This is a genomic window from Lutibacter sp. TH_r2 (assembly GCF_033101135.1).
Classification (GTDB): domain Bacteria; phylum Bacteroidota; class Bacteroidia; order Flavobacteriales; family Flavobacteriaceae; genus Lutibacter.
On sequence record NZ_JAWMPV010000005.1, the window covers coordinates 1 to 57,671 of the forward strand.

General features: G+C 28.1%; 53 protein-coding genes and 1 pseudogene (1 of these 54 running past the window's edge). 27 read left to right on the plus strand and 27 right to left on the minus strand.

What is annotated here, in order from left to right; translation table 11 throughout:
- The 4 genes and pseudogenes from R3X25_RS13255 to smpB all read right to left on the minus strand — a co-directional run.
- Positions 1-114 (minus strand): annotated as a pseudogene (locus tag R3X25_RS13255) (transketolase family protein); the annotation flags it as partial.
- 60 nt (positions 115-174) lie between these two features.
- Positions 175-759, minus strand: coding sequence for a Maf family nucleotide pyrophosphatase (locus tag R3X25_RS13260; RefSeq protein WP_317675409.1), 585 nt, complete (start codon positions 757-759; stop codon positions 175-177).
- Positions 756-1,649 (minus strand): UbiA family prenyltransferase, encoded by an 894-nt coding sequence (locus R3X25_RS13265; RefSeq protein ID WP_317675410.1) that lies wholly within the window; start codon positions 1,647-1,649, stop codon positions 756-758. The genes R3X25_RS13260 and R3X25_RS13265 overlap by 4 nt, the downstream gene beginning before the upstream one ends.
- Entirely contained in the window at positions 1,650-2,108 is a 459-nt protein-coding gene (smpB, locus tag R3X25_RS13270; RefSeq protein WP_317675411.1) for an SsrA-binding protein SmpB, read from the minus strand.
- A 132-nt stretch (positions 2,109-2,240) separates the two neighbouring features.
- Here smpB and R3X25_RS13275 point away from each other — a divergent pair, with 132 nt between their 5' ends.
- Positions 2,241-2,894 (plus strand): OmpW/AlkL family protein, encoded by a 654-nt coding sequence (locus tag R3X25_RS13275; protein WP_317675412.1) that lies wholly within the window; start codon positions 2,241-2,243, stop codon positions 2,892-2,894.
- A gap of 91 nt (positions 2,895-2,985) precedes the next feature.
- Here the strand turns inward: R3X25_RS13275 and R3X25_RS13280 are convergent, their stop codons facing one another.
- Positions 2,986-3,417 carry an Hsp20/alpha crystallin family protein gene (locus tag R3X25_RS13280; protein ID WP_317675413.1) on the minus strand — a complete coding sequence of 144 codons (432 nt, stop codon included), beginning with the start codon at positions 3,415-3,417 and terminating at the stop codon, positions 2,986-2,988.
- 185 nt (positions 3,418-3,602) lie between these two features.
- Positions 3,603-6,191: an ATP-dependent chaperone ClpB gene (gene clpB / locus R3X25_RS13285; RefSeq protein WP_317675414.1), complete on the minus strand. Its 2,589-nt coding sequence runs from the start codon at positions 6,189-6,191 to the stop codon at positions 3,603-3,605.
- A gap of 130 nt (positions 6,192-6,321) precedes the next feature.
- Between clpB and ytxJ the strand changes: the two genes are divergently transcribed.
- Complete coding sequence (gene ytxJ, locus R3X25_RS13290; protein ID WP_317675415.1) at positions 6,322-6,657, plus strand: bacillithiol system redox-active protein YtxJ; 336 nt, start codon at positions 6,322-6,324, stop codon at positions 6,655-6,657.
- Between the two features lie 16 nt (positions 6,658-6,673).
- On the opposite strand, the gene R3X25_RS13295 is transcribed toward ytxJ, so the two are convergent.
- Together R3X25_RS13295 and fahA are read right to left on the minus strand one after the other, a co-directional pair.
- Entirely contained in the window at positions 6,674-7,864 is a 1,191-nt protein-coding gene (locus R3X25_RS13295) for a hypothetical protein (protein ID WP_317675416.1), read from the minus strand.
- Between the two features lie 111 nt (positions 7,865-7,975).
- Complete coding sequence (gene fahA, locus R3X25_RS13300) at positions 7,976-9,259, minus strand: fumarylacetoacetase (RefSeq protein ID WP_317675417.1); 1,284 nt, start codon at positions 9,257-9,259, stop codon at positions 7,976-7,978.
- A gap of 119 nt (positions 9,260-9,378) precedes the next feature.
- Between fahA and glyA the strand changes: the two genes are divergently transcribed.
- Both glyA and R3X25_RS13310 read left to right on the plus strand, forming a co-directional pair.
- Positions 9,379-10,653, plus strand: coding sequence for a serine hydroxymethyltransferase (gene glyA / locus R3X25_RS13305; RefSeq protein ID WP_317675418.1), 1,275 nt, complete (start codon positions 9,379-9,381; stop codon positions 10,651-10,653).
- Between the two features lie 269 nt (positions 10,654-10,922).
- On the plus strand, positions 10,923-11,639 hold the full coding sequence (locus R3X25_RS13310) for a peroxiredoxin (protein WP_317675419.1): 717 nt from the start codon (positions 10,923-10,925) through the stop codon (positions 11,637-11,639).
- Positions 11,640-11,788: 149 nt separating this feature from the next.
- On the opposite strand, the gene rmuC is transcribed toward R3X25_RS13310, so the two are convergent.
- Entirely contained in the window at positions 11,789-13,111 is a 1,323-nt protein-coding gene (rmuC, locus tag R3X25_RS13315) for a DNA recombination protein RmuC (protein ID WP_317675420.1), read from the minus strand.
- Between the two features lie 36 nt (positions 13,112-13,147).
- On the minus strand, positions 13,148-14,656 hold the full coding sequence (locus R3X25_RS13320) for a reverse transcriptase domain-containing protein (RefSeq protein WP_317675421.1): 1,509 nt from the start codon (positions 14,654-14,656) through the stop codon (positions 13,148-13,150).
- A gap of 466 nt (positions 14,657-15,122) precedes the next feature.
- On the opposite strand from R3X25_RS13320, the gene R3X25_RS13325 reads away from it, so the two are divergent.
- Both R3X25_RS13325 and R3X25_RS13330 read left to right on the plus strand, forming a co-directional pair.
- Positions 15,123-15,881 (plus strand): hypothetical protein, encoded by a 759-nt coding sequence (locus R3X25_RS13325; protein WP_317675422.1) that lies wholly within the window; start codon positions 15,123-15,125, stop codon positions 15,879-15,881.
- Positions 15,882-15,950: 69 nt separating this feature from the next.
- Positions 15,951-16,496 (plus strand): 1-acyl-sn-glycerol-3-phosphate acyltransferase, encoded by a 546-nt coding sequence (locus R3X25_RS13330; protein ID WP_317675423.1) that lies wholly within the window; start codon positions 15,951-15,953, stop codon positions 16,494-16,496.
- 53 nt (positions 16,497-16,549) lie between these two features.
- On the opposite strand, the gene gcvT is transcribed toward R3X25_RS13330, so the two are convergent.
- Entirely contained in the window at positions 16,550-17,632 is a 1,083-nt protein-coding gene (gene gcvT / locus R3X25_RS13335) for a glycine cleavage system aminomethyltransferase GcvT (protein WP_317675425.1), read from the minus strand.
- A gap of 154 nt (positions 17,633-17,786) precedes the next feature.
- Between gcvT and R3X25_RS13340 the strand changes: the two genes are divergently transcribed.
- Positions 17,787-19,241, plus strand: a complete 1,455-nt coding sequence (locus tag R3X25_RS13340) for an aminopeptidase P N-terminal domain-containing protein (protein ID WP_317675426.1) — start codon at positions 17,787-17,789, stop codon at positions 19,239-19,241.
- Position 19,242: 1 nt separating this feature from the next.
- On the opposite strand, the gene thrC is transcribed toward R3X25_RS13340, so the two are convergent.
- From thrC to R3X25_RS13385, 9 genes are all read right to left on the minus strand, one after another.
- On the minus strand, positions 19,243-20,535 hold the full coding sequence (gene thrC, locus R3X25_RS13345; protein WP_317675427.1) for a threonine synthase: 1,293 nt from the start codon (positions 20,533-20,535) through the stop codon (positions 19,243-19,245).
- A gap of 113 nt (positions 20,536-20,648) precedes the next feature.
- Positions 20,649-21,569: a homoserine kinase gene (locus R3X25_RS13350; protein WP_317675429.1), complete on the minus strand. Its 921-nt coding sequence runs from the start codon at positions 21,567-21,569 to the stop codon at positions 20,649-20,651.
- A gap of 1 nt (position 21,570) precedes the next feature.
- Positions 21,571-24,015, minus strand: a complete 2,445-nt coding sequence (gene thrA, locus R3X25_RS13355) for a bifunctional aspartate kinase/homoserine dehydrogenase I (RefSeq protein WP_317675430.1) — start codon at positions 24,013-24,015, stop codon at positions 21,571-21,573.
- Positions 24,016-24,375: 360 nt separating this feature from the next.
- On the minus strand, positions 24,376-25,581 hold the full coding sequence (gene lysA / locus R3X25_RS13360; protein ID WP_317675432.1) for a diaminopimelate decarboxylase: 1,206 nt from the start codon (positions 25,579-25,581) through the stop codon (positions 24,376-24,378).
- A gap of 315 nt (positions 25,582-25,896) precedes the next feature.
- On the minus strand, positions 25,897-26,268 hold the full coding sequence (locus R3X25_RS13365) for a group III truncated hemoglobin (protein WP_317675433.1): 372 nt from the start codon (positions 26,266-26,268) through the stop codon (positions 25,897-25,899).
- A gap of 6 nt (positions 26,269-26,274) precedes the next feature.
- A complete protein-coding gene (gene pepT, locus R3X25_RS13370) occupies positions 26,275-27,507 on the minus strand; it encodes a peptidase T (RefSeq protein ID WP_317675434.1) in 1,233 nt (410 codons plus the stop codon).
- A gap of 64 nt (positions 27,508-27,571) precedes the next feature.
- Positions 27,572-28,123, minus strand: a complete 552-nt coding sequence (locus R3X25_RS13375) for a hypothetical protein (protein ID WP_317675435.1) — start codon at positions 28,121-28,123, stop codon at positions 27,572-27,574.
- Positions 28,123-29,154 (minus strand): oxidoreductase, encoded by a 1,032-nt coding sequence (locus R3X25_RS13380; protein ID WP_317675436.1) that lies wholly within the window; start codon positions 29,152-29,154, stop codon positions 28,123-28,125. Before R3X25_RS13380 ends, R3X25_RS13375 begins: the two co-directional genes overlap by 1 nt.
- 87 nt (positions 29,155-29,241) lie before the next feature.
- Complete coding sequence (locus R3X25_RS13385; protein WP_317675437.1) at positions 29,242-30,723, minus strand: S41 family peptidase; 1,482 nt, start codon at positions 30,721-30,723, stop codon at positions 29,242-29,244.
- A gap of 144 nt (positions 30,724-30,867) precedes the next feature.
- On the opposite strand from R3X25_RS13385, the gene R3X25_RS13390 reads away from it, so the two are divergent.
- The 5 genes from R3X25_RS13390 (at position 30,868) to R3X25_RS13410 (ending at position 35,440) form a co-directional block, all read left to right on the plus strand.
- Positions 30,868-31,377 carry an RNA polymerase sigma factor gene (locus R3X25_RS13390; protein ID WP_317675438.1) on the plus strand — a complete coding sequence of 170 codons (510 nt, stop codon included), beginning with the start codon at positions 30,868-30,870 and terminating at the stop codon, positions 31,375-31,377.
- A complete protein-coding gene (locus tag R3X25_RS13395; RefSeq protein WP_317675439.1) occupies positions 31,364-31,792 on the plus strand; it encodes a hypothetical protein in 429 nt (142 codons plus the stop codon). The genes R3X25_RS13390 and R3X25_RS13395 overlap by 14 nt, the downstream gene beginning before the upstream one ends.
- Position 31,793: 1 nt before the next feature.
- Positions 31,794-32,306 (plus strand): DUF4252 domain-containing protein, encoded by a 513-nt coding sequence (locus tag R3X25_RS13400; protein ID WP_317675441.1) that lies wholly within the window; start codon positions 31,794-31,796, stop codon positions 32,304-32,306.
- 4 nt (positions 32,307-32,310) lie between these two features.
- Entirely contained in the window at positions 32,311-32,862 is a 552-nt protein-coding gene (locus R3X25_RS13405) for a DUF4252 domain-containing protein (RefSeq protein WP_317675442.1), read from the plus strand.
- A gap of 133 nt (positions 32,863-32,995) precedes the next feature.
- Entirely contained in the window at positions 32,996-35,440 is a 2,445-nt protein-coding gene (locus R3X25_RS13410) for a M1 family metallopeptidase (protein WP_317675443.1), read from the plus strand.
- 55 nt (positions 35,441-35,495) lie between these two features.
- On the opposite strand, the gene R3X25_RS13415 is transcribed toward R3X25_RS13410, so the two are convergent.
- Positions 35,496-35,879 (minus strand): helix-turn-helix transcriptional regulator, encoded by a 384-nt coding sequence (locus tag R3X25_RS13415; protein ID WP_317675444.1) that lies wholly within the window; start codon positions 35,877-35,879, stop codon positions 35,496-35,498.
- Positions 35,880-36,236: 357 nt separating this feature from the next.
- Here R3X25_RS13415 and R3X25_RS13420 point away from each other — a divergent pair, with 357 nt between their 5' ends.
- From R3X25_RS13420 to R3X25_RS13440, 5 genes are all read left to right on the plus strand, one after another.
- Entirely contained in the window at positions 36,237-37,328 is a 1,092-nt protein-coding gene (locus R3X25_RS13420; RefSeq protein ID WP_317675445.1) for a M14 family zinc carboxypeptidase, read from the plus strand.
- Between the two features lie 70 nt (positions 37,329-37,398).
- Positions 37,399-37,881, plus strand: coding sequence for an Lrp/AsnC family transcriptional regulator (locus tag R3X25_RS13425; RefSeq protein ID WP_411556583.1), 483 nt, complete (start codon positions 37,399-37,401; stop codon positions 37,879-37,881).
- Between the two features lie 99 nt (positions 37,882-37,980).
- The gene (locus R3X25_RS13430) at positions 37,981-39,981 is read left to right on the plus strand and encodes a dehydrogenase E1 component subunit alpha/beta (RefSeq protein WP_317675447.1); all 2,001 of its coding nucleotides are present in this window, start codon (positions 37,981-37,983) and stop codon (positions 39,979-39,981) included.
- A 47-nt stretch (positions 39,982-40,028) separates the two neighbouring features.
- A complete protein-coding gene (locus R3X25_RS13435) occupies positions 40,029-41,216 on the plus strand; it encodes a Crp/Fnr family transcriptional regulator (RefSeq protein WP_317675448.1) in 1,188 nt (395 codons plus the stop codon).
- Positions 41,217-41,526: 310 nt separating this feature from the next.
- Positions 41,527-41,967 carry a hypothetical protein gene (locus R3X25_RS13440; protein ID WP_317675449.1) on the plus strand — a complete coding sequence of 147 codons (441 nt, stop codon included), beginning with the start codon at positions 41,527-41,529 and terminating at the stop codon, positions 41,965-41,967.
- A 262-nt stretch (positions 41,968-42,229) separates the two neighbouring features.
- On the opposite strand, the gene R3X25_RS13445 is transcribed toward R3X25_RS13440, so the two are convergent.
- Positions 42,230-42,928 carry a pseudouridine synthase gene (locus R3X25_RS13445; protein ID WP_317675450.1) on the minus strand — a complete coding sequence of 233 codons (699 nt, stop codon included), beginning with the start codon at positions 42,926-42,928 and terminating at the stop codon, positions 42,230-42,232.
- A gap of 76 nt (positions 42,929-43,004) precedes the next feature.
- Here R3X25_RS13445 and R3X25_RS13450 point away from each other — a divergent pair, with 76 nt between their 5' ends.
- Entirely contained in the window at positions 43,005-43,772 is a 768-nt protein-coding gene (locus R3X25_RS13450; RefSeq protein ID WP_317675451.1) for a sulfite exporter TauE/SafE family protein, read from the plus strand.
- Positions 43,773-43,774: 2 nt separating this feature from the next.
- Positions 43,775-43,951, plus strand: coding sequence for a CPXCG motif-containing cysteine-rich protein (locus tag R3X25_RS13455; RefSeq protein WP_317675452.1), 177 nt, complete (start codon positions 43,775-43,777; stop codon positions 43,949-43,951).
- Here the strand turns inward: R3X25_RS13455 and R3X25_RS13460 are convergent.
- Positions 43,948-45,147, minus strand: coding sequence for a multidrug effflux MFS transporter (locus tag R3X25_RS13460; RefSeq protein ID WP_317675453.1), 1,200 nt, complete (start codon positions 45,145-45,147; stop codon positions 43,948-43,950). The genes R3X25_RS13455 and R3X25_RS13460 overlap by 4 nt on opposite strands.
- 101 nt (positions 45,148-45,248) lie before the next feature.
- Here R3X25_RS13460 and R3X25_RS13465 point away from each other — a divergent pair, with 101 nt between their 5' ends.
- Both R3X25_RS13465 and R3X25_RS13470 read left to right on the plus strand, forming a co-directional pair.
- Positions 45,249-45,848 (plus strand): class I SAM-dependent methyltransferase, encoded by a 600-nt coding sequence (locus R3X25_RS13465; protein ID WP_317675454.1) that lies wholly within the window; start codon positions 45,249-45,251, stop codon positions 45,846-45,848.
- A 1-nt stretch (position 45,849) separates the two neighbouring features.
- The gene (locus R3X25_RS13470; protein WP_317675456.1) at positions 45,850-46,179 is read left to right on the plus strand and encodes a Dabb family protein; all 330 of its coding nucleotides are present in this window, start codon (positions 45,850-45,852) and stop codon (positions 46,177-46,179) included.
- Between the two features lie 687 nt (positions 46,180-46,866).
- Here R3X25_RS13470 and R3X25_RS13475 read toward each other — a convergent pair.
- From R3X25_RS13475 to R3X25_RS13490, 4 genes are all read right to left on the minus strand, one after another.
- Positions 46,867-47,748 carry a carbohydrate kinase gene (locus R3X25_RS13475; protein WP_317675457.1) on the minus strand — a complete coding sequence of 294 codons (882 nt, stop codon included), beginning with the start codon at positions 47,746-47,748 and terminating at the stop codon, positions 46,867-46,869.
- An 8-nt stretch (positions 47,749-47,756) separates the two neighbouring features.
- The gene (locus tag R3X25_RS13480) at positions 47,757-49,250 is read right to left on the minus strand and encodes a mannitol dehydrogenase family protein (RefSeq protein ID WP_317675458.1); all 1,494 of its coding nucleotides are present in this window, start codon (positions 49,248-49,250) and stop codon (positions 47,757-47,759) included.
- A 4-nt stretch (positions 49,251-49,254) separates the two neighbouring features.
- Positions 49,255-50,970 carry a hypothetical protein gene (locus R3X25_RS13485; RefSeq protein ID WP_317675460.1) on the minus strand — a complete coding sequence of 572 codons (1,716 nt, stop codon included), beginning with the start codon at positions 50,968-50,970 and terminating at the stop codon, positions 49,255-49,257.
- A 130-nt stretch (positions 50,971-51,100) separates the two neighbouring features.
- Positions 51,101-51,886 (minus strand): hypothetical protein, encoded by a 786-nt coding sequence (locus tag R3X25_RS13490; protein ID WP_317675461.1) that lies wholly within the window; start codon positions 51,884-51,886, stop codon positions 51,101-51,103.
- 398 nt (positions 51,887-52,284) lie between these two features.
- On the opposite strand from R3X25_RS13490, the gene R3X25_RS13495 reads away from it, so the two are divergent.
- The 6 genes from R3X25_RS13495 to R3X25_RS13520 all read left to right on the plus strand — a co-directional run.
- Entirely contained in the window at positions 52,285-53,022 is a 738-nt protein-coding gene (locus R3X25_RS13495) for an NUDIX hydrolase (protein WP_317675462.1), read from the plus strand.
- Positions 53,023-53,025: 3 nt separating this feature from the next.
- Positions 53,026-53,676, plus strand: coding sequence for a hexitol phosphatase HxpB (gene hxpB, locus R3X25_RS13500; RefSeq protein WP_317675463.1), 651 nt, complete (start codon positions 53,026-53,028; stop codon positions 53,674-53,676).
- A gap of 242 nt (positions 53,677-53,918) precedes the next feature.
- Positions 53,919-54,599: a TetR/AcrR family transcriptional regulator gene (locus R3X25_RS13505; RefSeq protein WP_317675464.1), complete on the plus strand. Its 681-nt coding sequence runs from the start codon at positions 53,919-53,921 to the stop codon at positions 54,597-54,599.
- Positions 54,589-56,253 carry a peptidase domain-containing ABC transporter gene (locus R3X25_RS13510; protein ID WP_317675465.1) on the plus strand — a complete coding sequence of 555 codons (1,665 nt, stop codon included), beginning with the start codon at positions 54,589-54,591 and terminating at the stop codon, positions 56,251-56,253. Before R3X25_RS13505 ends, R3X25_RS13510 begins: the two co-directional genes overlap by 11 nt.
- Positions 56,254-56,255: 2 nt before the next feature.
- Positions 56,256-57,614: an HlyD family secretion protein gene (locus tag R3X25_RS13515; protein ID WP_317675466.1), complete on the plus strand. Its 1,359-nt coding sequence runs from the start codon at positions 56,256-56,258 to the stop codon at positions 57,612-57,614.
- Positions 57,615-57,616: 2 nt separating this feature from the next.
- Positions 57,617-57,671 carry the start of a TolC family protein gene (locus tag R3X25_RS13520; protein WP_317675467.1) on the plus strand. It continues 1,334 nt past the right edge of the window, so only the first 55 of its 1,389 coding nucleotides appear in the window; it begins with the start codon at positions 57,617-57,619; its stop codon lies off the right edge, out of view.

Sequence of the window (57,671 nt, forward strand, 5' to 3'; positions counted from 1 at the left end):
AATTAAATCGGCGCATAAAGCTACTACATTAGGGTTTGTTCTTCCTAATTCTGCTAAACCAGCTCCAAATCCGCTTCGTGTATCTTTTTTCTCTGTAAAAGTGTATTTTTTCATGTGTTGATAATGATATTATTTTAAATCGCTTCAAAAATAAGCGTTTTAAATAGTTTAAGGTTATATTTTTAATAATTCTTCATATAATTTATGAACAGGTAAGCCCATTACGTTAAAATAACTTCCTTCTATTTTTTCAACTGCAACATAACCAAACCATTCTTGTATTCCATAAGAACCTGCTTTGTCAAAAGGTTTGTAGTTATTAACATAATATGCTATTTCTTGTGTACTTAACTTTTTAAAATGTACTTTAGTTGTTGTGGTAAATATTTTTGATTTTAACGATGTTTTAATACTTACAGATGTAATAACTTTATGAATGTTTCCTGATAGTTCTTGTAGCATTTTAATTGCCTCAATAGTATTTTTTGGCTTTTCTAATGCTTTGTTTTTAAACCAAACAATAGTATCTGCAGTAATAACCACTTCATTTGTTGTTAATTCACCAAATGCTTGGGCTTTTTTGTAGGCTAAATACTCTGTAATTTCTTTACCTTTTAAATCTGAATTATAATCTTCATTAACGTCTTTTGTTTCAATAGTAAAATCGAGATCTAAACCTTTTAAAAGTTCTTGTCTTCTAGGTGAATTTGATGCTAGAATTATTTGATAATTTTTAAATTTTTCTATTAAAGGATTCATAAGTTGTATGAAATTAATATAATTGAAGTTATTCCTAAAAACATAATTAACTTTAAAATTGAACTTAAAGTATTAAATGTTTTGTGAGATGGTTTTTTAATTAGTTTTATTGCTACAAATAGCAAAGGAAGTAAGCAAGTTAACACTAGGTACAATCTAGTTACTATATGTTTTCCAGTTATACTTGTAATTAAAAATGTTAGTAAAACTATTGAAATAAATATAAAAAACATTGCTACATAGCTACTTCTTTTTATTCCTAATATAATTGGTAGTGTTTGTAAACCACAATTAAAATCACCTTTAATATCAATAATATCTTTTATAATTTCTCTAGTAATATTTAGAATAAATGAAAAAATACTTAAAGTTAGAATTATTAAATAAACTGAATTATTAATACTACTTTTTTCAAATAAAGCTAGCATGTAAATACTAAATGCTATTAATAACGAAACTAAAATGTTACCAACTAATGCTATTTTTTGTAGTTTTTTTGAATAATAATAGAGTAGAAGTGGAACTAAAATAAATATGAATACTAAATTTGGTTTTTCAATTTGAAGACATAACCCAATACCTAAAATAATTCCTAAAGTATTTATAAATAAATAGTATTTTTTTGCCTTTTCAACTGTAATTAAATTAGATACTATTAATTTTTTTGGTTTATTTAATTTATCAGATTCAATATCAAAAATGTTATTTATAATATATCCTGCTGAAGTAATTAAAAGAGTAGCAAATAGTAATACAAAAAAATGTAAGTGAGTAAGCGTTATATTAACTTTAAATGAAGGGAATAAAAAAAAATAGATTAGGAAAAAAACATAACAAATCAGTAATAGATTTTTATATCGTATTAAACGTAAAAAAACTATTAGATTCATTTAGTTAAAATTCTTTTTAATTCTGGCTAAATCTTTTTTATTATCTCTGTCTTTTAAAACTTCACGCTTGTCGTAATTTTTCTTACCTCTACAAAGTGCTATATCTAGTTTTGCCCAGCCTTTATCTGTTAAAAAAAGTTTTAAGGGAATAATTGTTAAACCAACATTCTGAACTTCTTTTTGTAGTTTTTTAAGCTCTTGTTTATTTAATAAAAGTTTACGTTCACTTTTAGTTTTATGATTATAAGAATGTCCATATAAATATTCTTCAATAAACATATTTATTACAAACAATTCACCTTTTTCATTAAACTCGCAAAAACTTTCAGTTATACGCGCTTTGCTTTCTCTAATAGATTTAATTTCAGTTCCAGTTAATTGTAAACCAGCTGTGTATCTATCTAAAATCTCGTATTCAAATCGAGCTTTTTTATTTTGTATGTTTATTTTTTTCTGCATTGTAATGCAAAAATAAAACAATTTATTGTATAACTATAATCATATGTTATGTATAATTTGACATATGTGATTGATTTAAATGTAAAAAATACATATAATTGCATAACGTTTAAGTAACATTAATTTAAAATTATGAAAAAATTATTATTTAGCTTATTAGTACTAGGTTTAATCTCGTTCAATATGTTTGCTCAAGAGAGTTCTGAAAAAGAAACAAAATGGCAATTTAGAATAAGAGGTGTTTTGGTTCAACCTGATGAATCTACTAACTTTGAAATTATTGAAAGTGGTTTAAATGTTAAAACTCAAATTATGCCTGAAGTTGACATTACTTACTTTTTTAACAAGCATTGGGCTGCTGAACTTATTTTAGCAACTCCAATTCACCAAGTTGAAACAGTTGATACTGATTTAACTATGTTAGGAGGTCCAAGTAATGTTGATATAAATGCTGGTCATGTATGGTTATTGCCTCCAACTTTAACTTTACAATATCACTTTAATGGTGAAACTGCTCACCCTTATATAGGTGCAGGTGTTAACTATACAATGTTTTATGGTGAAGATCCAGGAGATGCTGTTGATATAGATTACGAAGATGGATTTGGATTTGCTATGCAACTAGGTTTAGATTATGATATCAACGATAAATGGTTTATTAATGCTGATGTTAAATATATTTTATTAAGTACAGATGTTGATGTAAACTTTGGTGCGGCTGTACTTGGTGCAGAAGTAGACTTAAACCCTTTCTTATTTGGAGTAGGTGTTGGTATGAGATTATAAAAAAATATTTAAAATTTTAAAATTACTATTAGGTGAGTAGTTTTAAGAAAAAAAGAGCGATGCATTTGCATCGCTCTTTTTAGTTTAGTTATTAATGAACTTCAATTAATTTTTTTGGTTTAGGTTTTGCTTCTTCCATTTTTGGAATCATAATTTTTAATTCTCCATTAGAGTAAGTTGCGTCAATTTTTTCTTGATTCACAATATCTCTTGGTAAATTAAAACTTCTTTTAAAAGATTGGTAACTATACTCTTTTCGAGTATAATCATCTTTCACTTCATTATTTTCTGTAGTTCTTTCAGAAGAAATAGTTAACACATTGTTATCTAAATCTATTTTGAAATCATTTTTCTCCATACCTGGAGCAGCTACTTCCACAATAAATTCGTCATCATTTTCTCTAATATTTACAGCGGGTAATGTTGTATCAGTATTAGAAAAATTAGATAAAGACCAATCTTTGAAAAAATCATCGAAAATTGTTGGTACAACTACTGGTGTACCCATACTTTTTACTAACATAATTCTAAAATTTTAAGTTAAACATTATTTTATTTATATCCTTCAAAATAAATGCCAATTGAATATTTATGTCATTTTTACATTTTTATTTTAAGTTAAAAGTCATATTGACAATTGGTATTGATTTGTATGTCAGATTTTTAGGTTGATAAGTAAAACTCCTTGAAACTTCAAGGAGTTTTATTTTATTTATTTCTAAATACTATTTTATTATCAAAAGCATCTAATAAAATATGACTATCAGAAGTTACCCTACCAGATAAAATTTCTTTAGATAATTCATTTAAAATATCTTTTTGAATAACTCTTTTTACAGGTCTTGCACCAAACTGTGGATCAAATCCTTTATTTGCAAGTGTATCAACCAAGTCTTCAGTATATTCAATATGAATATCTTGTGCTTTTAACATTTTTATTAAACCATTTAATTGAAGCTTCACTATTTTATGAATTTCTTCTAAATTTAATGGTGTAAACATTATAATTTCGTCAATTCTGTTTAAAAACTCTGGACGTATGGTTTGTCTTAACAATCCAACAACTTCAACTTTAGTAGCCTCGGTTACTAAATCTCTATTTTTCATATCCATTTTTTCAAACTTCTCTTGAATAATATGAGCTCCCATATTTGAAGTCATAATAATAATGGTATTTTTAAAATCTGCAATTCTACCTTTATTATCAGTTAACCTTCCTTCATCCAATACTTGTAATAAAATATTGAAAGTATCTGGGTGTGCTTTTTCAATTTCATCTAAAAGAATTACAGAATACGGTTTACGGCGCACAGCTTCAGTTAATTGTCCTCCTTCATCATAACCAACATATCCTGGAGGCGCTCCAACCAATCTACTTACTGCATGACGTTCTTGGTATTCACTCATGTCAATACGTGTCATTGAGTTTTCATCATCAAATAAATAAACAGCCAATGCTTTTGCTAGTTCTGTTTTACCTACACCTGTTGTTCCTAAGAATAAGAATGAACCTAATGGTTTTTTGGTATCTTGTAAACCAGCTCTAGAGCGTCTAACAGCATCTGCAACAGCAACTATTGCTTCTTCTTGACCTACAACTCTTTTGTGTAATTCGTCTTCTAAATGCAATAGTTTTTCACGATCACTTTGCAACATTTTGGTTACTGGAATTCCAGTCCATTTTGCTACAACTTCGGCAATATCATCTCTGGTTACTTCTTCATTAATTAAAGTAGAACCTTGATCTTTAGCCATCTCTTTTTGAAGCTCTTCTAGATGTTCTTGTTCCTCTTTTATTTTTCCGTAACGTATTTCTGCCACTTTACCATAATCTCCTTCACGTTCGGCACGTTCAGCATCAAGTTTAAAGTTTTCAATAGCTTCCTTACTAATTTGTACTGCATCTATCAATTCTTTTTCGCCAACCCATTTTGCATTAACTTCGTTTCGTTCTTCTTTTAAATTCGCAATTTCTTTTTTTAGAAAAGCTAATTTTTTCTCATCTTTCTCTCTTTTAATGGCTTCAATTTCAATTTCTAACTGCATTATTTTTCTATCTAAAACATCTAATTCTTCAGGTTTTGAATTGATTTCCATACGTAATTTTGCTGCGGCTTCATCCATTAAATCAATGGCTTTATCTGGTAAAAACCTGTTTGAAATATAGCGTTGCGATAGTTCTACAGCTGCAATAATGGCATCATCTTTAATTTGTACTTTATGATGATTCTCATATTTCTCTTTAATACCACGTAAAATAGAAATAGCACTTTCGGTATCAGGTTCATCAACAATTACTTTTTGAAATCTACGCTCTAGCGCTTTATCCTTTTCAAAATATTTTTGATACTCATCTAAAGTTGTTGCTCCAATGGCTCTTAACTCTCCACGAGCCAAAGCTGGTTTTAAAATGTTAGCTGCATCCATAGCACCTTGTCCACCACCAGCACCAACTAATGTGTGTATTTCATCAATAAATAATACTATTTGCCCTTCGGCAGAAGTAACTTCTTTTACCACAGATTTTAGACGTTCTTCAAATTCACCTTTGTATTTAGCTCCAGCAATTAAAGCTCCCATATCTAAAGAGTAAATTTGTTTATCCTTTAAATTTTCAGGAATATCGCCTTTTATAATTCTATGTGCTAAACCTTCTGCAATAGCGGTTTTACCAGTTCCAGGTTCACCAACTAACATTGGATTGTTTTTAGTTCTACGTGATAAAATTTGAAGTATTCTTCTAATTTCTTCGTCTCTACCAATAACTGGATCTAATTTGCCATCTTTTGCTAATTGATTTAAGTTACGTGCATATTTATTTAATGAATTATAGGTTTCTTCAGCACTTTGTGAGGTTACTTTTCCACCTTTTCTTAATTCTGAAATAGCTAATTTTAAATCTTTTTCATTTATTCCTTGATCTTTGAATATTTGAGAAGTAGTATCTTTTGTTTTTAAAATTGCCAATAATAAATGCTCTATTGAAACAAATTCATCGTTCATTTTTTTCGCTTCATTACTTGCATTATTAAGCATTTTTGAAGCATTACTAGATAACATAATATCTCCACCAGAAACTTTAGCATAACTCTCTAGTGTTTTATCTATTAATTGTTTTAAAAGATCTACATTAATTCCTAATTTTTTCAAAATAAAAGGAATTACGTTTTCATCAACTTCAAAAATCCCTTTTAATATGTGTGAATTTTCTATTTGTTGATGTCCATAGCCTTGGGCAATTTGTTGCGCTTGCTGAATTGCCTCTTGTGATTTTATTGTAAAATTATTAAAGTTCATAACGTTTTTGTTTTTTCATTTCTATATTTGAGCAAACAAAAGATGTTCCAAGATTAAAACACAACTAAATTCAGTCAATATGGCTTGTTTTACAGTGGTTTATCAGACATTTTGACCAAAGTTACTACTTATGAATTGGAAATTATTAGAAAATAGTACGCAGTTAGATACCTTGTTAGTTAGTTCAGAAAGTAATCCTGTATTATTATTTAAACATAGTACACGTTGTGGAATTAGCAGATTTGTTTTGAAAAATTTTGAAAGAAGTTTTGACTTTTCTGAAAATGAAATAGAAACTTATTTTTTAGATTTAATAAAATTTAGAGCTATTTCAAATGAAATTGCTGAACGATTTAATGTACATCATCAATCTCCGCAAGTTATAGTGTTAAAGAATAGGGAAGTGGTTTACCACGATTCACATAATGGTATTTCAGTAAAAGGTATAAAAAAAGCAATCGGTTAAGATTGCTTTTGAATTTTTATTGAAATTTATAATTCGAAACTATTTGTTTTATTCGTTCCTTTAAATTTTCACCACTATCATAAACCATTTGTTCGCTTGTAGGAAAAGGAATAAACTTATTACTTAAATAACCTAGCTGTTGCTTACTTAATGCTTTTTTATCGCCTCTGTAAGTCGCGTAAATATTCTCAAAAATAAACTCACTTGCTAAAGGAAATGATTTTAATAATTGATTATTTTCAATGCTTATATATTTAATTTGACCAACAACTTGAGTAGATTTTGTTTGATTAATGGTATTTAATCTACACTTTACTTTTTTGTAAATATCTAGCTTTATACTATTTCCGGCACTATCTTTAACTATTTCACCTTTAGAATCTTTTTTATATTCCCAACCATCTATAATTTCTTTTTGTTTTATAACTTCTTTCTCTTTAACATATTCGGGTGAAATATTAATTTCCCGTAAGTTAATTTCTAGAAGGTAATTATAATCTAAATTAGCTTGACGTATGTTATGATATTCGGTCCAAAAATCATTTAATTTATAAGTGTCAAAATTCAATAAGTCTTTTTCTAATCTAATAGGAATAATTTTATTAGATAAATTTCTCATGGTAACATAAACAAAATCAGTTCCTTTAAAATGAGCTTCTTCCATTAAGTTATCGATATCTTTATAATTAGGATTTATTTTATTTAAATAATTTAAATCGCTGAAAGCATTTCTAAAATCGTATTTATTTACAGAATTAGCTAAAACCTCTTTTGCGTTAGTGTATAAGTAAGAAGATAATTCTTCTTTAGAACTTATTATATTGTTTGAGTAATTAGTGAAATTAAATTTTGCATTTCTGTTTTCGTCTAAAATTCGAAGCGGTAATAATGGTTTAATTTGATATTGACGATTGTCTAAATTTAGATATAAGTTATATATTTCTTCTAGGTTTGAAGGGTTGCCGTCATTTTTTAAGAACTGAATTCTATTTAAATCTTTTTCAGTAACTTTTTTAAAAGCTTCTTCAAGCATAATTACATAAGGCTGATTGCTTTTTTTAGTTTTATTACTTCGTAAGTTTTTTAATGAAATGGCTATAGCATCATCATAATTTCCGTAGTTTATTGCTTCTTGCGTTTTTTTTACACTGCTACAACTTAATATTAAAGTTGTTATAAATAGAAGTAAGGGTAATTTTAGTCTCATACTCAAAGAGTTTTGGGTTATTTAGTGTGTTTTGCAATTTCAATGCCAAAATTATATAAAAAAAGCTCTAAATTTTTATTTAGAGCTTTCTAATATTTATTTAATAGATTGTTATTTCAATTTAATTGATGGAACTATTTTACCTGTACATTTTCCAAATCCTATTCTAACATCTTCGTTTTCACAATAACCGCGTAAAATTACGTTATCACCATCATTTAAAAATGTACGTTTAGACCCATCATTTAATGTTAATTTTTTTTGTCCATCCCAACTTAATTCTAGTAAAGATCCTGAAGTTTCAATATTTTCTCCAGAAATAGTTCCACTTCCAAATAAATCACCTGCTCTAACATTACATCCATTAATAGTTTGATGTGCTAATTGTTGAGACATAGACCAATAGATATTATTAAAATTAGATTCGCTAATTTGAGTTAAATCACCATTTTCAGTTTCAATAAATGTGTTAAGATTAATATCAAAACTATTTTTTTTGTTGGCTGGTTGTAAATACGGTAATAGTTCCTCTTGATTTGGAGTTTCGCAACGCCAAGGTTCTAAAGCATCTAAAGTAACAATCCAAGGTGATATAGAAGAAGCGAAGCTTTTACTTAAAAACGGACCCAATGGTTTAGATTCCCAACGTTGTACATCTCTAGTACTCCAATCGTTTAGTAATACCATTCCAAAAATGTATTCTTCTGCTTCATTTACAGGAATCGGTTCTCCAAAATTATTAGCTGCAGTTGTGATAAATGCAGTTTCTACTTCCATATCTAATTTTTGAGAAGGACCAAATATAGGTTTTTGAGTTTCTTCAGAAAAAGTTTGTCCGTATGGTCTTTTAATTTTAGTTCCAGAAACTACAACAGATGATGCTCTTTCATTAAATCCTAAAGGCATATGAACCCAATTATTTTCTAACGGACCATTTTTAATGTTAAAAATATCTGCTACATTTTTAGCATGATGTTTACTTGTAAAAAAATCAGTAAAATCTCCAATATCTACAGGTAATAGCATTTCAACTTCATTAACATCAAAAATAATTACATCTCTATGTTTTTTATTATCTCTTAAAGAATTATTAGTGCTATCAAAAACGTCAGCTATTCTATTTCTAACCAATCTCCAAGTTTTTCTACCGTCCGCTATAAAATCGTTCAGAGAATCTTGCATAAACATATCATCAGTCAAAGGAATTCCATCAAAATATCCTAATTGATGAAATGCTCCTAAATCAATGGCGTATTCTCCAATTCTAGTTCCAATGGTAATAATATCATCTTTAGTTATAAAAACGCCAAAAGGTATATTTTGTATTGGAAAATCACAGCCTTTAAGTACAGGTAACCACGATTTTCTATTTGGGTTGTTTGCTGTTATTTTCATAGTATATCAAGTTATTAAATATTGTTAATATTATTTTATAATCAAATATAGAAGTTATTTACTAAAAGCAAAATGAAATTAGTATTTTTGCGACTAATTTAACTAAAACGTGAAATTTTATGCAACGCGATCAAGTAATTTTTGATTTAATTCAAGATGAAAAAGAAAGACAACTTAATGGTATAGAGTTGATTGCTTCTGAAAACTTTGTTAGTGAACAAGTAATGGAAGCACAAGGTTCTATTTTAACAAATAAATATGCTGAAGGGTATCCGGGAAAAAGATATTATGGTGGTTGTGAAGTTGTTGATGTTGTTGAGCAAATAGCAATAGATAGAGCTAAAGAATTATTTGGTGCAGAATATGTAAATGTTCAACCGCATTCTGGCTCACAAGCAAATACAGCTGTATATGCTGCATGTTTAAATCCAGGAGATACAATTTTAGGTTTCGATTTATCGCATGGAGGGCATTTAACTCATGGTTCTCCTGTAAATTTTTCTGGTAAATTATACAACCCAGTTTTTTACGGTGTAGATAAAGCTACAGGTAGAATAGATTACAATCATTTAGAACAACAAGCTAAAGAGCATAAGCCTAAATTAATTATTGCTGGAGCTTCTGCTTATTCAAGAGATATAGATTTTAAAAAATTTAGAGAAATTGCTGATAAAGTTGGAGCAATTTTAATGGCCGATATATCGCATCCTGCAGGTTTAATTGCAAAAGGAATTTTAAATGACCCTTTACCTCATTGTCATATTGTTACTACTACAACTCACAAAACTTTACGTGGGCCAAGAGGAGGAATGATTATGATTGGTAAAGATTTTGAAAACCCATTTGGATTAAAGTTAAAAAGTGGAAAGTTGAAAATGATGTCTACTTTAATTAATTCAGCTGTTTTCCCAGGGAATCAAGGTGGTCCATTAGAGCACGTTATAGCAGGTAAAGCTGTTGCTTTTGGTGAAGCGTTAACAGATAAGTTTTTACATTATCAAATTCAAGTAAAGAAAAATGCTTCAGCAATGGCAGATGCATTTGTAGCTAAAGGATATAAAATTATTTCTGAAGGTACTGATAATCACTGTATGCTAATTGATTTACGTAACAAAAATTTGAGTGGGAAAGATGCTGAAAATGCATTGGTAAAAGCTGATATTACGGTAAATAAAAACATGGTTCCTTTTGATGATAAATCACCTTTTGTAACTTCAGGAATTAGAGTTGGAACTGCTGCAGTAACTACTAGAGGTTTAGTTGAAGATGATATGAATACTATTGTTGAATTAATTGATGAAGTTATTATGAACTTTGAAGATGAAACTAAATTAGAGGCTATTGCTGAAAAAGTTAATGAGATGATGTCTCACAGACCATTATTTAAAATGTAATAGTAATTAAAACATTTTTAAAAGCCTACTAATATTAGTGGGCTTTTTTATTGTATTTAATTTTAATTGATTAGAATCATTTAAAATGGTGACTAAAGTCACATAAAAATAAAGTTTATAATTTGCGGTATTCTTTTGTATTTCAGATATTTACGAAAGCTATTAGAATTGTTTATTTCAGTATAATTATTTTCAATATAATTATTAAATTTTCAATTTATTAGTCAATTACTTTTGAACCATAATAATAACAATTAAAATTTATAAAAATGGATACACAAGAACAAAAAGAATTTACGTCAATGCCAAGAATAGGAGATAAAGCTCCTGAATTTAAAGCAGTTACAACGCAAGGTAATATTCATTTTCCAAATGATTATAAAGGAGATTGGGTAATACTATTTAGTCACCCAGCAGATTTTACACCAGTATGTACTTCAGAATTTATGACATTTGCAACTCAAGAAGAAAAGTTTGCAAAAGCAAATTGTAAACTAGTTGGTTTATCTATAGATGGTTTATATAGTCATATTGCTTGGTTACGTTCAATTAAAGATAAAATTGAGTATAAAGGAATGAAAGATGTTGAAGTTAAATTTCCTTTAATTGAAGACATAACTATGAATGTTGCCAATAAATATGGAATGGTTCAACCTAATGAAGCTGCTACTCAAGCAGTAAGAGCTGTATTTTTTATTGATCCAAAAGGAATAATTAGATCAATTATTTATTACCCATTAAGTTTAGGTAGAAACTTTGACGAATTATATAGAGTAGTTGTTGCATTACAAGCGGCTGATGAGTTTGGTGTTGCTACACCTGCTGATTGGTATCCTGGTGACGATGTAATTGTTGGTCCTGCAGGTTCATGTGGAACTGCAGAGGATAGAATGTCTGGTAAAGAAGATATGGATTGTAAAGATTGGTATTTCTGTACTAAAAAATTAGATAAAGATGTTGTTTTAGACAAGATTCTAAAAAAATAAAAATTTAATTTATAAAAAAAGCCTGCTATTTAGCAGGCTTTTTTGTTATATAATATATTGTAATTTAATGTTAATCTCTTATACTAATTGGTGTTAATAGAATAAGATTTTGAAAAAAGTACACAATGGAGAGTTTAAACAACTTGGTTTTAATCCTCATCATCCAAAGCTCTCTCTAAAAGCTTATCGTTAAAGTTTTTTGTTCCTTTTGCTCCTAATTTTTTAATATTTTCAACTTTTCTAATTAAGTTTCCGTTCCCAGTTAATTTCTTCATAGAAGTATCATAAGAGCCTTGTACCGTTTTTAATTGGTTTCCAACTTTAATTAAATCGTTAGTTAAGTTTACAAATTGATCGTATAATCGTCCGGCTTGAACTGCAATATCAATGGCATTTTTTTGTTGTTTTTCATTATTCCACATACTGTCAATAGTACGTAAAGTAGCCAAAAGAGTAGTAGGTGTAACAATTACAATGTTTTTCTCAAAAGCTTTATTATATAGTTGATTGTCGGTATTTAAAGCAATAGCAAATGCTGGTTCAATAGGAATAAAGAGTAAAACAAAATCTGGAGATTCTATTTGATAGAGTTCTTGATAATTTTTTTCACTTAATTGTTCTATATGACGTTTTAACGAGGCTACGTGCTCTTTTAATGAGAGTTCTTTATCATTGTCATCTTCTGCGTTAACATACCTTTCATAAGCGGTTAAAGTTACTTTAGAATCGATAATCATTTTTTTATTATCTGGTAAATGAATTACAACATCGGGTAAAACTCGTTTACCATCATCAGTTGTAAAACTTTGTTGAACAAAGTACTCTCTATCTTTCTCTAAACCAGATTTTTCTAAAACACGTTCTAGAACTAGTTCTCCCCAATTTCCTTGAATTTTACTATCACCTTTTAAGGCTTTTGTTAAATTTACAGTTTCTTTACTCATTTGTTCATTCAACTCTTTTAAACCAATAATTTGTTGACGTAAAGCAGAATTGTAATCAATATTTTGTTTGTGAGTTTCTTCAACTTTCTTTTCAAAAGTTTGAATTTTTTCTTGAAGTGGATTTAGAATGGATTTTATATTTTCTTTGTTCTGTTCTGTGAATTTAGAAGACTTTTCTTCTAGAATTTTACTAGCTAAAATTTCAAAATCTTTTGTGAATTTATCTTGTAATTTTTCAACTTCTTCTTTATTAGAATCCAATTTTTCTTGTAAAGAATTTAAAGCTGAATTACGTTCAGTTAACAGAATGTCTAATTGGTGTTTCTCTTCTGAAATAGAATTTATTGATGTGTTTAACTCTTTAATATTGTTTGAGTTAATTTCTTTCTCTTGAAGTAATAGTTTATTTGTAGTTTCTAGTTCTGAAACACTTTTTTCATAAGTGTTTTTAGTTAAAAGTTTACCTATAACAAAACCTATTACAGCAAAAATTACAGCAATAGCAATAAAAATTAAATAGTCATTCATATCCTTTAGTTATTTTGTAAAAGTAAGAAATTATGCTTACTCTTTATCTTTTTTTGAATTAGAAAAATCATATTTTGAAATACTTCTTTGTAGAATTTTCCAATGGTTTCTTAATTGTCTTTTTATTTCGGGAGCATCTAGTTCATCGGCAGCTTTATATGCATATCTTAAATAGTTTCCTCTAAATTTTCGTTCATATGTTTCTACAAATACGCTTCCATTTATATATTTGGATTTTTTAGCTGGTAATTTTCTAGATTTTGCACCTTTATAACTATAAAGTCTATATAGGTTTCTTTTAAATATTGGAGCTTCGTCTAGTAAATAATTTTCTTTTAACTGTTCAACTCTTTTATTTTTTCTATTTACAGATTCTTTCATTGTTCTATAAAACTTTGCTAAATTTTTAGATTTTAACAAGGTTTGATATCCGTAAAATTCAAATCCTAAATAATTTAATGGAATATTTTCTATTAACTTATCACCATCAATTTTGTAACATTGCAATCTATTGTTATCGATTTTGAAGAGCGATTTTTCAGTTTTTTCAAAAGAGACTTTTAAATCAATTTTATTAATTTCTTCATCAACAACATTTTCTATAGTAGAAATTTGTTCTTTTTTACAGATAACAACAATATCATCAGAATATCTTCTGTAAAATACATTATGCTTTTTAGTTAGCCTGTTTATTATTGCTTCATCAAATGATAACATATAAATATTGGCTAGTAAGGCACTAATTGGTAAACCTTGAGGTATCCCAATTAATTTCCCATCTTTTTTTACTTGATTTTTATGAATAATAATATCTGAATCGATTAAATCTTTGATACTTTCAAAAAAAGTATGTTTTCCTATTTTTTTTAATCTAGCCAATTTTTTTTCATCAAAATGACCTTTTTTAGTTCTTAAATCTTTCAGTTTAACATAAGAAAATCTTGTTGTAGCTTTAAATAAGTTGAAATGGTCTTTTGGTAATGATTTTGTTTCAAGAATTTTTGCCCAAGCTAGTTTTAACTTTTTATGATTAAGCGTAGGGAAGAAGTTTTTAATATCTAATACTAAAGCTACACAATTTTCTCTTTTTTTTATTTCATTAAAAACATCTTTAGCAAAATGAACATTGTTTTTAAATTTTATTTTATCATCAGTTTCAATTTGTCTATAGGCAGTAATTGAATCAGATAAAGTTTTATTTTTTTCTAAATACTTCTCGTATTTTGGTGTAATTATTTGCTGTGCATAATATGAATAGATATGTGCATCAATATGAGAAGCGTACAATATTTTTCTAATTTTTGAATTAGAAACAGTTTTCCCATTCTCAATTTTTTTATGAGAACGTCTTATTTCTCCATAAAAATTAGATTCTTTATACCTTCGTTGTTTTATTTCTTTATAAATAAGAGGTAAAAATGAATGTTTCATAACCTTTTTTGGGTTGGAAACATATTTTAGAATATTGTTTCTAACTAAAATAGGTGTTTTGTTAGAAAAATGAGGATAACCTCTGTCTTTAAACCAATCTTTATCTTTTATCATAGCTATTTAAAAAGTAAAAAAGTTCTCGCACGTATTTGTAACAAAATAAAACTTACATCTTTTGAAGATTGAACCATTAGCCGAATTCTCGACTCACGTTGCATTTATACGTCTAATAAATAAACAGATACCAAATATGATAGTATTTACTTTAGAAACAATTAATTATGCTTTAGAAACCTTTAATTTATTCTCATACTGGGAATATATCAATGTTCTTATAAGAATTAGTGAAGTAGTATCGATAATACTGACTCTAATTTCTTATATTGTAACAAAATCAGTTGAATTACAATTTACCTAATCTCCGTATTTATTATCCCTTTTAATCTAAAAGGTTGGATTAAGTGATTGAAATTAATCAATACAATAGTTCAACAAATGTTTTATTTCCTTTAACTAAAGAACTTTCTTACTTTATACCGTAAAGTTAAGATATTTAATTAATTTTATAGAAAAATTAGATATGAAAAGTAAATATTCAGTAGGAAGTATTGTTACTTTCAAAACTCACCCATTATTTGAAGATTATAGAATTCAAGGAGATGGAAAATATGTACCTCCAATAATGATGATAAAAGAGGTTAATATTGAGAGTAAAAAGAAAAGAACACACGATGAAGAAACAGGTGAAATTATAGCTGACAGAATAAAATACACGTGTGTTTATTTTGATGATGATAAAAGCCAATTTTCAGAATTTATACTGTATGAAAGCTTTTTAGAAACGTATGAAGAATTAAAAATTGAAAGAATTACAGAATTGGGTGAATCCAAAATTGATACAGAAACAATTATTGAAGAAATTAAAGGTTATTTTAAGAGCCCTTTAGTATATAAGTTTGGAGGAATTGCTAGATTCGTAACTAAAAAAATAGAAATATATAAAAAACGTTCTTCAAAAAAAATTACAGAAAAAAAAGGTGAAATTGAAAAAGACAATATAAAATCAACAATACAATATGTTGTCAATTATACATCTCCCGATTTTGTTATGTGTGGATTAAAGAATAATGAAGAAAAGAACTTATTTTATGAAAATGGTAAAGTAAAAAGGCAAGTTTCTGAAACTCTTCTAAAAGTAAAATGGTTTAATTCAATTCAAAAAAAATTTAGTGAACAATATTTACCGATAGAATTTTTCACTGATAAAATGAAATTCAAACCTACCATAACTTTTCCCGAATCATTATCAATAATACCTAAACCTCCAGAACAAAATTAGGAGTTTTGTTTAATGTTTTTATCTTTGTCGCCCAATGCATCTAAAAATTTATGTGTTGAGTTATTAACAATGAAAACACTTTCAAAATTTATATTTCATACATTATTTGGATGGAAATCTGTTGGAGAATGTCCAAAACATATTAAAAAGTACATAATTATAGGTGCTCCACATACACATTGGCTAGATTTTTTATTAGGATTAGCCATAAAATTTACTCAAAAAGTACCTGCTAATTTTATTGGTAAAGCATCACTTTTTAAACCGCCTTTTGGTTTTATTTTTAAAGCACTTGGAGGCACACCAATAGATAGAAGCAAAAGTGCGAATAGAGTAGATGCAATAATTGATGTTTTTAATAAAAAGGAACAATTTATTTTAGCATTATCTCCTGAAGGAACTAGAAAACGTGTAGATAAATGGAAAACAGGATTTTACCATATTGCAAAAGGTGCTAATGTTCCTATTGTTATGATGACTTTTGATTTTGGAAATAAACAAGTTAAAATTTCTGAACCTTACTATTTAACTGATAATATGGAAGTTGACATGAAATTTATTCATAATTTTTACAAAGGTGTTAAAGGTAAAGTTCCCGAAGATTTTAATTTATAGATAAAAAAAAGCTGTTAATTCTAACAGCTTTTTTTATATATGTTTGTTTAAAATTACCCTTTATAAAAAGGCAACTTAACAATTTTTGCTTTAATTGTTTTTTTTCTAATTTGAATGTATATTTCTGAATCTCTTTTAGAACATTCTTTAGTCACATAACCTAAACCAATGCCTTTTTTTAATGAAGGACTCATAGTTCCAGAAGTAACTTCTCCAATTGAATTACCATCAACATCAACAATTGGATAGTGTTGTCTAGGAATTCCTCTTTCAACCATTTCAAAAGCTACTAATTTTTTAGAAACACCTTCTTCTTTTTGTTTTTTTAGAGCTTCAGAATTGGTAAACTTTTTTGTGAATTTTGTAATCCAACCTAAACCAGCTTCAATAGGAGACGTAGTATCGTTAATATCATTTCCATACAAACAATAACCCATTTCTAAACGCAATGTATCACGGGCCGCAAGACCAATTGGTTTAATTCCAAAATCTTTTCCAGCTTCAAAAACTTTGTTCCAAACTTGTTCAACTTCACTGTTTTTACAATAAATTTCAAAACCTCCAGAACCTGTATAACCTGTTGCAGAGATAATTACGTGCTCAATTCCGGCAAAATTGGCTATTTTAAACGTATAAAATTTAATAGCGGATAAATCTTCAGAAGTTAAACTTTGCATTGCTTCAACCGCTTTAGGGCCTTGGATTGCTAATAAAGAATAGCCTTCTGAAATATTTTTCATTTCAGCATTCATAGAATTATGTACCGAAATCCAATTCCAATCTTTTTCAATATTTGAAGCGTTTACAACTAATAAATAAGTGTTTTCTTTAACTCTATAAACAATTAAATCGTCTACAATTCCACCTTTATCATTAGGCAAACAGCTATATTGAGCATCTCCAATAGCTAATTTAGAAGCATCGTTAGATGTTACAAGTTGAATTAATTCCAAAGCAAATTCTCCTTCAATTAAAAATTCTCCCATGTGCGAAACATCAAAAACGCCAACACCATTTCTAACAGTTTCGTGTTCTGCGTTAACACCTTCATATTGTACAGGCATGTTGTAACCTGCAAAAGGCACCATTTTTGCTCCTAATTGTTTATGTATGTGTGATAATGCTGTATTTTTCATTTCAAATAAGTTTAAATGCTAAATTAATACTATTTGTATAAAATGAAATGTATTAAGTTAACAAATCTCAATCTTCAGTTAATGTTTTAGCGACAACAAACAAAACTTACAAATTTGCTTATATTTGGTATTAAATTTTTGAAACAAATTAAAAATGAAACATTATTTACTCGCCTTTTTTATTTTTGGATTTTTATTGAATTTAAATGCGCAACAACAATATTTAGCTCAAGATTATTTAAGTAAAGATTTTCATAAAGAAAGAAGGGAAGCTTTGCGTAAGTTTATGCCAAAAAATAGTGTTGCTGTAATTTTCGCTAATCCAATTAGAAATAGAGCAAACGATGTAGATTTTCACTACCATCAAAACCCAAATTTTTATTATTTAACTGGTTATAACGAGCCTCATTCTTTAATTTTAATATTTAAAGAAAATCAGAATGTAGGTAATAAATTAGTTAATGAAGTTTTGTTTGTACAAGAAAAAAATGAACTTGTAGAAATGTGGAACGGAAAACGATTAGGAATAAAAGGAGCACAAGATAATTTAGGCTTTAGAGTTGTTTTTAATGGAAAAGATTTTAAAAGTTTTGATTTAGATTTTTCAAAGTTTGATAAAATTCTATTTACACCATTTTTAAATGATGTTAAAGACACTAAAAACGAAGCAGATTTATTTGATTTGATAAAAATATTTAAAAGTAAAATACCAAGCCATTTATTAAATGTTGAAACTTTAAAAGACAATGATTTTTATAGTAGTAAAAAATCTGGTTCAAATTTACTTCCATATTATATGGCTTCTTTACGTGAAGTTAAAACCGAAGAAGAATTAAAATTATTAAAAAAAGCAATTGATATTTCAGCAATTGGTCAAATTGAAATTATGAAAGCTATGCATCCAAAAATGTCTGAATTAGAAGTGCAAGGTATTCATGAATTTGTTTACAAGAAATATGGGGCAGAATACGAAGGTTATCCATCAATAGTTGGGGCAGGAGGTAATGGTTGTATTTTACATTATATAGAAAATAATAAGGTAGAAGTTGGTGAAGGAAAGCTAGTGTTAATGGATTTAGGTGCTGAATACCATGGTTATACAGCTGATGTAACTAGAACTATTCCTGCTAATGGAAAATTTACAGAAGAACAAAAAGCTATTTATAATTTGGTTTATAAAGCACAAACCGAAGCTATTAAAGCAGTAAAGGTTGGTTCTTATTTTGGAAAGCCAACTGCAGTGGCTAGAAAAATAATAAACAAAGGTTTAGCAGAATTAGGTGTTATTTCTTCTGAAAATGATTATCACAATTATTTTCCTCATGGAGCTTCTCATCATATAGGTTTAGATGTCCACGATACTTCAAATTATGGAAAACTAAAAGAAAATATGGTAATTACAATAGAACCTGGTATTTACATTCCAAAAAATAGTGATTGCGATGAAAAATGGTGGGATATTGCAGTAAGAATTGAAGATGATATTTTAGTTTTAAAAGAAGGACCAATAAACCTTTCTGAAAGAGCACCAAGAACAGCTGAAGCAATTGAAAAAATGATGCAAATGCCGAGTGCTCTTGATGATTTTATATTACCTACGTTAGAATAGGTTATTTTTTTAAGAAAGAAACTAATTCTGAATACGTTGAAATAACTTCTGCATGTTTTTCTTTATGTATAACCTCTTTTATTTGTTGAGGATACTCAATAGTTTCACCTAAAACAGGTTCTACAACATCTAAAAATTTAACAGGATGCGCAGTTTCTAAAAACACACCTTGACCCTCATTTTCTTTAAAATATTCCTTTAAACCTAAATAACCAACAGCTCCGTGTGGATCAGTAATGTAGTTAGATGTTTCTTTAATTTTAACCATAGCTTCTTTTGTTTCTTTATCGGTAAAAGAATAGGAAGAAAGGTGTTGCTTTAAAGTAGTATCATTATTTTTGTAAATCTCTTGAATACGAATAAAATTACTTGGATCACCAACATCCATAGCGTTTGAAATAGTTTGCTTTGAAGGTTTTGGTGAATAAATACCTGTTTTTAAATATTCAGGAACAATATCATTCACATTTGTTGAAGCAATAAATTGTTTTACTGGTAAACCTAATTGTTGCGCCATAATTCCAGCACAAATATTACCAAAATTCCCACTTGGCACAGAAAAAACAAGATCTTTATGTTTACTTTTTAATTGTTTATACGCAAAAAAGAAATAAAACATTTGAGGTAACCAACGCGCAACATTTATAGAATTTGCTGAAGTTAAATTTCTATAGCTTTTTAAATCTTCATCTAAAAAAGCTTTTTTTACCATTGCTTGGCAATCGTCAAAAGTCCCATTAACTTCTAATGCTTTAATATTTTTTCCTAATGTAGTTAATTGTTTTTCCTGAACATCACTAACTTTTCCACTTGGGTATAAAATTACAACATCAACACCTTCAACTCCTAAAAAACCACTAGCTACAGCACCGCCAGTATCTCCAGAAGTAGCTACTAAAACTGTTACTTGTGTGTCTGTTTTTTCTTTGTTGAAGTATCCAAAACAACGAGCCATAAAACGTGCTCCAACATCTTTAAAAGCCATTGTAGGTCCATGAAACAATTCTAACGTAGAAATATTTTCTTCTAGCTCAACAACAGGAAATTCAAAGCTTAACGTTTCTGCTATAATTTCTTTTAATTCCTTTTCTGGAATTTCATCAGCAACAAACTGCTTAATAACTTCAAAAGCAATTTCATTATTTGAAAAGTATTCTATATGATTGAAGAAATCTTTTTCTAATGCTGTTATGCTTTCAGGAAAGTATAAGCCTTTATCAGGCGCTAATCCTTTGATTACTGCATCTTTAAAACTTACGTTTGGTGCTTTTTTATTTAAACTGTAAAAGTTCATGGTTTAGTTTTTTTTGGTCATTGAGCGAAGTCGAAATGATAATTTCAAGTGAATATGGTTTCGACTCCGCTCAACCACCATATTTTTGTATTTTGTTTTACTGGAATGACAGTTTATAAAATTTTTATTCCTTGTTGATTTATTTTTGAGACGTGAATATCATAATCAATACCAACTTTATTATATACACTTTTCATTGCTTCTGCAACTTCCAAAGCTTTTGCTTCACCTTTGCTTAATGCAAAAATTGAGGGTCCAGAACCTGAAATTCCACAACCTAAAGCTCCCGCTTTTATAGATTGTTTTTTTACAGAGTCAAATGCTGGAATTAGAATTGAACGAATTGGTTCAACAATATAATCATTTAAAGATCTTCCTATTAATTCATAATCATTAGTGTATAGACCACTTATTAGCGCTCCAACATTTCCCCATTGTTTAATAGCGTCTTTTAATGAAACGTTGGTTTTTAATATTTCACGCGCATCAGCTGTTTTTACTTCAATTTGTGGATGAATAACTGTTGCGTATAATTCTGAAGGTGTTGGAATACTTATAATATCTAATTCTTCTTGGCTTCTTACTAAAGTAAATCCTCCAAAAAGGGCAGGAGCTACATTGTCTGCGTGTGGAACACCTGTTGCTAAACGTTCACCTTCCATAGAAAAACGAACCAAGTCTTTCACTCCAAAAGGTTTTCCAAGTAACTCATTAATTGCCCATACAGCTCCAGCTGAACTTGCTGCGCTACTTCCAATTCCGCTTCCAGGTTTAATATTTTTATAAATTTCTATTTCAAAACCGTGATTAGCATTTGCTTCTGCTAATAAAGCTAAACCAGCAACACCTGCAACGTTTTTATGAGTTTCTAAAGGTAAATCTTGACCTACAATTTTGGAGATTATAATTCCATTTTCAGGAATTTTTCGAATCACCATTTCATCACCAACATTATCTAATGCGAGTCCTAAAACATCAAAACCGCAAGAAACATTAGCAATTGTACCAGGTGCAAAAATTTTAATTTCGTCCATATTAATTATTTCCAATTCTAATAATATCTGCAAATAATCCAGAAGCTGTAACATCAGCACCAGCACCAGCACCTTTAATAATTAAAGGTTGTACAGGGTATCTTTCAGTAAAAAATAAAACAATATTATCACTTCCATCTAAATTATAAAATGGATGATCAGAAGGGATTTCTTGTAAACCTACATTTGCAGCTCCATTATTGTATTCTGCAACAAATTTTAATCTACAATTGTTTGCTGCAGCTTTTTTATAAATTGCTTCAAAATGAGCAGCTTCAGTTTTTAAAGTTTCCATAAATTCTGGAACTAAATCAGCTTCTAAACTAGCTTTAGGTAAAAATGAGTTGTTTTCAATATCTTCTAAATCTAATTTATTTCCGCTTTCACGAGCAAGAATTAAAATTTTACGAGCAACATCTACACCACTTAAATCTATACGAGGATCTGGTTCAGTATAACCTTCAACTCCAGCTTGCTCTACTACATTATAGAAAGAATTTTCCTCATTAAAATTGTTAAACACAAAGTTTAAACTACCTGACAGAACTGCTTGTATTTTAGTTACTTTATCTCCAGAGGCAATTAGATTTTTAAGTGTATCAATAATTGGTAAACCTGCACCAACATTTGTTTCAAATAAGAAAGGAGCATTGTACCCTCTAGATAAACTTTTTAAGTGTTTGTAATTACTGAAACTTGAAGAACATGCTATTTTATTACAAGTTACTACGGAAACACTTTCTTTTAAATAATCTGCATATAATTCTGAAATATCAGCACTTGCTGTATTATCAACAAAAATGCTATTTCTATAGTTTAATGCAGTTACTTTTTTATGGAATAAGTCTAAATTTAAATCTTCACCATTTTCAAGTTGGTTTTTATATGAGTCTAAGTCAATTCCGTCTTCATTAAAAAACATTTTTCTTGAGTTTGTAACTCCAATTACACGTATTTGTAGTTTTAAATTCTCGATTAAGTATGCTTGTTGTTGTTTAATTTGCTCAATTAATTTGCCTCCAACATTACCAACACCAACAACAAAAAGGTTTAATTGTTTTGTTTGATTTTCAAAAAACTCTGCATGCAATACATTTAATGCTTTTTTAATATCCTTATGAGCAATTACAGCTGAAATATTTTTTTCAGAAGCTCCTTGAGCAATTGCTCTAATATTTACATTGTTTTTACCAAGAGTACTAAACATTTTTCCGCTAATACCTTGATGGCTTTTCATGTGGTCACCAACTAAAGCAATAATTGCATTATTTTCTTCAATTACTAACGGATCAATAACTTGTCTATCAAGTTCAAAGTTAAATTCGTTATTAATAGTGTTTTCTGCTAACGCAACATCTTTATTATCTATTGCAATACAAATTGAATGTTCTGATGATGCTTGTGTTATTAATGAAACACTAATTTTTTTATCAGATAAAGCTCCAAATAATCTTTTAGAAAACCCAGGAATACCAACCATTCCACTTCCTTCTAAAGTAAGTAGTGCCATATTTTCTATATGACTAATTCCTTTTATTGGATTTGTGTTAGAAGATATTTTTGTAATTAAAGTACCTTCTGCCTTTGCATCAAAAGTATTTTTTATACAAATAGGAATTTGTTTTGCTAATACTGGATGAATTGTTGGTGGATATAAAACTTTTGCTCCAAAATGAGACAGTTCCATAGCTTCTTGATACGAAATATCTTTAATAGGAAATGCTTCACGAACAAATTTTGGATTTGCAGTGTACATTCCACTTACATCTGTCCAAATTTCTAAAATAGATGAATTTGTAGCGGCAGCAATAATAGCTGCTGTATAATCTGAACCACCACGACCTAAAGTAGATTGTTCACCTTTTTCAGTAGTTGCTACAAAACCAGGTAACATTACAATTTTATGATTGTTTTCTGCAAAGTAATTTGCAATATTTTGGTTTGTAGGTTTAAATAAAACTGAAGCATTTGAAAAATCTTCATTAGTAACAACTAATTCTTGAGAGTTTTTTAAAACAGCATCTAAACTGTTATGAATCATAGCTTCAGAAATAATATATGAAGATAATAATTCGCCAAAACTAACTAATTTATCAGATGTTTTATTAGATAATTCATTAATTAAAAATACACCTTCAAGTGTAGTTTCTAATTTATTTAATTTCTTTTTTACTTCTCCTAAAATACTACTTTGAGCATTTACAGGAATTAATTCTCGAACAACGTTTAAATGTCTTTTTTCAATTAAATTAAATTGTTCTTTATAAGATTCATCAGCTTTACATGCTAATTCACCTGCTTTTAATAGTAAATCTGTTACGCCACCAAGTGCTGAAACTACAACGGCTACATTCGATTTATACGAACTTTCTTTTACTATGTTTATTACTTTATTTATATTTTCTGAAGATGCTACTGACGATCCTCCAAATTTTAATACTTTCATTTTGTTTGAATTTGTATTAACGTTTTAATTTTTTTGTTGAATTTATTCACCACTCATTTAACTTTAATGAAATGAATATAATATACGGATGATATGAATAGAAATAACCCCTAAAGGGTTGTTGTAGTTGTAGTAGTAATAGCAAAATTACAGCGAGTTGCTGAAATTTGAGAGTTGTTATATGTTTTTGCTATTTGCATACGACAAATGTAATTAAAATTTAAAAAACAAAAAGCTTTCTAATCATTTTTAATGTTTTATTACAAATACACTATTTCAAATGTAATCATATCATTATTTTAAAGAACTTTTTATGAAAAATAAAAAACTCCGAAAATAACTTCGGAGTTTTTGAATATTTTATAAATCAATGATTACCTGATTGCGCAATAAATCTTCAAAATTTTCACGTTTGCGTATTAAATAATCTTCACCATTATATATCATTACTTCCGCAGGTCTATATCTTGAGTTGTAGTTTGAAGCCATTGAAAAACTATATGCTCCAGCATTATGAATGCATAAAATATCATTTTCTCTAATTTTACTAATACTTCTATTAGATCCAAATGTATCATTTTCACAAATATAGCCTACAACATCATAAATTTTTTCAACATCATTTGCGTTGGAAATATTTGTAATATGATGGTAAGAATCATACATCATTGGTCGAAGTAGATGATTTAAACCGCTATCAACACCAATAAATACAATGTTTGGTGTAGGTTTTACAACGTTTACTTTAACTAATAAACTACCAGCGGAACTTACTAAAAATTTACCAGGCTCAAATATCATGGTTAATTCTCTACCGTATTCTTTACAAAACTCATTAAAACGGTTACTTAAAGTAATACCCATTTCTTCAATATTGGTTTCAATATCTCCATCTTTATAAGGAACTTTAAATCCACTTCCAAAGTCTACAAACTCAATAGTATCAAATTCTTTTACCGTGTTTAATAATATTTCCGTTGCAGTTAAAAAGGCTTCAATATTATAAATATCAGAACCTGTGTGCATGTGGATTCCGTTAATTACTAAACCACTTTTTTCAATAATACTTTTAATACCATCTATTTGGTGAATTGAGATACCAAATTTAGAATCAATATGACCAACAGAAATTTTATGATTTCCTCCAGCCATTACGTGTGGATTAATTCTTAAGCAAACAGGAATGTTTGAATATTTATCTCCAAATTTTTCTAAAACAGATAAACTGTCCAATGTAATTTGAACACCTAATTTTGTTGCTTCTTCCATTTCTTCAAATGAAATTCCACTAGGAGTGAAGAAGATATCCTTCACATTAAAACCGGCTTCAATTGCTAATTTAACTTCTTGAATAGAAACACAATCTACACCTGATTTTAATTGATTTAAAACCTTTAAAATATTAATATTAGAATTTGCTTTTACAGCATAATTTATTTTTAATTTATTTACGGATGAAAAGGCATTTGCCATTCTATGATATTGTGAAATAATTTTATCAGTATCATATACATACAATGGACTTCCATATTTTTCAGTTAACTGTAGTAATTGTTCGTTGTTCATTAAGTTTATTTTTTAGCGTTTCAAAAGTAATATTCTTTACAGATGAGCAAAACATTTTTAAAAATAATAACAACATATAACATTTTGTTAAAAAACTATAGATTGCTTCAAAACACATTTAATATAGTTGAACATCTAATTATGTAGGTTGGTAAAATAAAAGTATTTGTTTATTAAAAGTAGAGATTGCTTTATTAACATTCGCAATGACGTTCGCAATCCGTTATTGTGAGAAGAAATAGTTAGGAAGTAACGTTTACTAAAAAAAAAGAGCTAGCAATTTGCTAACTCTTTTATATTGTATGTTGAAAAGATTTAAGTTGTTTGAACTTTAAATTTCATTAAACCTCCAATTTGCTGAGCCTTTTGCAATGCTTTGATTGCATTTTCACCTTTAAAATTAGCTTTAATAGTTGTTTCCCATAACTCAAGCCATTTATCAAAATGTTTAGGTAACATTTTTTCTTTTCTATTTAATGAAATGTGTTTTAACATTGGATTTCCTCTGTAATCACCATTTCCTAAAATAAGTGTTTCCCAAAAACTATACATAATTGGCATATGTTTAGCCCAATCTACTGGAACAACATTAGTAAAGAAAAAACCTATAGTATCATCTTTCACAACGTGTTTATAGAATTCATCAACTAAAAACTCAATATCTTTTCTATTCTCTATATCTTTCAACTGAAATTATTTCTGTTTTTCAGCAGTTAAACTAGCAATTTTCACAATAACATCTCTTGCTAATTCCATAGATTCAGCTGGTACATATTCGTAACGTCCATGGAAATTATGTCCACCAGCAAAAATATTTGGACAAGGTAAACCTTTATAAGATAGTTGAGAACCATCAGTTCCTCCACGTATTGCTTTTATAAGTGGTTTAATGTTTAATTGTTTCATGGCTTCTTCAGCAATATCAACAATGTGCATTACAGGCTCCACTTTTTCTCGCATATTAAAGTATTGATCTTTAATTTCAACTTCAACAGTGCCTTCACCATATTTTGTATTTAATTCAGCTACAACTTCTTCAACTAATACTTTACGACCTTGAAATAATTTCATATCATGATCACGAATAATGTAGTAAAGTTCACTTTTTTCAACTTCACCTTTCATAGTGTGTAAGTGAAAGAAACCTTCGTATCCTTCAGTTTCTTGAGGAATTTCGTTTTTAGGTAACGCAGCAATAAACTCACTTGCTATTAACATAGAGTTTATCATTTTCCCTTTTGCATAACCAGGATGAACAATTTTACCGTTAATAGTAATTTTTGCTCCAGCAGCATTAAAGTTTTCATACTCTAATTCACCAACTTGGCTACCATCCATAGTATAAGCCCATTCCGCACCAAATTTATCTACATCAAACATATGAGCACCTTTTCCAACTTCTTCGTCAGGTGTAAAACCTACACGAATTTTTCCATGTTTAATTTCTGGATGCTTGATTAAATAATCCATAGCTTCCATAATTTCTGTAATTCCAGCTTTATCATCGGCACCTAATAATGTAGTCCCGTCTGTTGTGATTAAGGTTTGACCTTTATATAAAAGTAAATCTTCAAAATAACTTGGAGACAAAACTATATTTTCCTCTTTATTTAAAACTATATCTTCTCCGTTGTAATTTGGATGAAATTGTGGTTTTACATTGGTTCCTGAATAATCTGGACTAGTATCTATGTGCGCAATAAAGCCAATTGTAGGTACTTCAAAATCAACGTTTGAAGGTAATGTTGCCATTATATAACAATTATCATCAATTGTTACGTCTTCCATTCCAATTTCTTTTAAATCTTCTATTAAAACTTTGGCTAAATCCCATTGTTTTTCAGTACTTGGAAAAGCTGGGTTTGTTTCGTCTGATTGTGTATCTATTGTAATATATTTTACAAAACGATCTATTATTTGTTGCATGTTTTTTAAATTTTTATCAAATGTACAATTTTAGGTTAACCTATTCAGTTACCTTTTTATTAAATTATTCTAAAAAAACGACTGTTTTTTGAATTGAAATAGATTCGCAAAAGCGTTCATTTATATTGTGTTCGCCATATACTTTGGTTGTAGTACTAAAATAATTAGTTTTCGAAAGCTTTGTAAAAAAATCTAATTGATGGTAAGTAAATCCTTTTTTATTTCCTTTTGAAAGATACCAATAAGAAGGTTTTTTGTTAAATTTCTCTTTTCCATATGAAACTAATTCTAAATCATTAGCAATAAGTACAGAATCTATTTTTTTAATAAAACTAGTATCAAATTTCAATTCACCTAAATTAAAAGAAGTGTCTAGAATATATGTTTTAGTTAACTGTTTTGTAGTATCTGCAGTAAATATTTCAGATTGAAAGGAGTTGTAGTATAAATTTGTTTTCCAATTTTTAGGAATTTCAATTTTATAATTTTTTCTAAAATCAGTAAATTGTTTTGTGTTTTTTATTTTTGAAGTAGAGCAGTCAAATCTTTTTTCTAATTCAAATTTATTAGAACAGCTAATTATTGAAAATAAAAGAATTAAATATAAATACTTCATTATTTAATAGTCATTTTAGCAACTACATTTTCACCAGAAACCCAAGCATTATTTTTATCTTTTATGCGAATACTGTAAAAAGATTCGTCGCTAACTTTTTCCCAAGATTTACCTTCGTTATTAGTGTAAAAAACTCCGTTTGTAGAAACAGCAAATAATTCTTCGCCATTTCCCCATGGAACATACTGTACACAACTCACATATTTTGGACTGTTATTTTCAGCGATAACTTCCCAAGTTTTTCCACCATCATTTGTAATAGCCTTATTTGCAGAATTACCAAATTTATCTGTGTAATCTCCTCCGCAAATGATACCTTTTTTTCTATTGTAGAAATCTACTGAATAAATTCCTTCAGAAGCTTTACCTTGAAGAATAGGTGTGTCAAACACTTCCCAAGTAATGCCTTTATCAGCTGTATGAAAAACTCTTGCTTTTTTTCCACCAGTTACAACCCATGCATGATCTTTTACAATAGCAATGTTTGTATTACTAGCGGCAAAAGCAGCTTCACCATCTTCAGTTTTAGGTAAATATTCACAAGGAATTTTACCCCAAGCTTTTCCTCCGTTACGTGTTATTAAAATAGATAAGCAGTTTTCAGTAGGATCACCAATAGCAATACCACTATCTTTATCCCAGAATTTTATAGCATCGTAAAAAACTTTTTCATGTTCTTCTTTGTAAACAATATCTATTTTCTTGTTTTTATATCTGTAAAGTAAAGCTGGATTACCAATACTTATAGCAAACATAGCATCAGCAGTATAAGTTAGCGCTCTAAAATGTGGAACTATTGAATCTGTTATTATTTTATGACCAAGTTTTATTTTTTTCCCTCCTGAAATTACTCCGAAGTCTCCAGCTGAACCAGCATAAGCAACTGTAGAATCGTTTATAACTTCAATAGCTCTAATACTGGAGCCTTCCATATCAAATTTTTTAAATTCAACTTCCACAGTTTCTCTAGGAGAGTAGCCACAACTTATAAATAGTGGTATGCTTAATAATGAAAGAAATTTAGATCTCATTTTTTGATGTTTTAAGCAAATGTACTTAAATATATTGCAAAAAAAAGACCGATTTTAAATCGGTCTTTATATTTTTATTTGAAAAGATTAATTTCTAATAAAATAATGTTTATCTAAATACATTTCTTTTTCAAATTTGTTATCTAAATTTTTAAATTCTAGCAACTCAATTGAGTTGTTATTTTTAGCTTTTAGTATAGGTTTTGAAGATAAACCACTAATTGCATCTAACGCTGCTTTTAAAACAACTTCATTTTCATCTCCAAAAGGTAAAATAGAGTTCCAGTATTCATATTCTACCACTTCAATATCTGGAGTAAAACCATTATAATAATTACTTTCTCCTAATTTGTTATAAATTTGAAAAACAATTGGTTGCATTGCGTTTTTATGTGAAGAGTTTGCAGAATCTACATCTAAATAATCAGAATCAGGATCATCATATAAGGTTATAGATCCAACGTTTTTTCCATAGGTGGTTGTTCCAATTACAGTTACAGGTATAAATGGTTTTAAACCATTAATTATCATTTCACTTGCTGAAGCAGTGCTGCCAGAAACTAAAACGTAAATTTCGGAAATTGTGTTTAATCTATTAATGTTTTCGCTTCCTGTAATATCTCCATCAATATTAAAAATGGTTAATTCATTATAAAAAGGGTACGTTTTATTTTCATCAGAATGTTTAGAATTAAATTTTAATTCGGCAAAATCATCAGTACCAGCATTTTTATAAATCATGCTCGCTAAAAAAGCAGATGTTAATACAGAGCCACCACCGTTTAAACGTAAGTCCAAAACTAATTCGTTAATTCCTTCATTTTGAAAATCTGCAAAAGCAGCATTTAGTTCATCGTTGTACGATGATCTAAATCCGTTATATACTAAATAACCAACTTTTTTTCCATTAATATTATCAAATACTTTGGTGTAATGAACTGGATTTTCAGATAATTCAACTGCTGTAATTGTTTTATCTTCCACATTGGTTAAAACACCATTGTTTTCAGTAACAAAAGATAGGGTAACTGTTTCTTCGGATAAATCTGCAATAACAGAACTGTAATTAGAAGTTGTTGTTAACACACCATTAATGGCATTAAAAATAGCGCCTCTTTTTATTTCAGCTTCACTTGCAGGAGAATTTGGAGCAACATATCTAACATAAAAAATAACATCACCATCAGTATTAATTTTTACCGCTTGTAATTTCAATCCAAAAGATTTTGAAACACCTTGAAAAGCTAATTGTTGTTCAACATAATCTTCTACAAACCAAGAAAACCGATCTGTATTTCCAGTATCAAATAATAATGATTGAAATAATTCTTCCGGAGAAGCGTAACTATTTATATATTCATAATAACTATCATAATTATCATCTTTACTATCCGCTAAATTGGTTACATTTTCTTGCCAGTTATACCAAGAGTTCATTCCTTTCCAAACAAAATCATTTATAGAATTGTCTATAGTAGCAGAAGGGTTATCGATTCCTATAAAATTATTATTATCGCAACTAGTAGTAGAAAAAGTGATTATAAATAGTATTAAAAATAGTTTCTTCATTTTTTATAAATTTATTTACAGTATGTTAGACGCAATTTAGAAAAATTAATTACATTTTTTAAATACAGCTGTTACAAAAACGTAACTTGCTCGTCATAATTATGAAATCGACTTAAAAAGATTTAGAAAACCAAATTTAAAATAATGAAACAATCAGAGTTTCTGAATACAGTAATGCCATTTAAAGATAAAGTTTTTCGTTTAGCGAAACGCCTATTGGTATCAACTGAAGAAGCTGAAGATGCAACACAAGAATTATATTTTAAGTTATGGAAAAATAGATCTAGTTTAAGTAATTACAGAAGTGTAGAGGCTTTTGCTATGACAATGACAAAAAATTATTGTTTGGATCGTTTAAAATCTAAACAAGCAAGTAATTTAAGTTTAATACATAGTAACTATAAAGAAAAAGATACGCCTCTTCAAAAAAAAGTAGAATTGAACGACAGCGTAAGTATGGTACACAAATTGATTAACAACTTACCTGAACAACAGAAACTAATAATACAGCTTCGAGATATTGAACAATATGAGTTTGATGAAATTGGAAAAATGTTAGACTTAAAACCTACAGCAGTGAGAGTTTCATTATCTAGAGCTAGAAAAACAATTAAAGAACAATTAATAAAACAACACAAATATGGAGTTAGCTAACATAGAAAAGTTGTTGGAAAAATACGAAAATGCTGAAACAAGTATTGCAGAAGAAAACGAGTTGAGAAACTACTTTCAAAACAATTATGTTCCAGATCATTTGCAAGAATACCAAGTGTTATTCGGATATTTTTCAGCTAATAAACAAGAGCGTTACACAAAAACCATTCAATTAAACAGTCAAAAGAGGAATTGGAAATGGTTATCAATTGCAGCGTCTGTAGTGTTATTAGTAAGTGTATTTGCTGGTTATCAAAAAAAACAGCACAATAAAGCGGAAAAAATGTACAACGACACGCAAATGGCGTTGGGAATGCTTTCCCAAAATTTAAATAAAGGAAATATTGCAATTACTCAATTGCATATTTTTGAAGACACAACAAACAAAATTTTTAAACAACCTAAAGAAAAGTAACATGAAAAAAATAATTATAATATTAGTAATAGCACTATTTTCATTCAATAATTATGCTCAAAATTCAATTTTTGACAAGTTTGAAGATATGGATGATGTAACAACAGTTGTTGTATCACAAGATGCTTTTAAAATGCTTGCCAAATTTAAAGGTGGCGGTGAAGAAGGACAAGAATATTTTGATATGGTAAAAGGCTTAACATCGTTAAAAGTTTTTACTACTGAAAAAAATGAAATTGCAAGTCAAATGGCTGTAGCTGTTGCAAAATATTTAAAATCTACAAAATTAACAGAGTTAATGCGTGTTAAAGATAAAGATGCAAATGTAAAAGTATATGTGCGTAAAGGAAAAGATGAAGATCATGTAAGTGAATTGCTAATGTTTGTAAGTGATATGCAAAATAAAGCAAATCAAGAAGCTGTAATATTATCGTTAACGGGTGATATTAATTTAAATAAAATATCAGAACTAACAGAAGCTCATATTCCAAATGGCGGTTTAAAAAAGCAATAATCAAATGAAAAATTCAATAAAATTATTAGGACTGATATTTATGTCAGTCCTTTTATTCACGGCTTGTAATAATAATCCTTCATTACAAAAATATTATGTTGATAGTAAAGAAAAGGCTGAATTTATTTCAGTTGATTTACCTGCAAGCATTATTCAATTAAAAGAAGGCGATGTTTCTGAAGAAGTGAAAACAACGTTAAACACCATTAAAAAAGTAAACTTTTTAGCGCTTCAGGTTACAGAAGATAACAAAGAAATGTTTGAATCTGAAAAAACAAAAGTAAAAGCAATTCTAAAAAATCCTAAATTTAAAGAATTGATAAGAATGAATAGAGGTTCTGGAAGTGTATCTGTTAATTATTTAGGTGAAGAAAATGCAATTGACGAAGTTGTAATTTATGGATCAGATAACACTAAAGGCTTTGCGTTAGTTAGAGTTTTAGGTGAGAATATGAATCCTTCGGATATTTTAAAAATCACGAATGAAATTAAATTAGATAATGATTCACAACAACTTAAACAGTTAGAAGGAATTTTTAAAAATATTTCAAAATAATACGCTAAAAATAAAAATTATAAAAGAGGCAAACTATTTACAGTTTGTCTCTTTCTTTTTTAACTAGTATTTAACGCCTATAAGCACTTAAAATACTATTTTTGAAACTTATATTAAATATTAAACTTTATTAATGAAAAAAATAGTAGTAGTTTTTTTGTTATTTATAACGTCAATAACACAAGCACAAGAAAAAATCTACAGAGCAGAGCGAGAAAAAATCAACGATTTAATTCATACAAAATTAAAAGTAGACTTCAATTTTGAAAAAAGTCAATTAAATGGTGAAGCATGGATAACTTTAAAACCACATTTTTATCCTACTAATACGCTAGTTTTAGATGCAAAATCTTTCGATATACATGCTGTAAAAATTAATAATTCTGAAGCACCATTTAATTATTCAGATAATGAAATTACCATTGAATTAGGTAAAACGTATACAAGAACTGAAACGTATATTGTATATATAAAATACACAGCTAAACCAGAAGAAGTTACCCAACAAGGAAGTAAATTTATAACCGATGCTAAAGGACTATATTTTATTGATCCTTTAGACGAAGATCCAGAAAAACCAACACAAATTTGGACACAAGGTGAAACAGAATCGAGTAGTTGTTGGTTTCCAACAATAGATTCACCTAATCAAAAATCTTCACAAGAAATTTATATGACAGTTCCAGATAAGTTTGTAACCTTATCCAATGGAGACTTAATAAGTCAAAATAAAAACAGTAATGGAACAAGAACAGATTATTGGAAAATGGACGAAAAACATGCTCCGTATTTGTTTTTTATGGGAGTTGGTGATTATAGCGTAGTTAATGACACTTGGAATGGATTAAAAGTTGATTATTATGTTGAGCCTGAATACGAATATGTAGCAAAAGATATTTTTGGATTAACACCAGAAATGCTAACATTTTTCTCAAATTTAACAGGTGTTCCATACCCTTGGGATAAATACTCACAAATTGTAGTGCGTGATTATGTAAGTGGTGCTATGGAAAATACAACAGCAGTTGTACATGGTGAAGATGCTCAACAACATAAAGGTGCTTTAATTGACGAAAATAAATGGGAAGAGACCATTGCACACGAACTATTTCACCATTGGTTTGGAGATTATGTGACTACCGAAAGTTGGGCAAATTTAACAGTGAACGAATCTTTTGCAACCTATAGTGTTTACTTATGGTATCAGTATAAATACGGTCAAGATAGAGCAGATGCTCACATGGAAAGTGATATTCAAACGTATTTTCAAAGCGATAGTGAAAGTAAAGATTTAGTTCGGTTTTATTATAAAGACAAAGAACACATGTTCGATCCTGTTAGTTACCATAAAGGAAACGCTATTTTAAACATGCTACGAGATTATTTGGGTGATGAAGCTTTTTTTGAAGGAATGAAACATTACTTAACAAAACATAAATTCGGTACAGCTGAAGCTCATGATTTACGTATTGCTTATGAAGAAGTTAGCGGAAAGGATTTAAATTGGTTTTTTAATCAATGGTATTTTGGTAGTGGACATATAAACATGGCTGTTTCTTATGATTATAACACCATTAATAAAACGGTAACTGTAAATATAAAACAATTAGGAAAAGCTTTTAAATTTCCTTTAAGTATTGATGTTTACGAAGAAAATGGAGTTGTAAATCGTCATAATGTTTGGGTTAATGGTGATGATAGTTCATTTACATTAAATTTTACAAAACTTCCTAAATTAGTAAATGTTGATGCAAAAAGAATTTTACTAGGTAAAATTTCAGACCGTAAAACACTAGAGCAATATATCTATCAATACAATAACGCTCCAAAATATTTAGATAGAAAAATTGCGTTAGAAGAAATAGCTAAAGAACAACAAGAAAATAAAGATGCATACAATACGCTGTTAAAAGCTTTAAACGATTCATATTACGAGCTACAAATATACGCTTTACAACAATTAGATTTGTTTCCTAAACATCAAAAGAAAGATGCAATTAACAAAGTAATTGCTTTAGCTCAAAACAATACTAAAACATTAGTAAAAGCAGAAGCTATAAAGGTTTTAGGAAAACTAATAGATCCAATTTATAGAAATTACTTTTTAAAAGGAATTGAAAGTGAATCTAATGCCGTTTTAGGAGCTTCACTTGTTTCACTGTATCAAATTGATAAACCAACTGTTTTAAACAAATTAAAACAATTAAATGAAGCTACAAAAGAAAGTTTATCAGATGCAATTGTAAACATTTATATTAACGAAAAAGACAAAACAAACCTACCATTTATAGCTAACAATGTTTTAAAAGGAATGTTTTTAAGTCAAGATAAACGTACACAAAATATGTATGGAGAAGCTTTTAAATGGATTTCTGAAAGTGATAATAAGGAAGCTATCCAAAATTTAACTAACAATTTTGTAAAACTGGGACAACAGTACAAAAAATTTAATTTTGATCAAATGGCCGTAAATATGCTAAATCAAATGGTATATAAACAGCACCAATCTAGCAACACTAATAAAAAAGAACTAATTGTTATTATTAAAACAGGAATGGCAAAATTAATAGAACAATAAAAATTAAAATAATAAAACTACTTAAAAGCTCATCATTAATTTGATTGAGCTTTTTTTATGGCGTATAATTTTTAAATGTTCCATTTTTATAAAAAACAACTATTCTTTCAATTTCATTGGAAGATAATTCTAAACTGTTATCAACAACGCTTTTCTTTTCTTCTGAATTTTCCGTATTTGTAAAAAGAGTAGTAGCCGTACTTTTTTTATGTTCTTTTGGAAAAGTTCCTTTACCATTTAATAGCCAATACAAATCTACTTCAGGAAAGGAGTGAACCACTTTTAAAACAAAATCTAAACTAGGTTTATTTCTGCCAGAAATAATATGAGAAATACTAGAGCGCTGAATTTGTAACTTTTCGGCAAAATTAGATGCGGAAATAGAGTAGTAGTCAAGTATAATTTTTAGTCTTTTTGTAAATGCTTCACTGTTTACCATTGTGAACTATTATTTTGTTTACAAATATATACAATTCAATTTTAAATGTATTGTTGTTTGTTTTATTTTTTTAATAGAACAGCGGTAAATATTATACTATAACTTTATATAAATACGCTTAATAAATTATTTTTAAGTTGTTTATGTTTGCAATATAAATTTCACTTATAACAAGTTTTACCTAGTAATTAAAGAAGATCACTCTATTTAATATTGTAAACAAATAACAATACAAAGTGTGTTTACATTTGTAATATTGCCTTAATTTACAATTGTAACATTATCTGCTAACTTGTTAATAATTTAAATTCTTCTAAAAAAATAAATCGATAACCATATATTTGTTTTATGATAGAAATGGACATACAAACAATACAAAATTGGTACAAAGAAAATTTTGAAAATAACCTTTCAGGACGAAGAATTTTATTTACTGATATTGAAGCATTATTAAATACGTTACCATCTAGTTACCATAAAAAAATAATTGGTAATTCAGAAAATGGTATTCCAATTTACCAAATAAGTATTGGTAGTGGAAAAACTAAAGTTCTAATTTGGTCTCAAATGCATGGGAACGAAAGTACAGGAACAAAAGCAATGTTTGATTTGTTTAAGTTTTTAGCTGATAATAATACTATTGCTAAAACAATACTAAATAATTGTGAACTTGTTTTTATACCTTTATTAAATCCAGATGGAGCAATTAGATTCACAAGAGAAAATGCAAATGGAATTGATTTAAATAGAGATGCAGTAGATAGGTTAGCTGTTGAAAGTAACATACTTCGCAATGTTTTGGATAATTTTAACCCACAATTTTGCTTTAATTTACACGATCAACGTTCTATTTTTAATCCTGAAAACTCACCAAACCCAGCAACCTTATCGTTTTTAGCACCTTCAATAAGTGAAGAAAGGGAGTTAACAAATGGCAGAATAGAAACCATGAGTGTAATTGTAGCAATTAATAAAATGCTGCAAAAATTAATTCCTGGTCAAATAGGAAGGTATACCGATGAATTTTATCCAACAGCAACGGGAGATAATTTTCAAAAGTTAGGACATAATACAATATTATTTGAAGCAGGTCATTTTCCTGATGATTATGATAGAGAAAAAACTAGAGAGTATAATTTTTATGCGATGTTACAAGGTTTGTATTTTTTAGCAACTGCGAATTCTTTTACAGATTATAAAGATTACTTTAATATTCCTAATAATGATAAAAAGTATTTAGATATTATTTATAGAAACTTAAAAATACCTGTAGAAAATAAAATAGCAATAACAGATATTGGTATTCAGTTCAAATTCAAGGTTTTAGAAAATAAACTACATATGTATAAGGCTATTGAAACAACTGGTAATCTTTCAAAATATTATGCAAATTCTGTTATTAATGCAGAAAAGTTAGATTATTTAGATTTAGAATTGTCAAATTCGTAAATATTATATGTTATTTTCATTATTTTTTTATATTTTTGCCAAGTAAATTATTATTTTCAATAAAAAACAGATCATGAAAAAATTTATGTTAGATGAGATAGATCATCAAATTTTAGATATTTTAATCGAAAACGCACGTACACCATTTACTGATATAGCTAAAAAATTAGTAGTTTCAGCAGGAACAATTCATGTTCGTGTAAAAAAAATGGAAGATGAAGGAATTATCAAAGGATCTACATTAACATTAGATTACGAAAAAATGGGCTATTCTTTCATTTCTCATGTTGGTATTTACCTTGCTAAAACTTCTAAAACAAAACAAGTAATAGAAAGTTTAAAGCAAATACCAAATATAACTATTGCTTACATAACAGCTGGTAAATACAATATTTTTTGTAAAATTAGAGCAAAAGATACTACACATGCTAAAGAAATTATTTTTGAAATTGATGATATAGATGGAGTTTCAAGAACTGAAACAATGATTTCTCTAGAAGAAAGCATCAACGATAAAACAAGATTAATGCATTCAATATTTAGAGAAATCTAATACTGAATTAACGATAGTTGAAAATACCTTATCATTTTTATGATAAGGTATTTTTTTTTGGAGCTAATTTGTTAATTTTAAACTACCTAAAAATTACAAATGAAAACTAGAAATCAATCTTCTAATATTCAGTTCAATAGTTCTGGTGTAGATCAAAAACAATTAATAGAACTTTATAAACGTCTATTAAAACCTAGACTAATAGAAGAAAAAATGTTAATTCTATTACGTCAAGGTAAAATTTCAAAATGGTTTTCTGGAATAGGACAAGAAGCAATTGCGGTTGGAGTTAGTAGTGCACTTTCTCAAGATGAGTATATTTTACCAATGCACAGAAATTTAGGTGTTTTTACTACTAGAAACATTCCTTTACATCGTTTATTTTCTCAATGGCAAGGTAAAAAAAGTGGTTTTACTAAAGGAAGAGATCGATCGTTTCATTTTGGAACACAAGAATTTAAAATTATTGGTATGATTTCTCATTTAGGGCCACAATTAGGTGTAGCAAATGGAATTGCATTAGGAAATCTATTAAAAAAAAATAACCAAGCTACTGCAGTTTTTTGTGGAGAAGGTAGTACAAGTGAAGGAGATTTTCATGAAGCTCTAAACGTTGCTGCTGTTTGGAAATTACCTGTATTATTTTGTATTGAAAACAATGGCTATGGATTATCAACGCCCTCAAAAGAACAATTTAAATGCAAGCATATTGCAGATAAAGGTATTGGTTATGGTATGGAAAGCCATATTATAAATGGAAATAATATAATTGAAGTCTATACAAAAGTTTCTGAAATTGTAAAAGAAGTTCGAAAAAATCCACGTCCTGTTTTAATTGAGTTTAAAACTTTTAGAATGCGAGGTCATGAAGAGGCAAGTGGCACTAAATATGTTCCCAAAAAAATATTAAAAAAATGGGCATTAAAAGATCCCATAGAAAACTACCATGCTTTTTTAAAACAAGAAGGAATTCTTACTGAAAAATTAGATGTACTAATTAAAGAAACCATTAGCCAGGAAATTACGGAACATTTAAAAATAGCTTTTTCTGAAGAAGAAATTGAATCTAGTGTAGAAAACGAATTAGCAGATGTGTATAAACACGTTAATTTTATAAGTTCACAACCAAAACCACCAACAAAAAATATTCGTTTAGTTGATGCTATTTCTCAAGGATTAAAACAAAGTATGGAACGTTTTAATGATTTGGTAATTATGGGACAAGATATTGCTGAATACGGAGGTGTTTTTAAAATTACCGAAGGTTTTTTAGAACAGTTTGGAAAAGAACGTGTTAGAAATACGCCAATATGCGAATCTTCAATAATTGAAGCTGCTTATGGTTTGTCTATAAACGGAATAAAATCTGTAGTTGAATTACAATTTTCAGATTTTATAACATCAGGATTTAATCCAGTAATAAATCTATTAGCAAAATCTTTTTATAGATGGAATCAAAATGCAGATATTGTATTACGCATGCCATGTGGAGCGGGAGTTGGAGCAGGACCTTTTCATAGTCAAACTAATGAGGCTTGGTTTACAAAAACACCAGGATTAAAAGTTGTTTACCCAGCTTTTCCTTCAGATGCAAAAGGTTTGCTAGCAACTGCTATTGAAGATGAAAACCCTGTGTTGTTTTTTGAACATAAAGCATTGTATAGATCTGTTTATGAACATGTTCCTGAAAATTATTACACCATTCCATTTGGAAAAGCATCTATTTTACAAGAAGGTAACGACTTAACAATAATAACATACGGAGCTGGTGTACACTGGGCTTTAGAAGCGTTTAAAAAACATCAATTTTCAGCAGATATTATAGACTTGCGCACACTACAACCTTTAGATACTACAACTGTTTTCAATTCGGTAAAAAAAACAGGAAAAGCACTAATTATACAAGAAGATAGCTTATTTGGAGGTATTGCATCAGATCTATCAGCATTAATAAGTGAACATTGTTTTAACTATTTAGATGCTCCAGTAAAAAGAATAGGAAGCATAGAAACACCTATTCCTTTTGCAGCAAATCTCGAACGCATTTATTTGCCAAAAAATCGAATTTACAGTGTTATAAAAGACTTAATAAATTACTAACTGATTTTTATCATAAAAAACAATATAAAGATGAGTTAACTTTAAATATGTCTTCAGAAAAATTGTTAAAAAATAATGCGTCTTTTTATAAAGCCTGCTTTGATTCTATGCAGGTTGGAATTTTAATATTCAATAAAAAAGGTGAAATTATAATTAATAACAACCCTATAAATAGCATTTTTGGATTTAATTTACATCAAAATATATCTATTTTTGATTTATTTGATAATGTTTCTGTTATTAAAGAATATATAATAAATCCTACTTCAAAAAAATTCTTAAAACCTATAGAATTAAAAGGTATTACAACTAAATTACAAAAAACATTAGAAGTTGTTTTCGGAAAAATTAATTTTGAAGAACAGGAGTATTATAAATTATTAGTAACTGATATTTCCGATAGAAAAGAAAAAGAAACCAAAATAATAAATAGAAATGCAATTTTAGAAAAAAGAATAAAATTGCAAAATTCAGAACTAGACAAAATTATTAGTCAGTTAAATAACTCTATAAATTTAGAAACTAAATTATTAGAATCTGTTCAATATTTGTTAAATAATAAAGAAGAGGAGAGTGATTTTTCAGATTATTTTATCAATCAAAGTAAAAAATCAGATTTAACTACCAAAGTAATTGATGAATTTTTAGCGACTAAAAATGTTTTTCATTATAAAAAGGGAGAAGCCATATTCTGCCAAGGAAATAAAAGTAACTTTATATTTTTAGTTAAAAAAGGAGCTGTTAAAGTATTTAAATTAAGTGAGTTAGGAAAATCTCTAACAACAAGACTTTACACTAAAAACAGTTTTTTTGGTTACATGTCCTTTATTAGAGAACAATCACATTCTCAAAATGCTGAAGCATTAACTAACGTAGAGCTTTATAAAATTCAAAAAAGAGAAATTATAATTTTACTTCAAAAAAATCCAAAAATAGTAAACGTAATATTAAATATAATAGCCAATGATTTAGCTGAAACTAAAGATTTGTTATTAACGTTTGCTTATGGTTCCGTTCGCCAGAAAGTGGCTAAAATTCTACTAAAATTATTTAATAATAAAGAATTAGTTTCTAATAATAAAATTACCATTTCTAGAGTAGATTTAGCTAACTATGCTGGTATTGCAAAAGAAACTTTAATTAGAACTCTTCATGATTTTAAAGAAGAAAATTTACTGAAACTCACTGCAAAAAATATTGAAATATTAAATCCAATTAAACTTCAAAAAATATAATTTAAAGTGACAACTATCATTAGACCTGCTGATGCAAATCATTTTATTTTGAGAAAAGTATATGTAAATTAGAGGTATGATTGGGTATAAGATTTAAATCACCTAGTATACCACCGCATGGTATAAATTTTAAATAGAAGGTTAATACTAGAAAAGATTGTGTCTAAGGGTAAGTTTCAGAAATGGTTAGTTTGTGAAATAAAAGCACAAAAGGTTAATTTATAAGTTTAGTCTTCTATATGAATCCGAGAGGATGAAAAATATCCTCTCGGATTTTAAAAAAAATTAAATAATTTAAAACAATAAAAAAGTGAAAACAATAGAACCTAAAAAACCATGTAGTCAATTAACATTTAAGCAATTACATGTTGAAGTTAAAAATTGGATATCTGAAATAGAATTTATTTTGATAGAGCAAGGTTTTTTTAATGAAATTATTGTTGAACATACACTAGAAATCTGTAACACATCTAATTTTACAAAAGCTAAACTTTTTCTAAATGGAATAGAACATGAAGATAAATTAGGAACAGAAATGATTGCAAAAATAAAAGAACATCAAGTAAATATAGATTTGTTAATTGAAAATATATATTTAAAAAAAGAAAAAGAAATTAGAAATACACATGAATTATTAAAGTTAGAGGTGAATATTTACATCGAAAACTTTAGATATATAAAACAACAAGTATTTGAATTAGTTTTACATGTAATGAAATTAGAAAAGCAGCAAAGGCTGCTAACAAAATAGGTAATTCATTCAAATATATTTATTGCCGTTTTCAAATTTTGGTTCTTTAACATTTTGAATAAATTATTAAAAATAGTTTTTACATTAGTAATTATTAACGTTCTAATTATAAAGGTGAAAATAATTTTTTAATGAAGAAAACTAATTAATTTCCTTAAAACTGATTGGGGTGAGTTTAAGATAGATTAGTTATTTTTTTGAGTTCAAAATTAACAAAGTATCAATTTAGTAATTAAGAGTTAAAATTTGAGAGCGGCTTTTTTTACACATCAAATTTCCATTTAAATTCCGTAATTATTTTTTTCCAATCCAATGGGAGTGAAGCCTTTATTATTAATTCTTCAGCAGTAAAAGGATGTTTAAATTTTAATAAATACGCATGTAAAAACATGTTATGACAATCAAAATTATTTTCAAAATTTCTATTGTGAAAACGATCTCCATATTTATAATCACCAACAATTGGATGACTAATTTTATTCATATGAATTCGTAATTGATGCATTCTTCCTGTTTTTGGTGTTAACTCAATTAAACTGTAACGTGATGAATTATAAGGGTGTACTGCAATATTTAATTCAATAGAAGAAATAGATTTACAAATTGTAAGCGCATTTTTATAAACTTTAGTATCTGGATTTTTTACTGGAGAATCAATTGTAGTTTTATTAGAAACAATTCCACGTACAATAGCAATGTATTTTTTCACAATATTTTGAGAAGTAAATAACTCTTGAAATTCAGAAATATACTTTTTATTTTTAGCTAATAGAATAACACCCGAAGTTTTTCTATCCAATCTGTGAACTGGATATAATTCAAAACCAAACTGAACTTTAAGAATATCTACTAAAATATCCGTTTTAATATTTCGCGAATAATAAGAATAATGAGTAAGCACATTGTTTGGTTTATTCACCACAATACAATAATCATCTTCAAATAAAACTTCTAAATTCATTTTGCGAATATACACGGAATTAAAATAAAATAAGTCTAAATTAAGTAACTTGCAGCTTCTTAATAAAAATAATAAAATGCAATTTCTAACACAGTTTTTAACCAATTATAGTTTAACCGTTTCAGGATTTTTTATTGCTTTTATTGCAACTATACTTTTAGGAATGGGAAAAGCAGGTATTAAAGGTATTGGTGTTGTAATTGTACTGCTAATGGCTTTTGTTTTTGGAGGAAAACAATCTACCGGAGTTTTACTTCCGCTAATGATTATTGCTGATATTTTTGCCGTAATTTATTACCACAGACATACACAATGGTTTTACTTAAAAAAACTGTTACCTTCTATGTTTACGGGTGTTTTAATAGGTGTTTGGATTGGAAATTTTATTTCTGAAACTCTGTTTAAACAAATAATGGCCATTTTTATTTTAATAACTGTAATTGCCATGATTTATATGGAGAAAAAGAAAGCTAACGACATTCCTTCACATTGGACATTTTCTAGTGGAATGGGACTTGTTTCTGGATTTACTTCAATGGTTGGTAATTTAGCAGGATCATTCACTAATATTTATTTTTTAGCAATGCGACTTCCAAAAAATGAATTTATAGGAACTGCTGCCTGGATGTTTTTTATTATAAATATGTTTAAATTACCTTTTCATATCTTTTATTGGAAAACCGTAAATTTACATTCTATAAAAACAGATTTAGTATTAATTCCTGCAATTATAATAGGTTTTGTGCTAGGAATTATTGTTTTAAAACACGTAAATAACAACTTGTATAGAAAATTTATTTTTGGTGTAACAATAATTGGAGCTATTTTAATTTTAATTGAATAAACATGGATGAATACTTTTTCCAATGTCCGTATTGTTGGGAAGAAATATCAATGCTTTTTGATAGTTCTGTAAATTCTCAAACCTATATTGAAGATTGTGAAGTATGTTGCAATCCTATTGAAATTGAAGTTAATTTTAATCATGGAATTCTTGAAAGTTTAACTCCAAAAACTACTTAAGCTTTTACTTTTTTTCTGTTTATTATTTTCAAAATAACAATTGAAAAGAAACTACAAAACAAAAAACCAATAAATAGAGGTAAAGCACTATCAATTACATATCTACCAATAAGTGAACTTATTGGAACAGCCATAATTGTTGAAATAAAACCAGTAATGGCAGCTCCAATTCCAGCAATATGACCAATAGGTTGCATGGCAAGTGCTCTTAAATTTCCAAACAAAAATCCAATAGCAAAAAATTCCAATGCAAAAAATATTAATAATACATAAAGTGGAGGATTTCCACCATTAAAAAACAGTATTATATAGATCAAAGGAACTATAAAAAAAGAATACAAAGCTAGGGTTGCCATTTTTTTCATTCCAAATTTTATAACTAAAGCACTGTTTGATAAGCTCGAAAGTCCTGTAGAAAATGCCAATGCAGCAAAAACATACGGAAACTCATCAATTAATTGATATTGCTGTTGAAAAATCTGTTGTGAAGTACTTAAATACACCATAAAAGATCCAGTTATAAATCCAGAAATAACAGTATATCCTAACGTTTGTTTGTGTTTAAGAACTTCTTTAGTTCCTTCTATAAATAATACTTTAGTTAACTTTACTCCATATTCTGGATGTAAGGTTTCGGGTTGTCTTTTCCAAAACCAAAAACAAATAAGCAATACTATTACCAATTGAATATAAAAAATAGATTCCCAGTTGTAATTATCTAAAATAATCTTTCCAAAAGCAGGTGCAATTATAGGAACAAGAATAAAAACTACCGTTATAAAAGACATAATTCTAGCCATATAATCTCCACTGTACGTGTCTCTTACAATAGCAATACTTATAGTTCTTGGAGCAGAAAGTCCAATTCCTTGTAGAATCCTTCCAAAAATCATTAATTCAATAGAGGAGGAGTTCACACATATAAAACTGGCAATTATAAAGAGTGAAAATCCCATATAAACAATAGGTTTTCTTCCAAAATTATCTGAAATAGGTCCAAATAATAACGGTCCAATTCCTAATCCAAGAAAAATCATAATAATTAACAATTGATTCTCGCTATTATTTTGAGTTCCAATAGATTCACCTATAATTTCTAACGCAGGAAGTAAAGCATCAATAGCTAAGGCAGCAACCGACATTAACGATGCCATTAAGGTTATAAATTCAAACTGTGAAACTTTCTTCTTTTGCATTGGGCAAATGTACTATAATTGAATTTTAGAGCGCATTTTTCAATGGTTAAATAGTGTTAATTAAGTAGAATTAGTAATTTGCAGCCTCTAAAAAGTGATAGATGAATTTGCAAGTATTACAAGAAGTAATTAAAGGAACCGATATTTATATTTTAGATCAAATATTGAAGCTTCGCTATCAGCCAACGGAAAAAATATTAGATGCTGGTTGCGGTAGTGGAAGAAACTTAACATGGTTTTATAAGGCTGGTTTTCAAATACATGGAATAGATATTAACACAAATAACATTGAGGATTGTAAGCAAAAATATCCTGAACAAAAAGAACACTTTACACAAGCGCCGATAGAAGTAATCCCTTATAAATCAGATAGTTTTGATCATGTTATTTGCAATGCAGTTTTGCATTTTGCTAAAGATTTAAGTCTTTTTACAGCAATGTTGAAGGAATTAATTAGAGTTTTAAAACCTAACGGAAGTTTGTTTATTAGAACAGCCTCAAATTTTGGAATGGAAAACCAAGTAAATGCTATTGGAAACGGAAATTATAAATTACCTGATGGTTCCACAAGGTTTTTATTAACTGAAGAACTACTGGAAACTATAGAACCAAATTACAATGTTACTTTTATAGAAGTTGTTAAAACAACTATAGTAAAGGATAAAAGATGTATGACAACCTTGGTTTTAAAGAAAAAATAGTATGAAAACTATAACAAACAAAAATATAGAACATTCAATTTACTTTTGGCTTAAAAACCCTGAAAACTCCATAGACAAAGCTAAATTTGAAAATGCAGTACAAAAACTTATACAAACTACAGCATATTTTAAAAATACTCATTTTGGAAAACCTGCAAACATACATAGAGCTGTTGTTGATAGCAGTTATACATATTGCTTAAAAGTTACTTTTGAAAATATGGATCAGCACAATAAATATCAAATTGATCCTGCACATAAAGTATTTATTTCTGAAGCAAAAGAGTTATGGGAAAAAGTACTCATCTACGATTCTGAACCTTTTAATTAAATTCTTAAAAGAAGTAAATAGGTTAGTTTATCAAAAACCCTATTTAACATAATATAAATTATAATACAAATATACGGTAATTGCTGTATAGCCTATTTTAGGCTATTTACACATAATATCAGATATAACGTCTTTAGACTTATATCGATAGATATAATGTTAAAAGCAATTACGGCTATAAAGTTCTAATTTTATTTGATAGTTATAATTCTATATTATGCAAAATATCCCACAAACATTTTATTTCTATACGATATTCAGTATTTGGGTTTAGAGATTTTTAAATACGTGATTCTACAGATAGTTACATTCCAACTCATTTGTAATTTTAATTTACTCACACGACTTTAATATTATATTTTGGAATTTGTGAATACTAAAGTATAACTGTATTCATGATTAAGACGTTGTTACTACTTTAGGAGATTCATAAACACTTCAAACAATAAAAAACATGAGTTAAATAAAAAAAATCTTGACTACAAACAGGTAAACGTTAAGAAAATGAACCTAAAATGCTTTTTTGTGAAGCAGCGAACTGACGTATTGGAGAAACAATTACGGCTTATTTGTTATTTTTTTGAAGGATATATTGAAAATATTGAGACCTTATTAACATTCAGAATCTATTTAACATAATACTTTAACACAATTAGATGTTATTTGTGTTAAAGTATTACCATTTAATTAAATATTGATGTATGCATCAATAGCTTCTTTTTTAATTTCAGGATTTGCACCTTCATTACTAGCAACTATTGCTCCAACTGCACATGCAAAATTTAATGCTTCTTGAGGTAAACTTCCTCTTAATAATTTATCTGTTAAAGAAGCCAAAAATGAATCCCCTGCTCCCACTGTATCCTTAACAACTATTTTATAACCATTGTTGTAAAAATAGGTGTTATTGTAATACAATATTGCTCCGTGTTTACCTTTTGTTACACAAATAGATTTTGTGTTTGTTTGGGTTGCAATAAATTTAATTGTATCCTCTAAAGATTCGGTTTTAAAATGTAATTCTTCAGCTATTTCAAAAATTTCATCATCGTTAAACTTAATAAAATCGGCTTCTTTCATTAAATAATTCAGCACTTCTAAAGTGTAATGAGGTGCTCTTAAATTAATATCAAATATTTTGTATTTCGCAATTTTTAAAAGTTGGTATAAGGTGTTTTTTGAAGCATCATTTCTTGCAATTAAACTTCCAAATATAAAAGCATCTGATTTTTTAGTAATTTCTTTAGCTTTTTTTGTTAATTGAATATTATCCCAAGCTCTAGGGAAATTTATAGTGTAAGATGCTGAACCTTTTTCATTTAACACAACTGCTACTTCACCTGTTTTTAATGTTGTATCAATTTGAATATTTTCTATAGATACACCTCTATTTTTTACAAACTCTTTTATTTCCATTCCTTCGGAATCATCTCCTATTCTTGTAATTATAGAAACATTATTACCTAAAGATTGTAATCTTAAAGCTACGTTTAAGGGAGCGCCTCCAATTTTTTTATGCGTTGGAAACACATCCCATAAAACCTCACCAAAACAAACTAAATTTTTCATAAAATAAATTATTTACTAACTTTATTATTTATAGCTATAACACAATTTTCAACACCATATTTAACTATATTATTATATGCTGTTGTGTATGTATTTACAAATATTTTAGAATCTTTTAGTTTTCCAAAAATGGATGCTATTTCTAAAAAAGCTTCAGGATTTTCTTTTGCCAATATTGCTTTTTCATTTAAAATTGCTTTCATAGCATCTTTAATAAGTAAGGGTTTTCCATTTTCATTTTTCCCCAGGCTATAAATTGCCCAAGCAGCTACTACAAATGATGCAAATTCAACCGATCCATTTATCTCTAATTGTTTATTTACTGTTGGTAAAATAAATATTGGAAATTTTGCAGAACTTTCTGAACAAATTCTATCTATTTGATCTTTTATATAAATATTTCCAAACCGTTGTAATAAAGATTGTTTATAAGCATTTAAGTCAACACCTTTTAAACCAGCTAAAGTTGGTGTTACTTCAATATTCATATAATTGTTCAAAAATTCTTTTATTTCTTGGTTACTAACAGATTCATCTATAGTTGCGTAACCCATTAAATCTCCTAATATACCTAATACAGAATGTCCAGCATTTAACAAACTCAATTTCATTTTTTCAAATGGAACTACATCATCAACAAATTGAGCGCCAACAGTTTCCCAAGCTGGTCTTCCTGCTATAAAATCATCTTCTATAACCCATTGCTTAAAAGGTTCACAAACTACTGGCCAAGCATCATTAATTCCTGATGTTTCTACTAAATTTGAAATATCTGTTGGTGATGTTGCAGGTGTAATTCTATCTACCATACTATTTGGAAATGATGCATTTTTTTCTATCCAAGAAACTAATTCAGGTGCAGCTTTTTCAACATAACTCAACAACATTTTTTTAGCCATATGTCCGTTACCTTGTATATTATCACAAGATTGAATAGTTATTCCTTTTAAACCTTTTTGTTGTCTTAATTTTAGCGCTTCGGTTAAATATCCAAAAATAGTTTTTGGTGCTTCTGGATTATCTAAATCGTGTTGAATTAAAGGATTATCAAAATCAAATGCTTTTGTTGCTTCATTATAATTATAACCACCTTCTGTAATAGTTAATGTTATGATTTTAACATCTGAACTCGCCATTTTTTCAATAACTTTTGATGGGTTTTCTGGTGCAAATAGACATTCAACTATAGAACCAATAACTCTTTTTGTTAAAGTACCATCTAATTCTTTTACTATTAAAGTATACAAACCATCTTGCTCTTTAAGAGTATTGTAAATTTTAGTATCAAAATCTAACAAAGCTACACCACAAATCCCCCATTCTTTTACGGATTCATCATGTAATAATTGGTCTGTATAAAAAGCTTCGTGAGCTCTGTGAAAACCACCAATACCAACATGTACTATTCCTGTTTTAATATTGTTTCGATTATACGTTGGACAAGGAACTTTATTAGCAATTTCTGCCAAATTATTTTGATTAAGGTTTATTATATTTTTCATAATATTATAATTTTTGAGTTTTTCCACGTTTTAATGCCCAATATGCAGTAACAAAATAAATTGACGTACATATAAATGCATATTGATAAAATAGATCACGATTTTTTATATAAATTGCTTCATCTGAACTTCCGAATAAAACCTTACACGCCAAGGCAACAGTAATAAGTAAAACAAGTAATGAAACGCCTCTTAATACTTTTGTAAAAAGTGAAGTGTCTTTTACATGTACAGTTTCTTTTTTAGCTAGTTCTTCTTGAAATTTTACAATATTTTTATTGCGCATCTTTTCTTTTTCTGCTGCTTCTGGATATTTATTTTTTGCTCCATAACGTCCGGCTAAAAAAGTGTAAACAAGTATGGTAAATACCCAAGTTGGTATAAATAGATAAAAGAAAGACATTACATTTAAAGCGTTTAAACCAAAACCAAATACCAGTCCTAAAGCCCAAGAAGCTATTGCAGGAGTACTAAATGTTAATTCACGATAGTGTGCCCAGTATCTAGTATAGCCAATTCTAGGGAAAATTTGATGTTCTGCAAACACAATAGCTCCTACTGGTACCACTAATAATCCTGCATAAGTAAGTAACGGAAGTATTTGAGAAAACACAAAAGGAAAACAAGCAACTATCATAGTTACCAACCCAACTACAATTGTAGTTTTTTTACGTGTATGGTTTTTGAATATAGCCTGTGCAGCCAAACCTGCTCGGTAAAGGTTAGCAACTGCAGTGGTCCAACCTGCTACTATTACAATTACAAATCCAGACCAACCTAATGCATAATAAGCAACATCACCTGGATCAAGTTCAACAATAGATTTTCCAATAATTACAGCTGCTCCAGCTCCCATAATTCCTGCTGAAATCCAAGCAACATAATGCCCAAACATCATTCCTGTACTTGTGGCTAATGCATAAGATTTCTTTTTAGCAAAACGCAATAAAGCCATATCAATAAGTCCAAAATGTGTAATTGTATTTGCAGCCCATGCAAAACCAATAACCTCTGTTAATCCAATACCTGGTTTTCCTTCACTATTAATTCCTGTCCATATAGACTGATCTCCTAAAGTTATAAAGTCGTTCCATCCATTAGGTATTGTTTTATCTAATACTTCTAATGATAAAGCTGGTAAAAGTACAAATGCTCCACAAGTAAACATTATAAATAACCACGGAGCACAAATTCCAGAAAACTCTGATACTGATTTAAAACCGTATATTGCTATTGAGACCACTACAGAACCTACAATTAAAACAATAACTATAAACCATAAATTGGTTGGATACCAATTTAGTTGAGCAGGAATATTAAATGCAAAACGTACCGCAGTAGCAGATACGGTAATCATAGCAGCAGAAATAACTGTAAAAATAATAACATTAGCCCAATTGTAAAGCTTTGTCATAGAGTCTCCTGCAATTTTATTAAGATAGGTATACAAACTTAATCTTGTATCAACAGCAATAGGAGAAGTAATAAACCTCCAGCTTAAAACAGCTAAAATATTACCTATTAATAAACCTAATATTATATCTTTAGTTGTTGCTCCTAAAGCAACAAAAGTAGCCCCAATAACAAACTCTGTAGCAGCAACATGCTCTGCAGCATATAATCCCGCAAAATGAGTCCAATTATGTAATTTATGTTTAGCAACTGGTAATTGCTCTTCTTCTAAGTTTTCGAACTGTTGAAAATTATTGGATGTGTCCATGGTGTATATTTTTGAAATTAGCTGTTATTGTAAATTTCAACAACAAGCATACTAAATTGTAAAAAAGAATTGGTGAAACTGTTTTATATTTTTCAAATTTCATAGTTATAATGTATTAATTATGTTGGGTTTAAAATAGTGTTAAATCAAGTTGAAGAATTGTTTTTTCCTTTTCAGGATTCCACATAGCAGTAACTTCCACAGGTATTTTGTAATTACCGAGATTAATGTTTTGACCAAAAGTTGCTCCTACATTAATAATATTTCCTTTGTTTTCAGTATAAAATGTTTTATCTGTAATAAAAGACCATGCACCACCAACAAAAAGTGATAATTTAGAATCATCTTTTTCCCAAAAGTTACTTTTTATTTCTAAATAATGTGTCCAAGAATCTTTATAAGTTCCATCTGTTTTAATTTCATAATCACCTGATCCTCCACCTAATATAGTAGCTAAATATAGTGAAGTGTTTTTTGATACATTAACTCCAAAATTTAAGTCTACAAAATTATAGCCTTGCGTTTTATCATAACTCCAGAAATGTAACTTATCGCCTCTTTCTTCAACACCCGTATAATTATTGTGAGAAACCGCTTCTATAAAAAAATTATTTGAAAAACGATATACTGCATATATTGAAACTTCTTTATAATTAGCACTTACATATTCATCTAAATTACTATTGTATACATCTATACTTGAAAAACTAGCTCCTCCCCAAACACCAAATGTGAATTTTGAATCACGAGAATTGTACTCTAAACTTGTTGCAAAAATAGCTCCTGGATGCACTACAGAACCATGCCATGTATGCATATTTTTCACATGCGCACTTACATTGAAGGTTTTATATGCATTGGTTTCTTTTTCTTGTGCATATATAAAATTAATATTTTGTATTGCAATAAATAACATAATGGCATTTTTGACACTAATTTTATTACAATTTGCAATACATTTATTTATTAAATTTTTAAATGTCGTTAACATAATTTTCTTTTTTTAATTTAACATTGTGCACATTTAAAACTTTTATTTACACGTTAGCGTCATAATGACGTTTATAGCTCAAATGTAAATATTTTATTTTGAATAAACCTAATTTTTTAGAAAAATATGTTCTATATTAGCAATCTAATAGGCTATATTGATACACTTAAACGTTTTCTTAATTTTATTGTAAGTTCAATAAAATATAGCGTTACAATGACGTTTACTGTCTTTTAATAGCTTTGTTTTTTTTACAAAAAAACTATTATTAATATTGCAAGAAAATAATTGCAGAATAAATTATTATTTAAAATTTATATAATATGACTCCTAAAATAATTCCAAATGTATCTGTAGATTGTGTAGTTTTTGGTTATGATGCTAAAACTAAATCTTTAAACGTGTTATTAATACAGCGTCAATTAAAAGATAAAGAAACAAATGAATTATTAGTTGATGACTATGTACTTACTGGATATCACGTATATGAAAACGAAAAACTTGATGATACAGCAACAAGAATTTTAAAAGAATTAACAGGACTTGATAATCTTTACAAAAAACAATTTAAATCTTTTGGTAGTCCAACCAGATTAATGAATGAAAAAGATATTATTTGGGCTAAAAGCGAAAATTTTAATTTAAGGACAATAACAATTGCTTATTACTTTCTGCTACAAACGTATGAAGTAAATTTAAAAGATAACAAACACAATGCTCAATGGTTTCCTATAAAAAATTTGCCTGATTTAGGTTTTGATCATCTTGAAATTATTAATCAAGCTTATGAAGATTTAAAGTCGAAAGCAACTTATAAACCTATAGTTTTCGAATTGTTGCCAGATAAATTTACAATTAATGAATTGCAAGATTTATATCAATCTATCTTGGAAATAGAAATTGATAACCGAAACTTTAGAAGAAAATTAATAAATAAAAAATACATTATTCCTCTAGATGAAAAACAAGTCGGGGTTAAAAACAAACCTGCAAGATTGTATATGTTTAGCAAAGATATTTATGAAAAAATGTTTAAGAAAAACTATCTAATCAACATATAACTTATGGAAAAAAACACCTTTATATTTGATATGGATGGAGTTATTATTGATTCTGAACCTTTTTGGAGGGAAGCTCAAATAGAAACACTTTCAAAATACAATATAACAATTACTAAAAACGACTGTATCAAATATACAATGGGTAAAAGAATTGATGATGTAGCTTTAACTTGGTGTCAATTACATAAATTAACTCTTAATCCAAAAGAAATTGAAACGGCTATTATTAATGCAGTTGTAAATTTAATAAGTACTAAAGGTGAAGCAAAAAAAGGATTATATGAACTTTTAGATTTTCTAACAAAAAACAAATATTCTATTGCATTAGCAACTTCCTCTAGCCTACCCGTAATTAATGCAGTTTTTAACAGACTTTCTATTGCTAATTATTTTAAAGTTATTTGTAGTGCAGATAACGAAGCATATGGAAAACCACATCCTGCAATTTACATTAATGCAGCTAAAAAGTTAGATGTAAGCAATACTAATTGCTTTGTTCTTGAAGATAGTGTAACTGGATTAATTGCAGCTAAAGCAGCTTCGATGCATACTTTTGTAATTCCTGAAAATAATCTGGATCCAAGGTTTTCTTTAGCCGATAAAATATTTTCATCTATGTTAGAAGTCAAAAAATATTTAGAGATTCTAAAATAATACATTTAAAATGTATGTATTTAGTATTCAATTTCTTCACATTAGATCTATATTATTGCATCAGATAATTGGGTTCTAGTTATACTGATTATCTAGCTTAAAAGTTATATTTACTATTTACAATAATCTGTACTTTGGTTAAGGAAATTTTGTAGAATTAATACTATTTTAAATAGTATTTATTTTATTAAAATTTGTATTTAATAGTATTACTATTATATTTGCACTTAATTATATTAATAATGGATAAGTTACTATCTAGTTTTGAAATTGAAATACCTAAAGGTATTTATTTAAAAGACCCAAAATCTTCTAAATTAGGGAAGAAAATTATAGAACAGAGCATAATATTAATTGAAAATATTGGTTTCGAAAATTTTACTTTTAAAAAATTAGGAAACCTTATACAATCTAATGAAAGTTCTATATATCGCTATTTTGAAAGTAAACACAAATTATTAGTTTACCTTACTTCTTGGTATTGGAGCTGGATTGAATACCAACTTGTTCTTGAAACCTATAGTATTAGCGATTCAAAAACAAAATTAAAAAAAGCAATTGAAATAGTTACAAGAACTACAAAAAATGATAGTAAATACAGTCATATTAACGAAGTGCTATTAAATAAAATTGTAATTAATGAAAACTCAAAATCTTACTTAACAAAAAATGTGGATTCAGAGAATGAAAATGGTTTTTTTATGTCTTACAAGCGTGTGGTTCAACGTTTTTCAGAAATAATACTCGAATATGATAGTACGTATAGTTATAACTTAAGTTTAGCTAGCACTATTATTGAAGGAGGCTTGCACCAAACCTTTTTAAAAAATCATTTTATTTCTATTACAAATTGCAATAAAAATAATACACCAACCATTTTTTTTACAGATTTAATTTTAAACACTTTAAATTATGAAAACTAATCCATTATCTCCTTGGAAACGTTTTGTAGGTCTTATAGCATTAGAAAAAAAAGACATTATCCAAATTGGAAAATTTGCTATTTTTGAAGGAGTTGTAGCATTGTCTTTACCCCTAGGAATTCAAGCCATTATAAACTTATTACAAGGTGCACAACTTTCTACTTCGTGGATAGTTTTAATAATATTAGTAACACTAGGTGTAGCTTTTACAGGTATTTTAAAATTGATGCAAATACGAATAATTGAGACTATACAGCAGCGTATTTTTACTAGAGCATCTTTTGATTTAAGTTATCGTTTTCCGAAGATAAAAATGAATGAATTACGAAATTATTATCTACCTGAATTGGCAAATCGTTTTTTTGATACCTTAACAATTCAAAAAGGATTATCTAAAATTTTAATAGATGTTCCTTCTGCTATTTTACAAATAATTTTTGCTTTAACTCTACTCTCTTTTTACCACCCTTTCTTTATTCTATTCGGATTTTTTCTGTTATTATTAATTTACATTTTATTTAAATATACAGCACAAATTGGTTTAGAAACTAGCTTACAAGAATCAAAAAACAAATATAAAGTTGCGCATTGGTTACAAGAAATTTCACGTGCAGTTATTAGTTTTAAACTATCAGGCCGAACTTCTTTGGCAATGGATAAAAGTGATACATTAATTAATGATTATTTAAAATCTAGAGAAAGTCATTTCAATATTTTGGTATTACAATTTTCTCAAATGATTGGATTTAAAGTACTTATTACAGCCGGCTTATTAGTTATTGGAGGTTTTTTAGTACTAGATCAACGTATGAATATTGGGCAATTTGTTGCTGCAGAAATTATTATTCTTTTAGTTATTAATTCCGTTGAAAAATTAATTCTAGGGTTAGAATCTTTCTACGATGTATTAACATCTATTGAAAAACTAGGGCAAGTAGTTGATATGCCTATTGAAACTCAAACTGGCGAATTGCTAAATCCAAATTCAGATTTAACTATTGAATTAAAAGATGTTTCATATGCTGTTGAAGATAGAAATGAATTAGTTTTAAATAATATTTCATTAAAAATTGAACAAAAAGATAGAGTTCTTATACAAGGTAAAAGTGGTTCCGGAAAATCAACTTTATTACGACTTATTTCTCTTGTAAACACACCAACATCTGGCTATATCTATGTTAATAATCTTTCTAGTGAAAGTTTACTTGCAAGTGATTATCGGGCTAATTTAGGAATGTCTTTAATTGATGAAACTCCTTTTGAAGGAACCATAAGAGAAAATATTACATTTGGGAATACTGCTATTTCTGATGAAACTATTTATAAAACATTTGATGATATTGGATTAACAAAATTTTTAATGCACCAACCTAAAGGGTTAAATACAGTTTTAAAACCACAAGGAAAACAACTTACTAATACTATTAGTAAAAAAATTGTTTTAGCAAGAGCGCTAGTTAAACAACCCAAAGTACTAATTTTAGAAGAGCCTTTAGATCATTTTCATAAAGATGTTGAAGATAAAATAATAAATTTTTTAACATCCCCTTCTCAACCATGGAGTTTAATTGTTGTAAGTAACAACGATAACTGGAAACCAAAATGTAATAAACAAATAACTCTTAAAAGAGGAGAAATTATTAATAAAATTTAGTCATGTTAAATATATCTAACAATAAAGTTTCGAAATTAATCGATTTAAAAAAGTTTAAATCTGGAGAAGAAATTTTTGATAAAGAACATCACAAGTTATTTAAAAAGTTTCTATTGGTATTTTCTATAATTATATTAATTGTTCTTTTCTTACCCTGGACACAAAATATTACAAGTAATGGCAATGTAACTACATTAAAACCTAATCAGCGACCACAAACTTTGCAATCACAAATTCCTGGACGCATTGAAGAATGGTTTGTGCAAGAAGGAGATTTTGTAAAAAAAGGTGACACTATTCTTCGTATTTCAGAAGTTAAAAGCGATTACTTTGACGAAAAATTATCAGAAAGAACAGACAATCAAATTGCTGCTAAATCATCGTCTGTTGAGGCATATAAAAATAAAGTGTCAGCATTAAATAATCAAATTTCAGCATTGCAACAAGAACGCATTTTAAAATTAGAACAAGCTAAAAATAAATTGCTACAAGCACATTTAAAAGTTAAAACTGACAGTATGGATTTAGAGGCTATTAAAGTAAAAACTGATATAGCAAAAACCCAATTTAACAGAACCGTTTTATTACAAAAAGAAGGATTGAAAGCTGTTAAAGATGTTGAAGAAAAACGAGCAAAACTACAAGAAACAAAAGCTAAATTAATTTCGCAACAAAATAAACTTTTAAGTACAAAGAATGAAGTGCTTAATTCTAAAATATCAATCTCAACTATTAGTGCAACTTATGGCGATAAGTTAGCAAAAGCGCAAAGTGACTTATTTACAGCAAAATCTAGTGGTTATGATACGGAAGTAGAAGTTTCTAAACTAGAAACAAATCTTGCTAATTATCAAAAACGTAGTAGTTTACTATTTGTAACAGCTCCTCAAGATGGTTTTATAAACAAAGCAATTAAATCTGGTGTTGGTGAAACTTTTAAAGAAGGTGAAAAATTAGTAAATATTATGCCTTCAAATTACGATTTAGCTGTCGAAATGTACGTTAGACCTTTAGACTTACCTTTAATTCATGTAGGCGAAAATGTTAGAGTTCAGTTTGATGGTTGGCCAGCAATTGTTTTTAGCGGTTGGCCAAATGTATCTTATGGAACTTATGGAGCAAAAATTGTTGCTATCGAAAATTTTATTAGTGATAATGGCAAGTATAGAGTATTATTAGCTCCCGATAAAAATGATGTTTATTGGCCAGAAGCAATTCGTGTAGGTTCTGGTGCAAAAACAATAGCTCTACTAGATAACGTTCCTATTTGGTTTGAGTTATGGAGACAAATAAATAGCTTTCCTCCTAACTTCTATCAACCAAATAAAGAATCAGATAATTCAAAAGCTAAAAAGAAGTAGTAATGCAAAGAATTTTTATTTTATTATTGTTATTAAATGGTTCTGTAATTTTTTCAC

Coding starts and splice junctions, on each gene's coding strand:
- R3X25_RS13265 (WP_317675410.1), bottom strand. CDS start 1,649: ATGAATCTAATAGTTTTTTTACGTTTAATACGATATAAAAATCTATTA.
- thrC (WP_317675427.1), bottom strand. CDS start 20,535: ATGAACTTTTACAGTTTAAATAAAAAAGCACCAAACGTAAGTTTTAAA.
- R3X25_RS13460 (WP_317675453.1), bottom strand. CDS start 45,147: ATGCAAAAGAAGAAAGTTTCACAGTTTGAATTTATAACCTTAATGGCA.
- rmuC (WP_317675420.1), bottom strand. CDS start 13,111: ATGAATGACTATTTAATTTTTATTGCTATTGCTGTAATTTTTGCTGTA.
- R3X25_RS13495 (WP_317675462.1), top strand. CDS start 52,285: ATGACTCCTAAAATAATTCCAAATGTATCTGTAGATTGTGTAGTTTTT.
- R3X25_RS13475 (WP_317675457.1), bottom strand. CDS start 47,748: ATGAAAAATTTAGTTTGTTTTGGTGAGGTTTTATGGGATGTGTTTCCA.
- R3X25_RS13295 (WP_317675416.1), bottom strand. CDS start 7,864: ATGAGACTAAAATTACCCTTACTTCTATTTATAACAACTTTAATATTA.
- ytxJ (WP_317675415.1), top strand. CDS start 6,322: ATGAATTGGAAATTATTAGAAAATAGTACGCAGTTAGATACCTTGTTA.
- R3X25_RS13510 (WP_317675465.1), top strand. CDS start 54,589: ATGAAAACTAATCCATTATCTCCTTGGAAACGTTTTGTAGGTCTTATA.
- R3X25_RS13325 (WP_317675422.1), top strand. CDS start 15,123: ATGAAAAGTAAATATTCAGTAGGAAGTATTGTTACTTTCAAAACTCAC.
- lysA (WP_317675432.1), bottom strand. CDS start 25,581: ATGAACAACGAACAATTACTACAGTTAACTGAAAAATATGGAAGTCCA.
- R3X25_RS13350 (WP_317675429.1), bottom strand. CDS start 21,569: ATGGACGAAATTAAAATTTTTGCACCTGGTACAATTGCTAATGTTTCT.
- R3X25_RS13485 (WP_317675460.1), bottom strand. CDS start 50,970: ATGGACACATCCAATAATTTTCAACAGTTCGAAAACTTAGAAGAAGAG.
- fahA (WP_317675417.1), bottom strand. CDS start 9,259: ATGAAAATAACAGCAAACAACCCAAATAGAAAATCGTGGTTACCTGTA.
- thrA (WP_317675430.1), bottom strand. CDS start 24,015: ATGAAAGTATTAAAATTTGGAGGATCGTCAGTAGCATCTTCAGAAAAT.
- R3X25_RS13395 (WP_317675439.1), top strand. CDS start 31,364: ATGGAGTTAGCTAACATAGAAAAGTTGTTGGAAAAATACGAAAATGCT.
- hxpB (WP_317675463.1), top strand. CDS start 53,026: ATGGAAAAAAACACCTTTATATTTGATATGGATGGAGTTATTATTGAT.
- R3X25_RS13400 (WP_317675441.1), top strand. CDS start 31,794: ATGAAAAAAATAATTATAATATTAGTAATAGCACTATTTTCATTCAAT.
- R3X25_RS13385 (WP_317675437.1), bottom strand. CDS start 30,723: ATGAAGAAACTATTTTTAATACTATTTATAATCACTTTTTCTACTACT.
- smpB (WP_317675411.1), bottom strand. CDS start 2,108: ATGCAGAAAAAAATAAACATACAAAATAAAAAAGCTCGATTTGAATAC.
- R3X25_RS13465 (WP_317675454.1), top strand. CDS start 45,249: ATGAATTTGCAAGTATTACAAGAAGTAATTAAAGGAACCGATATTTAT.
- pepT (WP_317675434.1), bottom strand. CDS start 27,507: ATGCAACAAATAATAGATCGTTTTGTAAAATATATTACAATAGATACA.
- R3X25_RS13430 (WP_317675447.1), top strand. CDS start 37,981: ATGAAAACTAGAAATCAATCTTCTAATATTCAGTTCAATAGTTCTGGT.
- glyA (WP_317675418.1), top strand. CDS start 9,379: ATGCAACGCGATCAAGTAATTTTTGATTTAATTCAAGATGAAAAAGAA.
- R3X25_RS13450 (WP_317675451.1), top strand. CDS start 43,005: ATGCAATTTCTAACACAGTTTTTAACCAATTATAGTTTAACCGTTTCA.
- R3X25_RS13380 (WP_317675436.1), bottom strand. CDS start 29,154: ATGAGATCTAAATTTCTTTCATTATTAAGCATACCACTATTTATAAGT.
- R3X25_RS13515 (WP_317675466.1), top strand. CDS start 56,256: ATGTTAAATATATCTAACAATAAAGTTTCGAAATTAATCGATTTAAAA.
- R3X25_RS13260 (WP_317675409.1), bottom strand. CDS start 759: ATGAATCCTTTAATAGAAAAATTTAAAAATTATCAAATAATTCTAGCA.
- R3X25_RS13505 (WP_317675464.1), top strand. CDS start 53,919: ATGGATAAGTTACTATCTAGTTTTGAAATTGAAATACCTAAAGGTATT.
- R3X25_RS13405 (WP_317675442.1), top strand. CDS start 32,311: ATGAAAAATTCAATAAAATTATTAGGACTGATATTTATGTCAGTCCTT.
- R3X25_RS13280 (WP_317675413.1), bottom strand. CDS start 3,417: ATGTTAGTAAAAAGTATGGGTACACCAGTAGTTGTACCAACAATTTTC.
- R3X25_RS13375 (WP_317675435.1), bottom strand. CDS start 28,123: ATGAAGTATTTATATTTAATTCTTTTATTTTCAATAATTAGCTGTTCT.
- R3X25_RS13330 (WP_317675423.1), top strand. CDS start 15,951: ATGAAAACACTTTCAAAATTTATATTTCATACATTATTTGGATGGAAA.
- clpB (WP_317675414.1), bottom strand. CDS start 6,191: ATGAACTTTAATAATTTTACAATAAAATCACAAGAGGCAATTCAGCAA.
- R3X25_RS13445 (WP_317675450.1), bottom strand. CDS start 42,928: ATGAATTTAGAAGTTTTATTTGAAGATGATTATTGTATTGTGGTGAAT.
- R3X25_RS13435 (WP_317675448.1), top strand. CDS start 40,029: ATGTCTTCAGAAAAATTGTTAAAAAATAATGCGTCTTTTTATAAAGCC.
- R3X25_RS13470 (WP_317675456.1), top strand. CDS start 45,850: ATGAAAACTATAACAAACAAAAATATAGAACATTCAATTTACTTTTGG.
- R3X25_RS13455 (WP_317675452.1), top strand. CDS start 43,775: ATGGATGAATACTTTTTCCAATGTCCGTATTGTTGGGAAGAAATATCA.
- R3X25_RS13420 (WP_317675445.1), top strand. CDS start 36,237: ATGGACATACAAACAATACAAAATTGGTACAAAGAAAATTTTGAAAAT.
- R3X25_RS13320 (WP_317675421.1), bottom strand. CDS start 14,656: ATGATAAAAGATAAAGATTGGTTTAAAGACAGAGGTTATCCTCATTTT.
- R3X25_RS13310 (WP_317675419.1), top strand. CDS start 10,923: ATGGATACACAAGAACAAAAAGAATTTACGTCAATGCCAAGAATAGGA.
- R3X25_RS13415 (WP_317675444.1), bottom strand. CDS start 35,879: ATGGTAAACAGTGAAGCATTTACAAAAAGACTAAAAATTATACTTGAC.
- R3X25_RS13275 (WP_317675412.1), top strand. CDS start 2,241: ATGAAAAAATTATTATTTAGCTTATTAGTACTAGGTTTAATCTCGTTC.
- R3X25_RS13480 (WP_317675458.1), bottom strand. CDS start 49,250: ATGAAAAATATAATAAACCTTAATCAAAATAATTTGGCAGAAATTGCT.
- R3X25_RS13340 (WP_317675426.1), top strand. CDS start 17,787: ATGAAACATTATTTACTCGCCTTTTTTATTTTTGGATTTTTATTGAAT.
- gcvT (WP_317675425.1), bottom strand. CDS start 17,632: ATGAAAAATACAGCATTATCACACATACATAAACAATTAGGAGCAAAA.
- R3X25_RS13490 (WP_317675461.1), bottom strand. CDS start 51,886: ATGTTATTTATTGCAATACAAAATATTAATTTTATATATGCACAAGAA.
- R3X25_RS13390 (WP_317675438.1), top strand. CDS start 30,868: ATGAAACAATCAGAGTTTCTGAATACAGTAATGCCATTTAAAGATAAA.
- R3X25_RS13410 (WP_317675443.1), top strand. CDS start 32,996: ATGAAAAAAATAGTAGTAGTTTTTTTGTTATTTATAACGTCAATAACA.